Annotated in this window: 50 protein-coding genes (2 of these 50 running past the window's edge); 29 read left to right on the top strand and 21 right to left on the bottom strand. The window is 55.5% G+C overall.

All coding sequences use genetic code 11. The annotated features are described in order from the left end of the window. A protein-coding gene (gene dcuC, locus OGX75_RS16925; RefSeq protein WP_012133365.1) for an anaerobic C4-dicarboxylate transporter DcuC crosses the window boundary here: on the top strand, positions 1-933 show its 3' portion. 453 nt of this gene lie to the left of the window's left edge; only the last 933 of its 1386 coding nucleotides appear in the window; its start codon lies off the left edge, out of view; its stop codon occupies positions 931-933. A 197-nt stretch (positions 934-1130) separates the two neighbouring features. Here dcuC and dpiA read toward each other — a convergent pair whose 3' ends face one another. Together dpiA and dpiB are read right to left on the bottom strand one after the other, a co-directional pair. Further along, positions 1131-1808: a two-component response regulator DpiA gene (gene dpiA / locus OGX75_RS16920; RefSeq protein ID WP_286451435.1), complete on the bottom strand. Its 678-nt coding sequence runs from the start codon at positions 1806-1808 to the stop codon at positions 1131-1133. Then, complete coding sequence (dpiB, locus tag OGX75_RS16915; protein WP_012133368.1) at positions 1777-3438, bottom strand: sensor histidine kinase DpiB; 1662 nt, start codon at positions 3436-3438, stop codon at positions 1777-1779. The genes dpiA and dpiB overlap by 32 nt, the downstream gene beginning before the upstream one ends. 386 nt (positions 3439-3824) lie before the next feature. Between dpiB and citC the strand changes: the two genes are divergently transcribed. From citC to uspG, 11 genes are all read left to right on the top strand, one after another. Beyond that, positions 3825-4901, top strand: coding sequence for a [citrate (pro-3S)-lyase] ligase (gene citC / locus OGX75_RS16910; protein ID WP_012133369.1), 1077 nt, complete (start codon positions 3825-3827; stop codon positions 4899-4901). Continuing rightward, positions 4898-5194 carry a citrate lyase acyl carrier protein gene (gene citD / locus OGX75_RS16905; protein ID WP_012133370.1) on the top strand — a complete coding sequence of 99 codons (297 nt, stop codon included), beginning with the start codon at positions 4898-4900 and terminating at the stop codon, positions 5192-5194. The genes citC and citD overlap by 4 nt, the downstream gene beginning before the upstream one ends. Beyond that, positions 5191-6099, top strand: coding sequence for an aldolase/citrate lyase family protein (locus OGX75_RS16900; protein WP_024130551.1), 909 nt, complete (start codon positions 5191-5193; stop codon positions 6097-6099). Before citD ends, OGX75_RS16900 begins: the two co-directional genes overlap by 4 nt. Before the next feature lie 9 nt (positions 6100-6108). Continuing rightward, entirely contained in the window at positions 6109-7641 is a 1533-nt protein-coding gene (gene citF / locus OGX75_RS16895) for a citrate lyase subunit alpha (RefSeq protein ID WP_012133372.1), read from the top strand. Positions 7642-7644: 3 nt separating this feature from the next. Beyond that, positions 7645-8196 carry a citrate lyase holo-[acyl-carrier protein] synthase gene (citX, locus tag OGX75_RS16890; protein ID WP_071259769.1) on the top strand — a complete coding sequence of 184 codons (552 nt, stop codon included), beginning with the start codon at positions 7645-7647 and terminating at the stop codon, positions 8194-8196. Next, complete coding sequence (citG, locus tag OGX75_RS16885) at positions 8168-9076, top strand: triphosphoribosyl-dephospho-CoA synthase CitG (protein ID WP_071259771.1); 909 nt, start codon at positions 8168-8170, stop codon at positions 9074-9076. The genes citX and citG overlap by 29 nt, the downstream gene beginning before the upstream one ends. A gap of 24 nt (positions 9077-9100) precedes the next feature. Beyond that, complete coding sequence (gene citT / locus OGX75_RS16880; RefSeq protein ID WP_012133375.1) at positions 9101-10564, top strand: citrate/succinate antiporter CitT; 1464 nt, start codon at positions 9101-9103, stop codon at positions 10562-10564. Between the two features lie 128 nt (positions 10565-10692). Further along, the gene (gene rna, locus OGX75_RS16875; protein WP_012133376.1) at positions 10693-11499 is read left to right on the top strand and encodes a ribonuclease I; all 807 of its coding nucleotides are present in this window, start codon (positions 10693-10695) and stop codon (positions 11497-11499) included. Positions 11500-11717: 218 nt separating this feature from the next. Continuing rightward, entirely contained in the window at positions 11718-12128 is a 411-nt protein-coding gene (gene rnk, locus OGX75_RS16870) for a nucleoside diphosphate kinase regulator (protein ID WP_012133377.1), read from the top strand. Between the two features lie 137 nt (positions 12129-12265). Next, complete coding sequence (gene yldA / locus OGX75_RS16865; RefSeq protein WP_272917174.1) at positions 12266-12355, top strand: small membrane protein YldA; 90 nt, start codon at positions 12266-12268, stop codon at positions 12353-12355. Positions 12356-12483: 128 nt separating this feature from the next. Beyond that, positions 12484-12912 (top strand): universal stress protein UspG, encoded by a 429-nt coding sequence (gene uspG / locus OGX75_RS16860; protein WP_024130553.1) that lies wholly within the window; start codon positions 12484-12486, stop codon positions 12910-12912. A 76-nt stretch (positions 12913-12988) separates the two neighbouring features. Here the strand turns inward: uspG and ahpF are convergent, their stop codons facing one another. Together ahpF and ahpC are read right to left on the bottom strand one after the other, a co-directional pair. After that, a complete protein-coding gene (ahpF, locus tag OGX75_RS16855) occupies positions 12989-14554 on the bottom strand; it encodes an alkyl hydroperoxide reductase subunit F (protein WP_200075480.1) in 1566 nt (521 codons plus the stop codon). 239 nt (positions 14555-14793) lie between these two features. Next, positions 14794-15357, bottom strand: coding sequence for an alkyl hydroperoxide reductase subunit C (ahpC, locus tag OGX75_RS16850; RefSeq protein WP_012133381.1), 564 nt, complete (start codon positions 15355-15357; stop codon positions 14794-14796). Positions 15358-15731: 374 nt separating this feature from the next. Between ahpC and dsbG the strand changes: the two genes are divergently transcribed. The 4 genes from dsbG (at position 15732) to OGX75_RS16830 (ending at position 19603) form a co-directional block, all read left to right on the top strand. Continuing rightward, positions 15732-16478, top strand: coding sequence for a thiol:disulfide interchange protein DsbG (dsbG, locus tag OGX75_RS16845; protein WP_286451436.1), 747 nt, complete (start codon positions 15732-15734; stop codon positions 16476-16478). A gap of 212 nt (positions 16479-16690) precedes the next feature. Beyond that, a complete protein-coding gene (citR, locus tag OGX75_RS16840) occupies positions 16691-17593 on the top strand; it encodes a DNA-binding transcriptional repressor CitR (RefSeq protein WP_049011612.1) in 903 nt (300 codons plus the stop codon). Between the two features lie 184 nt (positions 17594-17777). Next, on the top strand, positions 17778-19013 hold the full coding sequence (locus OGX75_RS16835; RefSeq protein ID WP_104868934.1) for a phosphoadenosine phosphosulfate reductase: 1236 nt from the start codon (positions 17778-17780) through the stop codon (positions 19011-19013). Beyond that, on the top strand, positions 18986-19603 hold the full coding sequence (locus OGX75_RS16830; protein ID WP_012133386.1) for an IbrB-like domain-containing protein: 618 nt from the start codon (positions 18986-18988) through the stop codon (positions 19601-19603). The genes OGX75_RS16835 and OGX75_RS16830 overlap by 28 nt, the downstream gene beginning before the upstream one ends. Here the strand turns inward: OGX75_RS16830 and OGX75_RS16825 are convergent, their stop codons facing one another. Beyond that, entirely contained in the window at positions 19604-20764 is a 1161-nt protein-coding gene (locus tag OGX75_RS16825) for a pyridoxal phosphate-dependent aminotransferase (protein ID WP_024130556.1), read from the bottom strand. A 130-nt stretch (positions 20765-20894) separates the two neighbouring features. Here OGX75_RS16825 and OGX75_RS16820 point away from each other — a divergent pair, with 130 nt between their 5' ends. Then, on the top strand, positions 20895-21983 hold the full coding sequence (locus OGX75_RS16820) for an oxidoreductase (protein ID WP_071259780.1): 1089 nt from the start codon (positions 20895-20897) through the stop codon (positions 21981-21983). A 127-nt stretch (positions 21984-22110) separates the two neighbouring features. Here the strand turns inward: OGX75_RS16820 and OGX75_RS16815 are convergent, their stop codons facing one another. The 7 genes from OGX75_RS16815 to entC all read right to left on the bottom strand — a co-directional run bounded on the left by OGX75_RS16815 (position 22111) and on the right by entC (position 29487). Further along, positions 22111-22308, bottom strand: a complete 198-nt coding sequence (locus tag OGX75_RS16815; RefSeq protein WP_071259782.1) for a YbdD/YjiX family protein — start codon at positions 22306-22308, stop codon at positions 22111-22113. 60 nt (positions 22309-22368) lie between these two features. Continuing rightward, positions 22369-24474, bottom strand: coding sequence for a pyruvate/proton symporter CstA (gene cstA, locus OGX75_RS16810; protein ID WP_012133391.1), 2106 nt, complete (start codon positions 24472-24474; stop codon positions 22369-22371). Positions 24475-24649: 175 nt separating this feature from the next. Then, entirely contained in the window at positions 24650-25063 is a 414-nt protein-coding gene (entH, locus tag OGX75_RS16805) for a proofreading thioesterase EntH (RefSeq protein ID WP_012133392.1), read from the bottom strand. Between the two features lie 2 nt (positions 25064-25065). Then, positions 25066-25821 carry a 2,3-dihydro-2,3-dihydroxybenzoate dehydrogenase EntA gene (gene entA / locus OGX75_RS16800; RefSeq protein WP_012133393.1) on the bottom strand — a complete coding sequence of 252 codons (756 nt, stop codon included), beginning with the start codon at positions 25819-25821 and terminating at the stop codon, positions 25066-25068. After that, complete coding sequence (locus OGX75_RS16795) at positions 25821-26678, bottom strand: isochorismatase (protein ID WP_047458220.1); 858 nt, start codon at positions 26676-26678, stop codon at positions 25821-25823. The genes entA and OGX75_RS16795 overlap by 1 nt, the downstream gene beginning before the upstream one ends. 13 nt (positions 26679-26691) lie before the next feature. Then, positions 26692-28302: a (2,3-dihydroxybenzoyl)adenylate synthase EntE gene (entE, locus tag OGX75_RS16790; protein WP_071259787.1), complete on the bottom strand. Its 1611-nt coding sequence runs from the start codon at positions 28300-28302 to the stop codon at positions 26692-26694. A 9-nt stretch (positions 28303-28311) separates the two neighbouring features. Then, entirely contained in the window at positions 28312-29487 is a 1176-nt protein-coding gene (gene entC / locus OGX75_RS16785) for an isochorismate synthase EntC (RefSeq protein WP_012133396.1), read from the bottom strand. Positions 29488-29674: 187 nt separating this feature from the next. On the opposite strand from entC, the gene fepB reads away from it, so the two are divergent. Further along, entirely contained in the window at positions 29675-30631 is a 957-nt protein-coding gene (gene fepB, locus OGX75_RS16780) for a Fe2+-enterobactin ABC transporter substrate-binding protein (RefSeq protein WP_286451437.1), read from the top strand. 43 nt (positions 30632-30674) lie between these two features. Here the strand turns inward: fepB and entS are convergent, their stop codons facing one another. Continuing rightward, positions 30675-31925 carry an enterobactin transporter EntS gene (entS, locus tag OGX75_RS16775; RefSeq protein WP_104868940.1) on the bottom strand — a complete coding sequence of 417 codons (1251 nt, stop codon included), beginning with the start codon at positions 31923-31925 and terminating at the stop codon, positions 30675-30677. Positions 31926-32036: 111 nt separating this feature from the next. Here entS and fepD point away from each other — a divergent pair, with 111 nt between their 5' ends. From fepD to fepC, 3 genes are read left to right on the top strand one after another with little or no spacing between them, the layout of a single operon-like run. Then, the gene (gene fepD, locus OGX75_RS16770) at positions 32037-33044 is read left to right on the top strand and encodes a Fe(3+)-siderophore ABC transporter permease (RefSeq protein WP_012133399.1); all 1008 of its coding nucleotides are present in this window, start codon (positions 32037-32039) and stop codon (positions 33042-33044) included. After that, positions 33041-34033, top strand: a complete 993-nt coding sequence (gene fepG, locus OGX75_RS16765; protein WP_012133400.1) for an iron-enterobactin ABC transporter permease — start codon at positions 33041-33043, stop codon at positions 34031-34033. The genes fepD and fepG overlap by 4 nt, the downstream gene beginning before the upstream one ends. Further along, the gene (gene fepC / locus OGX75_RS16760; RefSeq protein ID WP_047458235.1) at positions 34030-34827 is read left to right on the top strand and encodes an iron-enterobactin ABC transporter ATP-binding protein; all 798 of its coding nucleotides are present in this window, start codon (positions 34030-34032) and stop codon (positions 34825-34827) included. Before fepG ends, fepC begins: the two co-directional genes overlap by 4 nt. A gap of 72 nt (positions 34828-34899) precedes the next feature. Here the strand turns inward: fepC and wzz(fepE) are convergent, their stop codons facing one another. From wzz(fepE) to fes, 4 genes are all read right to left on the bottom strand, one after another. Further along, positions 34900-36036 (bottom strand): LPS O-antigen length regulator Wzz(fepE), encoded by a 1137-nt coding sequence (gene wzz(fepE), locus OGX75_RS16755; RefSeq protein WP_047458238.1) that lies wholly within the window; start codon positions 36034-36036, stop codon positions 34900-34902. A 252-nt stretch (positions 36037-36288) separates the two neighbouring features. Continuing rightward, positions 36289-40173, bottom strand: coding sequence for an enterobactin non-ribosomal peptide synthetase EntF (gene entF, locus OGX75_RS16750; protein ID WP_286451438.1), 3885 nt, complete (start codon positions 40171-40173; stop codon positions 36289-36291). Continuing rightward, a complete protein-coding gene (locus OGX75_RS16745; protein ID WP_058668745.1) occupies positions 40170-40388 on the bottom strand; it encodes an MbtH family protein in 219 nt (72 codons plus the stop codon). Before OGX75_RS16745 ends, entF begins: the two co-directional genes overlap by 4 nt. 29 nt (positions 40389-40417) lie before the next feature. Next, positions 40418-41632, bottom strand: a complete 1215-nt coding sequence (gene fes / locus OGX75_RS16740; RefSeq protein ID WP_286451439.1) for an enterochelin esterase — start codon at positions 41630-41632, stop codon at positions 40418-40420. 305 nt (positions 41633-41937) lie between these two features. On the opposite strand from fes, the gene OGX75_RS16735 reads away from it, so the two are divergent. Both OGX75_RS16735 and entD read left to right on the top strand, forming a co-directional pair. Then, on the top strand, positions 41938-44181 hold the full coding sequence (locus OGX75_RS16735) for a TonB-dependent siderophore receptor (RefSeq protein WP_012133407.1): 2244 nt from the start codon (positions 41938-41940) through the stop codon (positions 44179-44181). Between the two features lie 48 nt (positions 44182-44229). After that, positions 44230-44883: an enterobactin synthase subunit EntD gene (gene entD, locus OGX75_RS16730; RefSeq protein ID WP_199971351.1), complete on the top strand. Its 654-nt coding sequence runs from the start codon at positions 44230-44232 to the stop codon at positions 44881-44883. Between the two features lie 169 nt (positions 44884-45052). On the opposite strand, the gene OGX75_RS16725 is transcribed toward entD, so the two are convergent. Then, entirely contained in the window at positions 45053-47086 is a 2034-nt protein-coding gene (locus OGX75_RS16725) for a choline transporter (RefSeq protein ID WP_047458253.1), read from the bottom strand. A gap of 282 nt (positions 47087-47368) precedes the next feature. On the opposite strand from OGX75_RS16725, the gene betI reads away from it, so the two are divergent. From betI to OGX75_RS16700, 5 genes are all read left to right on the top strand, one after another. Beyond that, complete coding sequence (gene betI / locus OGX75_RS16720; RefSeq protein ID WP_024130562.1) at positions 47369-47962, top strand: transcriptional regulator BetI; 594 nt, start codon at positions 47369-47371, stop codon at positions 47960-47962. Between the two features lie 13 nt (positions 47963-47975). After that, a complete protein-coding gene (gene betB / locus OGX75_RS16715; RefSeq protein ID WP_114847749.1) occupies positions 47976-49448 on the top strand; it encodes a betaine-aldehyde dehydrogenase in 1473 nt (490 codons plus the stop codon). A gap of 13 nt (positions 49449-49461) precedes the next feature. Next, entirely contained in the window at positions 49462-51138 is a 1677-nt protein-coding gene (gene betA / locus OGX75_RS16710) for a choline dehydrogenase (protein WP_114847748.1), read from the top strand. A gap of 106 nt (positions 51139-51244) precedes the next feature. Further along, positions 51245-52363 (top strand): YbdK family carboxylate-amine ligase, encoded by a 1119-nt coding sequence (locus tag OGX75_RS16705; protein ID WP_110494557.1) that lies wholly within the window; start codon positions 51245-51247, stop codon positions 52361-52363. Between the two features lie 65 nt (positions 52364-52428). After that, complete coding sequence (locus OGX75_RS16700; protein WP_114847747.1) at positions 52429-52677, top strand: DUF1158 domain-containing protein; 249 nt, start codon at positions 52429-52431, stop codon at positions 52675-52677. On the opposite strand, the gene OGX75_RS16695 is transcribed toward OGX75_RS16700, so the two are convergent. Beyond that, on the bottom strand, positions 52606-54231 hold the full coding sequence (locus OGX75_RS16695) for an alpha/beta hydrolase-fold protein (RefSeq protein WP_058668739.1): 1626 nt from the start codon (positions 54229-54231) through the stop codon (positions 52606-52608). The genes OGX75_RS16700 and OGX75_RS16695 overlap by 72 nt on opposite strands. A gap of 157 nt (positions 54232-54388) precedes the next feature. On the opposite strand from OGX75_RS16695, the gene OGX75_RS16690 reads away from it, so the two are divergent. Then, positions 54389-56533, top strand: a complete 2145-nt coding sequence (locus OGX75_RS16690) for a TonB-dependent siderophore receptor (RefSeq protein ID WP_114847776.1) — start codon at positions 54389-54391, stop codon at positions 56531-56533. Positions 56534-56569: 36 nt separating this feature from the next. On the opposite strand, the gene OGX75_RS16685 is transcribed toward OGX75_RS16690, so the two are convergent. Together OGX75_RS16685 and OGX75_RS16680 are read right to left on the bottom strand one after the other, a co-directional pair. Then, on the bottom strand, positions 56570-56911 hold the full coding sequence (locus OGX75_RS16685; RefSeq protein ID WP_024130566.1) for a RamA family antibiotic efflux transcriptional regulator: 342 nt from the start codon (positions 56909-56911) through the stop codon (positions 56570-56572). A 28-nt stretch (positions 56912-56939) separates the two neighbouring features. Next, positions 56940-57671 carry the 3' portion of an MBL fold metallo-hydrolase gene (locus OGX75_RS16680; RefSeq protein WP_012133420.1) on the bottom strand. 369 nt of this gene lie beyond the right edge of the window, so only the last 732 of its 1101 coding nucleotides appear in the window; its start codon lies beyond the right edge, outside the window — the gene reads right to left on this strand; the stop codon is at positions 56940-56942.

Raw genomic sequence — 57671 nt, 5'->3', positions numbered from 1 at the left:
ATGGTTAACGTCGGGATCAGCCGTGGCGCTGCTGCCGCCATCTGCGCTTCCCCCGCAGCGATCATCCTCTCTCCGACCTCGGGCGACGTGGTTCTGGCGGCAAAAGCGGCTGAGATGCCGTTGATTGATTTTGCCTTTAAAACGACCCTGCCGATTTCCATTGCCGCCATTATCGGCATGGCGATTGCCCACTTTTTCTGGCAGCGTTATCTGGATAAAAAAGAGAACATCTCCCATGAAATGCTGGATGTAAACGAAATTACCACCACCGCCCCGGCGTTTTACGCCATTCTGCCATTCACACCGATTATCGGCGTTCTGGTTTTTGATGGTAAATGGGGTCCGCAGCTGCACATTATTACTATTCTCGTCATCTGTATGCTGCTCGCTGCCGTGCTGGAGTTCATTCGCGGATTCAATACACAGAAAGTCTTTTCCGGTCTGGAAGTCGCGTACCGCGGGATGGCTGACGCGTTTGCGGGCGTGGTGATGCTGCTGGTCGCAGCCGGGGTATTCGCTCAGGGGCTGAGCACTATCGGTTTCATCCAGAGTCTGATCTCTATCGCCACCTCGTTTGGCTCCGCCAGTATTATCCTCATGCTGGTACTGGTGATCCTGACCATGCTCGCGGCAATGACCACCGGTTCCGGTAACGCGCCTTTCTATGCCTTTGTCGAAATGATTCCCAAACTGGCGCACTCTTCCGGTATTAACCCGGCTTACCTGTCCATTCCGATGTTGCAGGCTTCAAATCTGGGGCGCACGATCTCCCCGGTCTCTGGCGTCGTCGTTGCGGTGGCAGGGATGGCGAAGATTTCGCCGTTTGAAGTGGTGAAGCGTACTTCCGTTCCGGTTATGGTCGGGCTGCTGGTTGTCATTATTGCAACTGAAGTGATGGTGCCAGGCACTTCTTCCGCTGTGGCGGGTGGTTAAGCGAATTAATTTGTAGATGATTCGCCGGATGGCGGCGGTAACGCCTTATCCGGCCTACAAAACTCCCCGTAGGCCCGGTAAGCATAGCGCCACCGGGCAATTGGCCGGATGGCGGCGATAACGCCTTACCCGGCCTACAAATCTTACCCGTAGGCCCGGTAAGCGCAACGCCACCGGGCGATTGGTCAATCCCGAATTCAACCGTGGTAAATACGCTGCGGTCTGCCCACTTTTCCGTGAATAATCTCGGCAATAATCAAATGCTGACTGGCGCAATACTCCAGATACCGCCGGGATGTGGTACGGCTGATCGTCAACGCCTGCGCCACCGTCTCAGCCGTATGGCGCGTCGCTGAGTCGCTAAACAGCTTCAGCACGGCATTCAGCGTCAGAGCATCAATCCCGGTCGGCAAATCACCTTTTGGCTCCCCTCGCGCATAGGCATTAAACATCTCGTCAATCTGCCGTTGGCTGGCGCTATCGTTACCCGCCAGCATACGCCGGCGTTGCTGATACCGCGTAAGAGTCTGCCCCAGGCGCTCATAGGCAATCGGCTTCACCAGATAATCAAACGCCCCCCAGCGCACCGCTTCGGAGACGGTTTCCATATCACTGGCGGCCGTGGTAAACACAATTCCGCCGGGATAGCGCGCCTGCATCAGTTCATGCAGCAGCGTGATGCCCTTCCCATCCGGCAGATAGTTATCCAACAGAATAAGCCCGGGTTTAAAACGTTCGATCATCATACGGGCCTGAGCCAGATTGCCCGCCAGCCATATCTGGCTGAAACCGGGAATATGGCGGATATATTCCGCATGCATTTCCGCCAGCAGCGTTTCATCCTCAACGATCAATAGGGTTAATGGTTCCGTCATCGTTTTTTTTCACTTTCGGAAGAAATAGAGAAAACAAGGTGCCACAGGGATCATTATCTTCCAGCGTAATCACCCCGCCACAGCGCCCCACATAACTTGCAATCAGATACAGCCCGATGCCATGTTCGCCTGGTTCATCGGTTCGGGTGCTGACACCCTGTTCAAATATTTTTTCGCGCAGAGATTCAGGAACGCCGCATCCCTGATCGGCAACTTCAATCACCACATCGTCCCCTTCGTCGCTCAAATAGAGTTCAACGACGTTATTCCCTTCCCGGGTACGCAAACTGGCTTCAAACGCGTTATCGAGAAGATTGCCGACAATCGCGGCAAATTCGGTGCTATCAAGCCCTTCCGGGAGTCGGTGCAGCTGACTGCCAGGCACGATCGTCATTTTTAGCCCCAGCTCCCGCGCCCGCTGGACTTTGCCGAACAGCAGACCGGCGACCTGGCGATCGGCAAACGCGCTGCGTAAACTATCAATCAGTTGCTGTTGCGCCTGCGACTCGCCCTGCACCATTTCCCTGACCCGATCATACTCTTTCATCTGGAGCAGACCGTTGAGCGTCGACATCCAGTTCAGGTGTTCATGACGCAGCGTTCTCAGGCTCTCCACATACTGTTTTATTTGCGTCAGTTGGGCGTTCAGGGTGGAAATTTCATCCTTGCTGCGAAAACTGATGATCGCCCCCAGTAATTCATCCCCGGAGCGAATGGCCTCACGATTAGCAATAACGCTCAACCCATTGAAATTCGCCATCACATCCTGGCGTTTTTCCGCAATCTGCTGTGTGAAGAAGTCCGCAGGATTAACTACCGTCTCTATCGACTTACCCAGCCATTGCCGTCCCGGCGAACGCAGCCCCAGCATTTTTCGCGCGTTGCGGTTAATGGCGGTAATGTGCCCTTCCGGGTCGACTGCAATTAATCCTTCATACACTGAACTGAATAATGCCTCCTGCTGGCGCACAACGCGCGCAATCTGCTTTGGCTCCATCCCCAGCATCTGGCGGCGAATGTGGGCGGCGAAAAACCAGGAAAGCAGCATAAGCACCACCAGCAGCAGGACGAATACTCCCGCCATCGGCAGTAAAAAATCCAGTCGCCAGCTGTCAATTTTACTGACCAGATAACCGATGGAAACCACGCCGATCACGTTGCCATTGTCGTCAAATATCGGCGTTTTAGCGCGCATCGCCATGCCAATAGACCCCTTGCCAGTGATGAAATAGCTCTCACCGTTCTCCAGCGCGCCGGGTTTCGTGAACTGCATCGGATAACCAATTTTTTCCGGGTTAGGATGGTAGAGGCGAATCGAGTTTTTGTCGCCGATGACCACATAATCAAAATCGGTGTCGCTTTGTAGTTTATCCGCGATGGTCGCCAGCCGCCTGTAATCCCGGTGTTTCACGGCCGTGATGATACTGTCGTTAGAGGCGATAATTTTTGCCTGGTTCATCGCCATATCCCTGACATGCGATGCCAGATAGTCTTCAAAGCTGGCGGAAAAATAGCGGGCTAACGCGGCGATGATGAAAACAGAAACGACCAGAATGAGCAGAAAAATCCGCAGCGGGAACGCGAGTTGACGAAAAAAAAGAAACCGTTTTTTATTTTTTGGGTCGGGCATTGTTATTCCTTCGCTGGCGTAAGCGTCTCATTTCCCGTATATGTAATAAAAATGTTTTAACTTTCTGCTGTGCATTTAATAGCGATCGTTACAGATTCCCCACCTTAAATCAATTAAACAAATAAAACCCACCGCGCAATTTGCTATTAAATTAATTAAAAAACTTAAAACCATTAAACACATAAAAACCATCTAAGTGTTTGTGAAATAAATCAAAATTTACCACCAAAATACCCCTTACGATGTAGGCAACAGAGAGAAAAAGAAATACGTCGTAATAAAAACAACGACCGCTCCAATTGAAAACAAAACGTTATCAGGTTGCAACGACACACAACATACGCAAAAAACTGGCAACAAAATATATCATCAGGACGCTCAATACTATGTTCGGTAATAATGTATTCACGCAAGTGAAACGCTCAGAAAATAAAAAGATGGCGGTTATCACGCAATTTCTGAAAGAGAATGATTTAAGCGTAGATACCACCGTCGAAGTTTTTATTACCGTTACGCGCGATGATCGTCTTATTGCCTGCGGCGGTATTGCCGGAAATATCATTAAATGCGTTGCTATCTGCCAATCCGTGCGCGGCGAAGGGCTGGCGCTGACGCTGGCTACAGAGTTAATCAACCTCGCCTACGAAAGGCACTGTACGCACCTCTTCATCTACACCAAAACAGAATACGAAGCGCTCTTTAAACAGTGTGGCTTCTCAACGCTGGCTGATGTGCCTGGCGTGATGGTGCTCATGGAAAACAGCAATACGCGCCTGAAACGCTACGCTGAATCCTTAACGAAACTGCGTCATGACGGGAAAAAAATCGGCTGTATCGTCATGAACGCCAACCCCTTCACAAACGGGCATCGCTATCTAATCCAGCAGGCCGCCGCACAGTGCGACTGGCTGCATCTGTTCCTGGTAAAAGAGGATACGTCGCGTTTTCCGTACGAGGACAGGTTTGATCTGGTGATCAAAGGAACAACGGATATTCCACGCCTGACTGTGCATCGCGGTTCCGAGTACATCATCTCGCGTGCGACCTTTCCGTGCTACTTCATCAAAGAACAAAGCGTCATTAACCACTGTTACACCGAAATCGACCTGAAGATTTTCCGCCAGTACCTGGCGCCAGCATTGGGTGTAACACACCGTTTTGTCGGCACGGAACCGTTTTGCACCGTCACCTCCCAGTACAACCACGATATGCGCTACTGGCTGGAGACGCCAACGCTTCCCGCCCCACCCATCGAGCTGGTGGAAATTGAGCGGCTGTGTTTCCAGGAGATGCCGATTTCCGCCTCCTGGGTGCGCAAGCTGCTGGTTAAAAAAGATCTCACGGCTATCGCACCGCTGGTTCCCAACCCCACTCTGCACTATCTGCAAGGCATGGTTGAACGTAACCCGTCCAGCGCGGTAGTCCGCCAAAAGACCCCCGCATTAGAAACAGGTGAAAAATGAAAATAGACCAGGCTGCCGTCGCTGGCACACTTGAGTCCGGTGATGTGATGATTCGCATTGCTCCACTCGACACGCAGGATATTGACCTGCAAATCAACAGCAGCGTTGAAAAACAGTTTGGCGACGCCATTCGCGCCACCATTCTGGATGTGCTTGCCCGTTATAACGTCCGCGGCGTGCAATTAAATGTTGATGACAAAGGCGCGCTGGACTGCATTTTGCGTGCGCGGCTGGAAGCGTTACTGGCTCGCGCCAGCGGCATCCCCGCTCTGCCGTGGGAGGATCGCCAATGATTTCCGCCTCTCTGCAACAACGTAAATCCCGCACCCGCCGCAGCATGCTGTTCGTCCCCGGCGCAAATGCCGCGATGGTCAGCAACTCGTTTATCTACCCGGCCGATGCGCTGATGTTCGACCTGGAAGATTCCGTCGCACTACGTGAAAAAGATACCGCTCGCCGTCTGGTATATCACGCCCTGCAACACCCGCTGTACCGTGATGTGGAAACCATTGTCCGCGTTAATGCGCTGGATTCCGAATGGGGCATTAACGACCTTGAAGCGGTGGTTCGCGGCGGCGCTGACGTTGTCCGTTTGCCGAAAACCGACACCGCTCAGGATGTTACCGACATCGAGAAAGAGATCCTTCGCATTGAGCAAACCTGCGGCCGTGAACCCGGCAGCACCGGGCTGCTGGCCGCAATCGAGTCGCCGCTGGGCATTACCCGCGCCGTTGAAATCGCCCACGCCTCCGAACGTCTCATCGGGATCGCGCTGGGGGCGGAAGACTATGTGCGCAATCTGCGTACCGAACGTTCCCCGGAAGGCACCGAGCTGCTGTTTGCCCGCTGCTCCATTTTACAGGCGGCACGCTCCGCAGGCATTCAGGCGTTCGATACCGTCTATTCCGATGCCAATAACGAAGCGGGCTTCCTGCACGAAGCGTCACACATCAAACAGCTGGGTTTTGACGGCAAGTCCCTCATCAACCCACGCCAGATTGAACTGCTGCACAACCTGTATGCCCCGACGCTTAAAGAAGTCGCCCATGCGCGTCTGGTCGTGGAAGCCGCAGAAGCCGCCGCCCGTGAAGGCCGCGGCGTCGTCTCCCTGAACGGCAAAATGGTAGACAGCCCGGTGATTGAACGCGCCCGTCTGGTGCTCTCCCGTGCAGAACTTTCCGGCATTCGCGAAGAATAAGGCAAAAAAATGACGCAGAAAATCGAACAACTTCAACGACAAGAACGGGTAGCGGCCTGGAGTCGCCATGCCGAAAGCGAATTTTCCGCTTTTCAGAGCACTTCGAAACTGAATTTACAGGCGCAAAAACCGCGCGATAAAAAACTGTGCGCCACGCTTGAAGAAGCCATCCGCCGTTCTGGTTTACAGGATGGAATGACCATCTCTTTCCACCACGCTTTCCGTGGCGGCGACCTGACGATCAACCTGGTGATGGACACCATCGCCAGCATGGGCTTTAAAAACCTGACGCTGGCCTCCAGTTCGCTGAGCGATTGCCACGCGCCACTGGTCGGGCATATTCGCCAGGGCGTCGTGAGCCGAATTTACACGTCTGGTCTGCGTGGCCCTCTGGCGGAAGAGATCTCCCGCGGATTGCTGGATGAGCCCGTACAAATTCACTCCCACGGCGGTCGCGTCCATCTGGTGCAAAGCGGTGAGCTCAATATCGATGTGGCCTTCCTCGGCGTGCCGTCCTGCGATCCGTTTGGCAACGCCAACGGCTACACCGGTAAAGCCTGCTGCGGTTCGCTGGGCTATGCGAAAGTGGATGCCGAAAACGCCCGCCAGGTTGTTCTGCTGACGGAAGCGCTGCTGCCGTATCCGCATAATCCAGCCAGTATCGCCCAGGACCAGGTGGATCTCATCGTGCAGATCGAACGGGTAGGCGACGCCGACAAAATTGGCGCAGATGCGACCCGTATGACCACCAACCCGCGTGAACTGTTGATTGCCCGCAGCGCGGCAGACGTGATTGCCAACTCAGGCTATTTCCAGGAAGGCTTCTCTCTGCAAACCGGAACCGGCGGAGCCTCTCTGGCAGTAACCCGTTTTCTGGAAGACAAAATGCGCAGCCGCGATATTCACGCGGATTTCGCGCTGGGCGGCATTACCGCCACGATTGTCGACCTGCATGAAAAAGGGCTGATCCGCAAATTGCTGGACGTACAGAGCTTCGACCGTAACGCCGCAGAATCGCTGGCCCGCAACCCGAATCACATCGAAATCAGCGCCAACCAGTACGCCAACTGGGGTTCAAAAGGCGCATCGGTCGATCGTCTGGATGTCGTGGTGCTGAGCGCCCTGGAGGTGGATACCCAGTTCAACGTGAACGTGCTGACCGGTTCCGATGGCGTACTGCGCGGCGCTTCAGGCGGTCACTGCGATACCGCCGTTGCCGCCGCGCTGTCAATCATCGTCGCACCGCTGGTTCGCGGCCGCATCCCGACGCTGGTCGATAACGTGCTCACCTGCGTAACGCCTGGCTCCAGCGTCGACATTCTGGTGACCGACCACGGCATCGCCGTCAACCCGGCACGCCCGGAGCTGGCGGAACGCCTGAAAGAAGCGGGAATGAAAGTGGTCTCCATTGAATGGCTGCGTGAACGTGCGCAGTTGCTCACCGGCCAACCTCGCGCCATTGAATATACCGATCGCGTCATCGCCGTAGTGCGTTACCGCGACGGTTCGGTCATTGACGTTGTTCATCAGGTGAAGGAATAAGCCATGCACCTGCTCCCTGAACAGGCCACTCGCTATGCGGTTTCCATTCCCGAGCTGCTCGTCAGCCGTGATGAGAGACAAGCGCGGCAACACGCCTGGCTGACGCGCCATCTCACTCCACTGGTCTCCTTTACCGTGGTGGCGCCTGGCCCGATTAAAGACAGCGAGCTTACTCGCCGAATCTTCAATCACGGCGTAACCGCCCTGCTCGCCGTGGCGAAAAAAGCAGGCTGGTCTGTCAGGGAGCAGGCTGCACTGGCCTCAGCCAGTGGGCCGGAAGGGTTCCTCGCCATTGAGGCTCCGGCCCGCGATCTCAAGCTCGCCACGATCGAGCTTGAGCATCAGCATCCGCTGGGACGTTTATGGGATATCGATGTGCTGACGCCGGAAGGCGACATTCTGTCCCGCCGTCATTTTTCGCTTCCTGCCCGCCGCTGCCTGTTGTGCGAGCAAAGCGCCGCTGAATGCGCCCGGGGGAAAACCCACGCGCTTTCCGACTTACTTATTCGCATGGAGGCGCTGCTGCATGATGCCGATTCCAGCCACATCAACTGACTCCGCCGCCATTCCTCAGACGCTGCTTGACGCGTACGCCCTGCTGGCGTGGCGCGCCATGCTGACTGAGGTCAATTTATCTCCCAAGCCGGGTCTGGTCGATCGCATTAACTGCGGCGCGCACAAAGACATGGCGCTGGAAGATTTCCATCGCAGCGCGCTGGCCATTCAGGGCTGGCTGCCGCGTTTTATCGAATATGGCGCGAGCTGCGCGCAGCTACCGTCAGACGATGTACTGAAAGGGCTACGTCCATTAGGTATGGCCTGCGAAGCCGACATGTTTCGCGCCACTGCCGGCGTTAACACGCATAAAGGCAGCATATTTTCCCTGGGACTGCTGTGCGCCGCCATCGGACGCCTGCACCAGCAGCATTCCCCGATCACTCCTGTAAACATCTGCTCGACCGCCGCAACATTTTGCCGGGGTCTGACCGAGCGTGAACTGCGACAGAACAATCAACAACTCACCGCAGGTCAACGCTTGTACCAACAGCTGGAGTTAACTGGCGCGCGCGGCGAAGCCGAAGCGGGTTACCCGTTAGTGATCCGCCATGCTTTACCACACTACCGCGCATTGCTGGCGCAGGGGCGCGACCCCGAGCTGGCGCTGCTCGACACCCTGCTGCTGCTGATCTCAATGAACGGCGACACCAACGTCGCATCACGCGGCGGCGCGGAAGGTCTGCGCTGGATACAACAGCAGGCGACAACATTATTACGGCAAGGAGGCATTCGTTCTCCTGCCGATCTTGAACATCTCCACCGGTTCGATCAGCAGTGCATTGCACGCAACCTCAGCCCTGGCGGCAGCGCCGACTTACTGATCGTCACCTGGTTTTTAGCACAAATTTCGCAAGTTAATCATTTACATAATTATTGAAAGATCCTTTTCGGAGAATCACTTATGTCTTTATCTAAAGATAATATATGGAAGTTATTGGCCCCATTAGTCGTTATGGGCATCATGTTTTTGATCCCCGTCCCGGACGGCATGCCCCCTCAGGCATGGCACTACTTCGCCGTTTTCGTGGCGATGATCGTCGGGATGATACTGGAGCCGATTCCGGCCACCGCGATCAGTTTTATCGCGGTGACCATTTGCGTTATCGGCAGCAACTATCTGTTATTTGATGCCTCAGAGCTGGCCGACCCGGCCTTTAACGCAGGCAAGCAGGCGCTGAAATGGGGGCTGGCGGGCTTCTCCAGCACCACCGTCTGGCTGGTGTTCGGCGCATTCATTTTCGCGCTGGGCTATGAAGTCACCGGTCTGGGCCGCCGTATTGCGCTCTTCCTGGTGAAATTCATGGGTAAACGCACCCTGACGCTGGGTTATGCCATTGTCATCATCGATATTCTGCTGGCGCCGTTTACGCCGTCCAACACCGCGCGTACCGGCGGTACGGTATTCCCGGTAATCAAGAACCTGCCGCCGCTGTTTAAGTCGTTTCCGAACGATCCTTCCGCGCGCCGCATTGGCGGTTATTTGATGTGGATGATGGTCATCAGTACCAGCCTCAGTTCTTCCATGTTCGTGACCGGCGCGGCGCCTAACGTTCTGGGTCTGGAATTCGTCAGCAAAATTGCTGGTATTCAGATCAGCTGGTTGCAGTGGTTCCTGGGCTTCTTACCGGTAGGGATCATTCTGCTGATCGTCGCACCGTGGCTCTCTTACGTACTCTACAAACCCGAAGTGACCCACAGCGCCGAAGTTGCGGCATGGGCTGGCGAAGAGTTAAAAACGATGGGCACGCTGACCCGCAAAGAGATGACGCTGATCGGTCTGGTGTTGCTCAGCCTCGGACTGTGGGTATTTGGCGGTGAAGTGATTGATGCCACCGCTGTCGGCCTGCTGGCGGTATCCCTGATGCTGGCGCTGCACGTTGTGCCGTGGAAAGACATCACGCGTTATAACAGTGCGTGGAACACCCTTGTTAACCTCGCGACGCTGGTTGTCATGGCCAACGGTTTAACCCGTTCGGGCTTTATCGACTGGTTTGCTACCACAATGAGCGCTCATCTGGAAGGCTTCTCACCTAACGCAACGGTGATTGTGCTGGTACTGGTGTTCTACTTTGCTCACTACCTGTTCGCCAGCCTGTCCGCACATACCGCAACCATGCTGCCGGTCATTCTGGCGATAGGTAAAGGTATTCCAGGCGTTCCGATGGAGCAACTTTGTATTCTGCTGGTGCTGTCCATCGGTATCATGGGTTGCCTGACGCCGTATGCAACAGGGCCGGGGGTCATCATCTACGGCTGCGGCTATGTAAAATCCAAAGATTACTGGCGTCTTGGCGCGATCTTTGGGGTCATCTACATCACCATGCTGCTGGTGGTTGGCTGGCCGATTCTGGCGCTGTGGAACTAAACATCGGCACATAATGCCGGATGACGGCTAACGCGTTATCCCTCTCATGCCAGTCAGATAAACCTGACTGGCTTTTTTTATGGTTAAATAGGTGATATTCAATATTTGTATGAGTTTCAGCATTCATCATGAAATCAACATGGCGTTATGGTTCTCTCCTGGCGGTATTCCTGCTTCCCCTCTTCAACGTTAACGCTGAGCCACTTCAGGCAAAACAGTACGCTGATTTTGACCGCTATGTGCTGGCGCTCTCCTGGCAAACCGGTTTTTGTCAAAGTCAGCATGAGCGCGATCATCGGGAACCCGAAGAGTGCCGTCAGCAGAAAGAGATTCCCAACAAAGCTGATTTTCTGACTGTCCACGGTCTGTGGCCAGGTCTGCCGGGATCGGTTGCCGCGCGTGGCGTGGACGAGCGCCGCTGGATGCGGTTTGGCTGCGCGACTCGTCCGATCCCCAATCTGCCGGAAGCGCGCGCCAGCCGTAAATGCGCCGCGCCTGAAACCGGCCTTTCACTGGAGAGCGCGGCAAAACTCAGCGCGGTCATGCCCGGAGCCGGTGGAAAATCCTGCCTGGAACGTTATGAATACGCCAAACACGGTGCCTGCTTTGGATTTGATCCAGACGTTTATTTCGGCACAATGGTACGGCTGAACCATGAGATAAAACACAGCGCGCTGGGCGATTTTCTGGCTGCAAATTACGGGAAAAGGGTCAGCCGCGCCGCGTTTGACGCTGCCGTCGCCCAAAGCTGGGGGAAAGAAAACGTGAAGGCGGTGAAACTGAGCTGCCACGGGAACCCGGCTTATCTGACGGAAATACAGTTCTCGCTCAACGCCGCCAGGATTAACGATCCGCTTTCCGCTTCCTCGTTTATATCGCAACCCCATCCGGGCAATTGCGGGAAGCGGTTTGTGATTGACAAAGCGGGTTACTGAGGCGGTATACAAACTTGAGAACCATCACGGCTTGCGACTAAAATTTACGCAAAGACAACCGTATTGAGGATTTCCCCGAATGTGAGCTAAATCACTTCAAAGAAGGGGGAAGTCTCAGTATTATCATAAAAGCTAAACCCTCGCCGCCTGACGGTGAGGGTTTTCTTTTGGGATTATTTACCTGCGGCACTCGCAGCATCGACGACATGGAGTAACAAATGTCCAGACCAACTATTATCATCAACGACCTCGACGCCGAACGCATCGACCGCCTGTTGGAGCAGCCTGCGTTTGCTGGTTTACCCATTGCTGACGCATTAAATGCGGAGCTGGATCGCGCCCAGATGTGCTCGCCGGAAGCCATGCCGCACGACGTCGTCACCATGAACAGTCGGGTGAAATTCCGCAATCTCAGCGATGGCGAGATTCGCGTGCGCACGCTGGTGTATCCGGCGAATATGACCGACAGCAATACGCAGCTTTCCGTAATGGCGCCGGTGGGCGCGGCATTGCTGGGCCTGCGCGTCGGCGATACCATTCACTGGGACCTGCCTGGCGGGGCGTCCACTCACCTTGAAGTGCTGGAACTTGAATATCAGCCTGAAGCAGCGGGCGACTACCTGCGCTAAACCATCTGGATAAGCGTTCACCCGTTTACACAGAGGATGCTCCCTGCATCCTCTTTCCGAAAATCACCCATTCCTCCTGGTTCACCCCCATTCCCCGTCATCCAGAATTAATCCGTTTCATTGCCGCGAGTACGGTCATGAATGAGGCTCTTTTCATCACGCTGGCATTTCTTATTATGATGGCGATTATCGTCGTGGCCGTGCTTTACCTTGAGCGACGCTGGTAGCTTCTGGTCATAAGCATCAATCAGTCGTAAAGAAACGTTGTGATATGAAAAGTGCCGGGCAGATACCAGAAAGAAATATTATTATATGTTTGAATGAATTCAGTATTAGTTAACAGGGAGAAACGGGTATGTATAAGACAATCATTATGCCGGTTGATGTTTTCGAAATGGAACTTAGCGACAAGGCCGTGCGCCACGCAGAGTTTCTGGCGCAACAGGATGGCGTCATTCATCTGTTGCATGTTCTTCCGGGCTCCGCCAGCCTGAGTCTGCACCGCTTTGCCGCCGACGTTCGTCGTTTTGAGGAGCATTTGCAGCACGAAGCGGAGACTCGCCTGCAAACGATGGTGAGTCATTTCAGTATCGACCCTTCCCGGATTAAGCAGCACGTCCGCTTTGGTAACGTGCGGGATGTGGTGAACGAACTGGGCGAAGAGCTGAATGCGGACGTCGTGGTCATTGGCTCCCGCAATCCGTCTATCACCACGCATTTGCTGGGTTCTAACGCCTCCAGCGTTGTCCGCCATGCTACGTTGCCGGTGCTGGTTGTGCGGTAAATCGCACGGTTGTTGCGTAAAAAAAGAGGCTGCCATTGGCAGCCTCTTGCATTGCAGGTGTAGTCTTACTTTCTTTTTATGCCGTCTTACTGCGGATCAGATAATCAAATGCGCTCAGAGAGGCTTTCGCGCCTTCGCCCGTCGCGATGATGATCTGTTTGTAAGGAACCGTGGTGCAGTCGCCTGCGGCGAATACGCCTTTCACGCTGGTTTCGCACCGGCCATCAATGATGATTTCGCCCATACGGTTACGCTCAATCGCGCCTTCCAGCCAGTTGGTGTTTGGCAGCAAGCCAATCTGTACGAAGATCCCGGACAGCGCAACGTTGTGGATGTCGCCGCTTACGCGATCGCGATATTCCAGCCCCGTCACTTTACTGCCGTCGCCTTTCACTTCCGTTGTCTGCGCGTTCAGAATAATGTCGACGTTTTTCAGGCTACGCACTTTATCTTGCAGAACCTGGTCGGCTTTCATTTCTGGCGCAAATTCCAGCAGCGTAACGTGCTCAACGATCCCCGCGAGGTCAATCGCCGCTTCCACGCCGGAGTTCCCTCCGCCGATTACCGCAACGCGTTTGCCTTTAAACAGCGGGCCGTCGCAGTGCGGGCAATAGGTTACGCCTTTCGTGCGGTACTGATCTTCGCCCGGCACGTTCATGTTGCGCCATTTGGCACCGGTGGCAATGATAATGCTGCGGGCTTTCAGCACCGCGCCGGAAGCGGTCTCAATCTGATGCAGGCCCCCTTCCGTTGCCGCCGGAAGCAGTTTGCTCGCGCTCTGGCTGTCGATCACGTCAACATCGTAATCATCAACGTGCGCTTTCAGCGCGCCAGCCAGCTTCTGCCCTTCCGTTTTTGGCACGGAAATATAGTTCTCGATATCAACGGTATCCAGCACCTGACCGCCAAAACGCTCGCCCATCAGGCCGGTACGAATGCCTTTACGTGCGGAGTAAACTGCCGCTGCCGCCCCCGCCGGGCCGGAACCGACAATCAGTACGTCGTAAGCGTCACGCTTATTCAGCTCTTCCGCCGCCCGTTTTTCTGCGCCGGTATCCACTTTGGCGACGATTTCCGTCAGCGTCATACGTCCCTGACCGAATTCGTTACCGTTCAGGTACACAGCCGGAACGCCCATCACATTACGATCGGTGATTTCATTCTGGAATGTGCCGCCGTCAATCGCGGTATGTTTGATACGCGGGTTAAGCACCGCCATCAGGTTCAGCGCCTGTACGACGTCAGGGCAGTTGTGGCAGGAGAGCGAGTAATAAGTTTCAAACTCGAAATCGCCGTCGATATCGCGGATCTGCTCCAGCAGAGACTGCGTCTCTTTCGACGGATGGCCGCCAGTCCACAACAGCGCCAGCACCAGCGAGGTAAATTCATGCCCCAGCGGAGAACCCGCAAAGCGCGGCCCCTGGTCAGAACCCGGGTTTGCTATCAAGAAAGAAGGCTTGCGCACCGGCAGGCTGTTATCTTCTTTAAATGTGACTTTCTCTGACAGTTCAGCGATTTCAGCCAGCAATTCCTTGATTTCTGCCGATTTAGCGCTGTCGTCCAGCGTGGCAATCAGCTCAACAGGCCTGGTCAGTTTCTCAAGATACGCTTTGAGCTGAGTTTTCATGTTAGTGTCGAGCATTATTCTTCCCTCTCTAAAAACATCATCATGCAAGTTGCCTTATACCGGCAGCCTGAATGCGACTTGCATGATGGTGCTGGAAAAAACGGGTGCGACGCACCCGCTTAAGGATTAATTCGCCAGTATTTCGCGTTACAGGAAGGCGGCAAGCTTATGAATCCCCGGGAGCTTACATCAGTAAGTGACCGGGGTGAGAAAGCGCAGCCAACGCACCTGTAGCGCGAAAGGCGCAGCGAATTTTAGATTTTGCCGACCAGGTCCAGGGACGGAGCCAGAGTCGCTTCGCCTTCTTTCCATTTAGCCGGGCAAACTTCACCTGGGTGAGCAGCAACATACTGAGCCGCTTTGATTTTACGCAGCAGGTCAGATGCGTCACGGCCGATACCTTCAGCGGTAACTTCGATAGCCTGGATGATACCCTGCGGGTCAACAACGAAAGTCGCACGGTCAGCCAGACCTTCGTCTTCACGCATGTTGTCGAAGTTACGGGTCAGGGCGCCAGTCGGGTCACCGATCATCGCATATTTGATTTTTGCGATGGTTTCAGAGCTGCTGTGCCATGCTTTGTGAGTAAAGTGGGTGTCGGTAGAAACAGAGTAAACGTCTACGCCCAGTTTCTGCAATTCATCGTAATGATCTGCAACGTCGCCCAGTTCGGTCGGGCATACGAAAGTGAAGTCAGCCGGGTAGAAGAAGAAGACGCTCCAGCGGCCTTCGGTATCTTTCTCGGTTACTTCGATGAATTCACCGTTTTTGAACGCCTGGTTTTTGAAAGGTTTAATTTTGGTATTAATCAAGGACATCTATACTTCCTCCGTGTTTTCGTTGAGATGTAAAGTAACCAACTTTCCGTGATTGGGCTAATGCGTTTGCATTATCAAATCAATCAGCGATACCTAACAACTCACACAAGACAACGTTGTGAACGTTTAGCGACAAAAAGTAAAAAGGCCCCCTTTACAGGCGGCCCCATTACCTGAACTACCCGTAGGTAACTTCAGCGCCAGTGAAACTGGCTATGTGTTGCGCTCTACATTACCTTAACAAAGGCTGTAACAGCGAAAGGATTACATCACCCTACCAAAGAAAGGGCAATCTTCCGACGGCAGACCTTACCTATGACTGTGATAGGTTTTGCCGTCAATGTTCCTTTTGCACTGATTTTTAAGGAAATATAATGATAAAACGAACATTGCTGCTGACGTTGCTCCCGCTCATCGCCTTTGCTGAAGAACTGCCTGCCCCGGTTAAAGCGATAGAAAAACAGGGAATTACGATCCTGAAGTCTTTTGACGCCCCCGGCGGAATGAAAGGCTATCTGGGCAAATACCAGGATATGGGCGTGACCATCTACCTCACGCCTGACGGGAAACACGCGATTTCCGGCTACATGTACGACGAAAAAGGCGCAAACCTCAGTAATGCGCTGATAGAAAAAGAGATCTACGCCCCGGTCGGCAGAGAAATGTGGCAGCGGATGGAAAAAGCGTCGTGGATTCTGGACGGCAAAAAAGAGGCGCCGGTGATTCTTTATGTCTTTGCGGACCCTTTCTGCCCTTACTGCAAACAGTTCTGGCAGCAGGCGCGCCCCTGGGTCGAATCCGGCAAAGTACAATTGCGGACGCTACTGGTGGGCGTGATCAAACCCGAAAGCCCGGCAACGGCTGCCGCTATCTTATCCACCCGCGATCCGGCAAAAACCTGGCATGACTATGAAGCGTCAGGCGGTAAACTCAATCTGGCGATCCCTTCACCGCTGCCAGAAGATAAGATGAAAATGCTGAATATTCATCAGAAACTCATGGACGATCTGGGGGCGAACGCAACGCCAGCCATTTACTATATGAATAAAGAAAATATGTTACAGCAGGTCGTCGGGTTACCGGAAAAAGCGCAGCTGAACATTATGATGGGTGAACATTAAACCTAAATTAAAGGGGGGAGATTGGCATTGTTTTTCTGTCAATCTCCTTTTCCATTATAAATCGCTCGCAAAGATATTCTGAGCTATGCTATTTTAGTATTATTGAAAGAGAATTTAAGCTTAGCAAACATCACTATTGTAAAGCATTGGATGTGTTGCATAACTATAACAAATATAGTTATGACAATAGTCACAAAACAGGAAGAAAAAAAATGGCTAATCTCTACGATCTCAAAAAATTCGATCTCAACTTGCTGATTATTTTTGAGTGTATCTACCAGAATTTAAGCATTAGTAAAGCGGCGGAAACGCTGTACATCACCCCGTCTGCCGTGAGTCAATCTCTGCAACGATTACGAACTCAATTCAACGATCCTTTATTTATTCGTTCAGGAAAAGGCATCACGCCGACCGTCACCGGTATAAATCTACATCATCATCTTGAGGAAAACCTCAATAGCCTGGAACAAACAATTAATATTATGCATAGTTCCAGTCTTAAGAAAAAATTTATCATTTACAGCCCACAGCTACTTACTGCAATGAACGTAATAAAGCTGATTAATTTTATTATGGAAGATTCTTCCGTTGAAATTGAGCATCATGATATCCTGATGTCTGCGGAATCAGCAGAAGACCTGCTGGCATACCGCAAGGCGGACATGGTGATCACCACCACGCCGCTGAACAACCATTCGGTTGTCTGTACGCCTTTTAAAACAATCAAAAGCGTACTGGTGTGTCGTGCCGATCACCCCAGAATCAGCGACGCCAGTACATTAGCGCAAATACTCGAAGAACCGTTTACCTCATACCAGGGAGAGGAGCCAGGCGTTAAAGAATACCAGTCGCTGGTCAACTCCCTTCTTGCCAGCCGGAAAATTGGGTTTCGCAGTGACTCGATGGTTGCAATCATTAATACTATTGCTGAAACCAACATAATTGGCATCGTTCCTGAAGTCATATATGACTTCTTTCACTCCACCCTTAAACTGCAACGAGTTAATATTGATCAGGATTTACCTTCAGTTCAGTTATACCTGGTATATAATCGAACGTCACTGAATAACAAAGGTTTTACGAGTATCATTAACAAAATGACGGAAAATAGCTGAAACGAAAGCATACGGGGCCATCGCCGGCACAAGCATTCAAAATTAAAATAATTAATATAAAATTAATTTAAGTTTTGGATGCTTTTTTAAACCTTGCACATTCTGTTGATTATATCATATAATATATATAATTATTTTTCTGTATTCTACACATAGCCATTTTCCGTTCAGGTATGAACTCATTATGTCTGTTTATAAAATCCCACTTGACCAAAATGTTTTGGAAGCTGCGGAAGAGCGCATTACATGGACACTCACCACCTTACCGCGTATTTGCGTGTCATTTTCCGGGGGGAAAGACTCAGGGTTGATGCTGCACCTTACCGCCGGAATCGCGCGTAAGTTAAAGAAGAAGATCTGCGTATTATTTATTGACTGGGAAGTGCAATTCTCCTGCACAATTGACTATGTTCAGTCATTACACGAACAATATTCCGATGTCATTGAACATTTTTACTGGGTTGCCCTGCCGCTCACCACACAAAATTCGCTGTCGCAATACCAACCCGAATGGCAATGCTGGGACCCGAATGCTGAATGGGTGCGTCAACCGCCTGCCGACGCCATTACCGATCCGGCTTACTTTCCTTTTTATCAGCCAGGCATGACCTTCGAACAATTTGTTCGCGACTTTGCCGAGTGGTTTTCAGAAAAGCGTCCTGCGGCGATGCTGATCGGCATCCGCGCTGACGAGTCTTACAATCGGTTTGTCGCTATCGCCTCCCTGAGCAAACAGCGTTTTGCGGACGACAAACCCTGGACGACCGCCGCTCAGGGCGGGCACACCTGGTATATTTACCCGATGTATGACTGGAAAACGGCAGACATCTGGACATGGTTCGCAAAAACGAAGCAGCCTTGCAACCCGCTTTATAACCTGATGTACCAGGCCAACGTGCCGCTCCGGTATATGCGCATCTGCGAACCTTTCGGCCCGGAGCAACGTCAGGGATTGTGGCTCTATCATGTCATTGAACCCGAACGCTGGGCAGCAATGTGCGCCAGGGTAAGCGGCGTGCGCAGCGGAGGGATATATGCAGGCCAGGATAACCATTTTTACGGCCATCGAAAAATACTGAAACCCGAGCACCATAGCTGGCAAAGCTACGCCATGCTGCTGTTGGACAGCATGCCGGAACAGAGCGCCGAGCATTACCGCAACAAAATCGCGGTCTACCTGCAATGGTATAAAAAGAAAGGAATGGAGAACATTCCACAAACGCAGGAAGGCGATATCGGCTCCAAAGATATCCCCTCATGGCGACGTATCTGCAAGGTGCTATTGAACAATGATTACTGGTGTCGGGCGCTCTCATTCAGCCCGACAAAGCCTAAACACTACCAGCGCTACAATGAACGCATGAAAGCAAAGCGCAAAGAATGGGGGATTTTATGCAACAGCGACTCACCCAACAAATAACCGACTTTCTCTCCACGCTGAACGAAGAAGAGAGAATTGCGGCAATCAACGAATTCAGAATGGCGATCCACCGCGTCAGCCCCTTTCGCGATCAGCCGGTAGACTGCGTGCAATGGGTAAAAAACGAACAAATCGAGCCTAATGATTACAACCCAAACAATGTGGCGCCCCCGGAGAAAAGGCTCCTGCTAAAGTCTATTGAGGTAGATGGCTTCACGCAGCCTATTGTCGTTGCAGAAACGGCGGCAGAAAAATATGAAATCGTGGATGGCTTTCACCGTCACGAACTCGGTAAAGGGAAATCCACATTACGCTCAAAGTTAAAAGGCTATCTTCCCGTCACCTGTCTGGAACGCAATCGCCATGAACGGATTGCGGCGACCATTCGTCACAACCGAGCCCGTGGCCGTCATCAGATTCACGCGATGTCGGAAATTGTGCGAGAACTCTCCCTGTTGGGCTGGGACGAGACGCGAATCGGAAAAGAGCTGGGCATGGATAAAGATGAAGTCCTGCGTCTGAAACAAATCAACGGCCTACAGGAACTCTTTGCCGACCGTCGATTCTCCAAAGCCTGGACCGTAAAGTAATTACAATTTACACAGGCGTTCTGCGGCCGCCAGCAGCGTGGATTCCTGCTTGGCAAAACATAAGCGGATGAGTTTATGTGGGAAAGGATCGGCGCAAAATACCGACAGCGGAATCGCCGCAACGCCGATTTCCCGGGTCAGCCACTGGCAGAAATCCACGTCATTGAGGTCTGATACCGCACTGTAATCCACCAGCAGAAAATAGGTGCCTTCGCAGGGCAGGATTTCCAGACGACTGTCACGCAGGGCATTAACCAGAACGTCACGCTTCTTCCGGTAAAATGCGGGTAAATCGCGGTAATGTTCCGGTTCAGCACGCAGCATATCGGCCAGCGCCAGTTGCGCCGGTGTGTTGACGCAGAACGTCAGATACTGATGCACTTTACGCAATTCCGCGCTGATCGCCGCTGGCGCTACGCAGTACCCCACCTTCCAGCCGGTCATATGAAAGGTTTTACCGAATGACGAGACCGCGACAGCACGCTCACGTAGCTGCGGATGCGCCAGTACGCTGGCATGGCCTTCTGGCGCAAAGCAGATATGCTCATACACTTCATCGCTTAATACATAGATTTCGCGATCGCCAATCGCCTGCCACAGCGCTTCAAAGTCGGCTTTGCGCCAGACGGTCGCGCTCGGGTTATGCGGCGTATTGAGGATCACCAGCCGGGTACGTTCGCTCAGTAACGCAGCAAATGCCTGCCAGTCAACGCGAAACTGCGGCGGCTGAAGCGCCAGACGTTTCAGCACGCCGCCGGACAGTTCAACGGCTGGCGCGTAGCTGTCATAGCTGGGATCGAAGCAGATCACTTCATCTCCCGCACGAACCAACGCGGTGATAGCGGCATACAACGCTTCCGTTGCCCCCGCCGTTACCGTCACCTCGCTCCCGGCATCAGCCTTATAGCCGTATAACGCCGCCGTTTTTTCCGCAATGGCTTCGCGTAATGCAGGCACACCGGTCATTGGCGCATATTGATTCGCCCCTTGTGCAACATGCCAGGCCAGACGTTCCTGTAGATAGCGCGGGCCATCGAAATCAGGAAATCCCTGCGACAGGTTAATCGCCTGATGCTCCTGCGCCAGGGCGCTCATTTGTGTAAAGATTGTGGTGCCTAAATTAGGCAGTTTGCTTTGCGGAATCAGTGGGTTATTACTCATAGTTATCATACCCGAGGGTGATGTCGATGTTGAAACCACTATAACACGATGTTAGCATTTGGCAATCAAGACGCTTAGACGTCTAAATAAAAACAACTCCCGGACAGCGCAGCCACAAGGACAACACACCATGAGCAACACTGACATCCGCGTCGTTACCGGCCCGGCTAACTACTTTTCCCATACCGGCAGCCTCTCCAGACTGAAGGATTTTTTCAGCGCCGGGCAACTCTCCGCCGCAGTATGGGTGTATGGCGAACGTGCGATTGCCGCCGCCCGCCCTTACCTGCCGGATGCGTTTGATCTTCCGGGAGCCAGACACCTGCCGTTTACCGGCCATTGCAGCGAAAGCGATGTGAAACAACTGGCCGCGAAAGCAGGCGACGACCGCCGCGTAGTGATCGGTATCGGCGGCGGCACGCTGCTTGATACCGCCAAAGCCCTTGCCCGTCGGCTACAACTCCCCTTCGTGGCGATCCCGACTATCGCGGCCACCTGCGCGGCCTGGACACCGCTGTCGGTCTGGTACAACGATGCTGGTCAGGCGCTGCACTTTGAAATTTTTGACGACGCCAATTATCTGGTGCTGGTAGAGCCGGAAATCATTCTCCGCGCGCCAGAGGCCTATCTGCTGGCCGGCATCGGCGACACGCTGGCAAAATGGTACGAAGCCGTTGTATTAGCGCCACAGCCAGAAACCTTACCGCTTACCGTGCGTCTGGGCATTAACGGCGCGCTGGCGATCCGTGATGTGCTACTGGAGAGCAGCGAACAGGCGCTGGCGGACAAAGAACGTGGAGAACTCACCCAGGCATTTCGCGATGTGGTGGATGCGATTATTGCCGGGGGCGGCATGGTCGGTGGTCTTGGCGAGCGTTATACCCGTGTGGCGGCGGCACACGCCGTCCATAATGGGCTCACCGTATTGCCGCAAACCGAGAAGTTTCTGCACGGCACCAAAGTGGCTTATGGCATTCTGGTGCAAAGCGCATTGCTGGGTCAGGATGAGGTACTGGCGCAGCTTGTCGCCGCTTATCAGCGCTTTAGTCTGCCCACTACGCTGGCGGCGCTGGATGTCGATATCCAGAACCAGGCGGAGATTGATAACGTGATTGCCCACACCCTGCGCCCGGTCGAATCCATCCACTTTCTGCCGGTGACGTTAACGCCAGCCACATTACGCGCCGCGTTTGAAAAGGTAGAGTCGTTTACGGTTTAGCGGCGGCTTGCCGGATGGCGGCTGCGCCTTATCCGGCCTACAAAATACCCCGTACGTAGCGCCATCGGGCAACACAAAACATCAGCGTAGGCCCGGTAAGCGCAGCGCCACCGGGCAACACAAAACATCAGCAGCAACGTGCGCCGCCTTTCCCGCCATAACGCGCATCCTGCCGCTCACGAAAAAATTCTTCGTAAGTCATTGGCGCCTGATCCGGGTGCGTCACGCGCATATGCTCAACGTAGTTGTCATAGTCCGGCACGCCAATCATCAGTTTTGCCGCCTGACCCAGATATTTCCCGGCCTTAGAAAGCGTATCAAACATCGTTACCACCTGTGACGCAAATGCCCTCTCCCGTTAAGAAGAGGGCCGCTTATTTAAAAATTAGTGCGCGCCTTTCGCCTGCGCCACAATCTCTTCAACGTTTTCCGGCATGGCTTCATACGGCGTTTCTTTCGCCGTCGGTTTGTCCTCTTTCAGCGCTGCCAGCGCAGTTTTGATTGAGAACAGAGCCAGAACCACCACCACAACCATGAAGAAGATGGTCAGACCGGCATCCAGACGGTTGTTGAACACCAGCTGCGCCAGCTGAGACTGCGTGTACTGCGCAGGAATATCGCCACTGTCGATCATCGCCTGGAATTTATTGGCGATCGCCAGGAAACCAATTTTGGTATCCGGGCTAAACGCTTTCTGCCAGCCTGCGGTCAGCGTACAAATCAGCAGCCAGGCGGTAGGCACCAGCGCCACCCATGCGTAACGCTGACGTTTCATCTTGAACAGTACAACCGCGCAGAGCATCAGCGCCATACCCGCCAGCATCTGGTTCGCGATACCAAACAGCGGCCACAGGGTGTTGATCCCCCCTAACGGGTCCACCACGCCCTGGTGCAGGAAGTATCCCCACGCCAGCACGCACAGCGCCGTCGCTAACAGGTTCGCAGGCAGTGAATCCGTACGTTTCAGACCCGGAGAGACCACGCCCAGCAGATCCTGCAACATAAAGCGCGCCGCACGCGTACCGGCATCAACCGCCGTCAGAATGAACAGGGCTTCAAACAGAATCGCGAAGTGATACCAGAACGCCACATCCATCATACCGCCCAGCGCCCCGTGCAGGATGTAGGCCATCCCCACCGCCAGCGTTGGCGCGCCACCGGCACGAGAAATAATGGATTGTTCGCCCACTTCGTTGGCAATCTGATGCAGCGTATCAGGCGTAATCGCAAAGCCCCAGCTACTGACCACCTGCGCAGCAGAGGCAACCACATCAGCGGTTCCGGCTGGCGCCAGTACGGCCATTGGGCTGTTCATGGCGAAGTAAACGCCCGGATCGATGATACATGCGGAAACCAGCGCCATAATCGCCACGAAGGATTCCATCAACATCCCGCCGTAGCCGATAAAGCAGGCCTGCCCTTCGTTCGCCAGCATCTTCGGCGTGGTGCCGGAAGAGATCAGCGCATGGAAGCCAGACACCGCGCCACAGGCAATGGTGATGAACAAGAACGGGAACAGGTTACCGGTCCACACCGGGCCGGTGCCATCCACAAATTTGGTCAGCGCAGGCATCGTCAGCGTCGGACGCATAATCAGAATGCCGACGGCCAGACCGACAATCGTACCAATCTTCAGGAAGGTTGAGAGGTAATCACGCGGCGCCAGCAGCAGCCATACCGGCAGAACCGCCGCCACAAAGCCGTAGCCCACCAGCATCCAGGTCAACTGTACGCCGGTAAAGTCAAAATACGGCGCCCAGGTTGGGCTTTCCGCAACCCAGCCACCGGAGATGATGGCAAAGACAAGGAACACCAGACCAATAACAGACACCTCGCCAATACGTCCCGGACGCAGGTAACGCAGGTAGACGCCCATAAAAATGGCCAACGGAATGGTGAACGCAACGGTGTACGTCCCCCACGGACTGTGGGTCAGGGCTTTCACGACGATCATCGCCAGTACCGCAAGGATAATCACCATGATCATGAAACAGGCCACCAGCGCGATCACACCAGCCGTTGGGCCCATTTCTTCTTTAACCAGTTCACCCAGCGAGCGACCGTCACGGCGGGTAGAAACAAACAGCACCATAAAGTCCTGCACCGCGCCTGCCAGCACAACCCCGGCAAGCAGCCAGATCATACCGGGCAGATACCCCATCTGCGCCGCCAGCACCGGCCCAACCAACGGCCCTGCCCCGGCAATCGCCGCAAAATGGTGACCGAACAGCACTTTCTTATCGGTAGGTACGTAGTCCAGACCATCGTTATGACGCACCGCAGGCGTCATGCGCGTCGGGTCAACCGCCAGCACATTTTTGGCGATATACAGACCATAAAAACGGTAGGCAATGAGGTAGACACAAACTGACGCCACGACGATCCATAGCGCGTTGATCTGTTCCCCACGGTTTAACGCAATATATCCCAGGGCAAATGCTCCCATAACGGAGAGCAATGTCCAGACGAGGTATTTCCCTGATTTGTTCATAGTTGTTGTCCGTTTGCGTGTTGTGTTCCAGAGAGATGTTACATTTTGTTTCTATAACACCTCTGCTGGTTTTAACAACCTGACAACGCTATAAAACTGATTATTTACATTGCATTGTTAACTGGATCACTTCATTGGTCGGTCAACGCTGCAACATCATTGCATTTTGTTGGGCCTAGCCCATCACCGCCGTCCCCAGGCGGCAGGTACAGCAACGTCGTCCCTGTTCGTCAAAAATCACAATTTCCCAGCTCTGGCTTTGCCGACCCAGATGCAGCGGCTGGCAAACGCCGCGCACCTTCCCCTGCGACACGGCGCGATGATGCGTGGCATTCAGCTCGGTTCCCACCACACACTGGCCGTCACGGGTCATCAGATACCCGGCCATTGACCCCAGGGTCTCCGCCAGCGCCGCCGAAGCGCCGCCGTGTAACAAGCCGAAAGGCTGATGCGTTCGCGCATCGACGGGCATTTCCGCCTCCAGCACGTCATCGCCCAGACGGGTATAGACGATCGCCAGATGCGCCACCATCGTGTTCAGACTGGTGGCGTTCAGCTCATCAAGCGTTAAATGGCGTTTCCAGATCATCGCTACGCTCCCAGGGTTGAGCCGCCGTCAACCACAATGTCCTGTAGCGTAATGTGGCTGGCCAGATCGGACGCGAGGAATAAAATGGTATTCGCGATTTCCTGCGGACGCGCGATTTTTCCCAGCGGAATGCCAAGCTTAAACTGCTCGCCAAAGCCACGAATACGCTGTTGTTCCGCATCATCGCTCACCCACAGCGTGCGCTGCATATCGGTATCGGTAGATCCCGGAGAGACAACGTTACAGCGAACGCCGCTGCCCGCCAGCTCCAGCCCAACGGTCAGCGCCAGGCTTTTCAGCGCCGCTTTGGACGCGCCATAGGCGCTCATGCCAATGCGCGGCGTGTGCGCCGCATCAGACGCGACGGTAACAATCGCCCCGCCCTGCTGCTGACGAAATTGCGCCATCGTCTGCTGGAAGAGGTTAAACGCGCCGCCGACGTTGACGGCGAACGTCTGCTGCCAGTCCTCGGCGCTTAGCGCATCGGTCGCCCCCATCCGTAAAATCCCGGCGGCATTCACCAGCACATCCAGCCGTTCGGTTTGCGCCAGCACGCGCTGGCAAACCTGCGCGACCTGCGCGGCGTCTGCGACATCCAGCACTTCGGTCGCAAAGGGATACGCATCCTGCGTGAACTCGCGATCGAATCCCGTCACCTGCGCGCCAGCCGCAACAAACGCCAGCGCCGTGGTATAACCAATCCCTTTTCCCGCGCCGGTCACCCAGACGGTTTTGCCGTTAAAATCCAATCCGGCCATCACTTCACCTCACGGGAAAGCAGTGTCCACCAGGCATCGATCGTCGGGTTTTTCGCCAGCATCACGAAGTCGATATCGCCATGCACTTTACGCCAGCGAGCCGCCAGCGCCATCATACGTACAGAGTCCAGCCCGTAATCAATCAGGTTTTCATCATCCAGCGGCTCGTCGGATTCATCCAGCAGCGGCAGGATCAGCGCCCGCAGCTCCGCTTTGCTCGCCGGAACCGGCGTCGGCAGCAGTTCCTGCGTCATCACCACGCGACCGGAGCGACCGGCAACATAGTTAAGCGACATCACATGTTCTTCACGGCTGAAATCGGCCAGCGCATCCGCCACCATAAACGGCTTGATATCGCGCATGAAAGCGTCGGTCGCCGTGGTCATACAGCCAATGTGCGCATACACACCCGTGATAATCAGCTGATTACGCCCGGTTTCTTTTAACATCTGCTCCAGCGGCGAACGGTGAAACGCGCTGTAGCGCCATTTCACCAGCACGGTGTCCGCCTCGTCCGGCGCCAGCGCATCGACAATCTTTTGCTGCTCGGGAGAACGCGTCAGGCCCGGCCCCCACATATCGTTCAACAGGGCGCGATCTTCATCGCTCTGATCTTTCGGCTGAGCGGTGTAATAGACCGGAATGTTGTGCTCTTTGCAGTACTGACGCAGGGCGGCGATATTCGCGATCACCTGTTCCATCATCGGGCAGTTGTCGCCCCAGAAGCTGACAAAATAATCCTGCATATCGTGGATCAACAACGCAGCGCGTTCAGGTTCAAAGGCCCAGTTCACTTTATTGGGCGGAATATCGAGCGCGCCAGGCAGCGCGTACGCCTGCAATTTCGGAATTGCCATCTCTCTTTCTCCTTCAGGTCAGTGAACGTGACGCCAGCCACTGACGTAATTGTTTTTTATCGACTTTACCGACCGGGGTCAGAGGCAACGCCTCGACACACTCCACGCGATCCGGCAATTTGAATTCGGCGACCCCCTGCTCACGCAGGAAGCGGCGTACCTGTACCGCGCGAAGCGGCTCTTTCACCACCAGCCAGGCACAGCTTTTTTCCCCCATCAGCTCATCTTCCATGCTGACCAGCGCGGCATGGATTACGGCCGGGTGGCGCAGTAACAGGTTTTCAATCTCTTCCGCGGCGATCTTCTCCCCGCCGCGATTGATCTGATCTTTTTCACGTCCCTGCACGGTGATATAGCCATCTGGATCAATGGAGATCAGATCGCCGGAGCAGTAAAAGCCGTTGGCATCAAATGCGCTGGCGTTATGCTCCGGGCTTTTAAAATAGCCGCGAAACGTGTACGGCCCGCGCGTCATCAGGCGTCCCGTTTCCCCCTGCGGCAGCGGATTGCCGTCAGCGTCAGCCACCCAGACCTCATCGTCCGGGCACATCGGGCAACCCTGAGTATTGATGATGCGCTCCGGGCTGTCGTCCAGACGGGTGTAATTCACCAGTCCTTCCGCCATGCCGAATACCTGCTGCAACTGACAGCCGATTTCCGCCGGAATACGCGCGGCAAGCGTCGCTGAAAGCCGCGCGCCGCCTACCTGCAACAGTTTCAACGAGGCCAGTTGTGCGTTGCTGCCCCACTCCTGAATCGCCTGCAACCACAGGCTCACCGCAGGCGGCACCAGCGCCGTTGAATTAATCTGATGCTTTTCAATTAACGGGAAACAGAGCGTAGCGCTCGGGTCAGCCGCCAGCACCACCGTTCCCTGGGCCAGAAAGACGCCCAGCGATCCCGGCGAACTCATGGCGTAATTATGCGCAGCCGGAATCGCGCATAAGAAACGCGTGGCTTCGGTAAAGTGGCAAATTTCATTGCTGCGGCGCACGCTGTAGTAATAATCATTATGGGTGCGCGGGATCAGCTTCGGCGTTCCGGTTGTCCCGCCGGAAAGCTGGAAATAAGCCACCTCATCGGCAGGTGATGGCGTGGCGGTAAAATCAACCGCAGGCTGGTCAATCGCCGTTTGCAGGTTGTGTTCACCCGCATCGTTGAGCAACAGCACCACACGCACGGAATTGTGTTCGGCAATAAACGTATTGAGGAAATCGTCCCCGGTGAACAGCGCGTGCTGGCGGTCAGCAATCACCAGCGCCGGTTCAATTTGCTTCGCGTAAGCGTTAAGTTCCGTCCGTTGATGGCTGAACAGCGCCAGAACCGGTGCGACGCCAAGCTTCAGCAGGGCAAAGAAAGTGATATACAGCTCCGCCACGTTGCCCAGTTGCACCAGCGCGGTTTCGCCGGGTTTGATCCCCTGACGGCGCAGGCTACAGGCCAGATTATCCGCCGCCTGGTTCAGTTCGCGATAGCTCAGGTGTCGATCGCCATCAATCACCGCCGTTTTATCGCTGTCTGCGTGGCGGGTTAAAATATCGGTCAGCGGCAGATCCTGCCAGTACCCTTTTTCACGATAGCGGCGGGCAAACTCCTCCGGCCAACGGGTGAAAGGAATGGTCATCATCGCTCCTTAATGCAGTCCAAAAACGTTCAACATAGTAGAAAGCTTCACGCCGGTCTCGCGCCACTCCGCGACCGGAGACGAAGCAGGCACAATCCCGGCGCCCGCGAACAGGCGAACCTGGTTTTGTCGCAGCTTCGCGCAACGGATCGTCACGACCCACTCGCCGTTTCCTTCAGCGTCACACCAGCCGACGATGCCGCCGAACAGTTCACGATCGAACGGCTCCAGTTCAGCAATTAATTTTTTCGCCACCTGATGCGGGAAACCGCTCAACGCAGGCGTCGGATGCAGCAGACACGCCAGCGTCAGGGCATTTTCTTCCGCATTCGCCTTACCTTCGAACGGCGTACCGAGATGCCATAACGTCGGGGTGGTGATCAATTGTGGAGATGCGGGCAGTTGTAATTCACTGCTGCGGTCGCGCAGCACCGTCTTCATGGCCTGAGTAACCAGCTCATGTTCGTGTCTGTCTTTTTCAGAAGCCAGCAGTCGGTTGCCCGCTTCACGATCCAGCACATCATCAGGCTGGCGACGCGCCGACCCGGCCAACGGCAGCGAACTAAAGAGATCGCCCTCTTTACGCAGCAGCAATTCCGGGCTGGCGCCAAGCAGCACGCCGCCATCCTCCAGAGGCACATGGAAGTTGTAACTCACCGGATTCTGCGCCACCAGCCGCTCCAGCAGCGCGCCGCTGTCAATGGTGGCATCGGTCGTAATATCAATCAGGCGTGACAGAACCACTTTGTCGACTTCAGGCGTCGCCGTCAGCGCTGCCGCGCGCGCCACCATCGCTTCAAACGTTTCCTGTTCAGGGATACTTTTACGATCAACAACATTCAGTGCCTGATGCCCGGTAAAGTAACGCGAGGATTGTTGCTTTGCCGGTCGGGAGAAAGTCTGCCAGGACTCAGGAATGAACAGCGAGGATGGCTGGCGGGTATCGAAGGGGATAGCGCCGACCATAACAGGATTTGCGATACCCTGCGCTCTGGCGTCGGCAAAGGCTTGCTGTAATTTTTGTTGGAAGGGGCTGTCTAACGAATCCCCGTCAACCGCTGGTTCAGCGAAACGGGCGAAGCATCCTGACGTCGTAAAGCTGCGATACGGCGACATAAAGAAAAAGCGATCGGGGGTGAGCGTTGCCATTTTCTGCTGAACTTCCTCGGCCAGTGACGTATCCATATCATCCTCCAAAAATGATAAAGGCTTTAATAATGATTATCATTTATATTTTCGGGCGCTAACCTAAAAGTAAACAGACAGCATGTCAACTCTTGGGGTAGCACAATGTGCGACTTAGACTTGCATCCCTTCACGCTAACAATGAAAATGAGAAGCATTAACTCCATTAATAACAGGACGCTGATTCGTGAGACTTCCCCTGCTTTGCAGAACATCCCTGATACTGGTTGGGCTTTTCATTTCAGGAATTTCTTTAGGTCATGCCGCTGACTGGCCGCGCCAGATCACCGACAGCCGCGGCACGCATGCGCTGGACCATAAACCTGAACGTATCGTCTCTACCAGCGTGACCCTGACGGGCTCGCTGCTGGCGATTGATGCTCCCGTTGTCGCCAGCGGAGCGACCACCCCTAACAACCGCTTTGCCGACGATCGGGGATTTCTGCGTCAATGGAGCGACGTTGCGAAAGCGCGCAAGCTGGCGCGCCTGTACATCGGCGAACCAAGCGCTGAAGCCGTTGCCGCACAAATGCCGGACCTTATTCTGATTAGCGCAACCGGCGGCGACTCTGCGCTGGCGCTGTACGATCAGCTTTCTACTATTGCCCCCACGCTTATCATCAATTACGACGATAAAAGCTGGCAGTCTCTGCTGACGCAACTGGGCGAGATCACCGGCCAGGAAAAACAGGCCGCTGCGCGCATCGCGGAATTTGATAAACAACTGGCGACCGTTAAACAACAGCTCACATTACCGCCGCAACCGGTCAGCGCGCTGGTCTACACCGCTGCCGCACATAGCGCCAACCTGTGGACGCAGGATTCAGCCCAGGGCAAGCTGATGGAGCAGTTAGGCTTTACGCTGGCGCCCCTCCCTGCCGGACTGCAAACCAGTAAAAGCCAGGGCAAACGTCATGACATCATCCAGCTTGGCGGGGAAAACCTGGCAGCAGGTCTGAACGGCGAAGCGCTGTTCCTGTTTGCCGGTGACAGCAAAGATGCCGACGCTATTTACGCCAACCCACTGCTTGCTCACCTGCCTGCCGTACAAAACAAGCGCGTTTATGCGCTGGGCACCGAAACGTTCCGTCTGGACTACTACAGCGCAACGTTACTGCTTAACCGTCTCGCCGCGCTGTTTTAATTTATTTGCCGGATAGCGGCCAATGCCCTGTCCGGCCTGCATTTTAAAGCGGTGCGCCATCTGGCACCGGCGGCGGCTGGCGAAAACGACGCAACTCGCCCAGCAGCAGCATTAACAACAACCCAACAATCACCAGCCCAAACCCGCTCACGCTCGCTGACGCAACCGGCGTCATCATGGCGCCCAGCCCGCCCAACAGCGCTGCGCCGATGGCGTCGCCGGTCACGTTTTGCGCCGTCCACAGGCCGTTGATTCGCCCGAGCATGGCTTCCGGCGTTTGCGTCTGCAACAGGGTGTATTGCAGTAACGAGCTAATCGCGCTGAGCCAGCCAAACAGCGCCAGACAGATCACCCCGAGCAACCAGACTGGCATCAGCCCAAACAACCCAATCGCCAGGAACGACCCTACGGTGGAAACCAGCATCAACAGTCCAGGGCGAACGCTGTGCGCCAGTTGCCCGCTGGTTAGCGCGCCAACAGCCGCCCCCAGCGGGATAGCGGCATAAAGTAAACCAATTTGCGCGGCGGACATGTGCCAGTTAATCGCCAGCGCCGGATAAAGCACACGCACCGCGCTTGCCATCGTCAAAAGTCCGCCAAGCAACGCTATGCCGCCAATGAGCGGACTGGAGAGCAAGAAACGGAACGCCGCCAACAGCGATTTCAACGGATGCTCACGCGGTTGCGGCGGCGGCGGGAGCGCCGGAAGGCTCAGCAACGGCAGCAGCGTGATAAATGTTCCTGCCGCCGCCAGACCGTAGTTCCAGGCCACGCCGCCGGTAGCCAGCAATACGCCGCCCAGCATCGGTGAAATCACCGATCCCAGACGTACCGTCAGCATCGTAATCGCCCCGGCCTGCATAAGGTTTTCTCGCCCTACCAGCGCAGGCGTCGCCGCCAGTAGCGCCGTGACCCCCAGCGAGGCAAAAAAGCCATCCCACAGACCGAGCAGATAGATTGCCAGCAGCGAAGGTTCCGGCAACAGCGCGTTCAGACACAGGCCAATAAAGCCAATACCGCAGGTGCCGCGCGCCAGCAGGATCACCTTTTTACGTTCATAACGATCCGCCAGCACGCCGCCGACCATCAGGCCAACAAACATCGCGCTGCCGGTCAGCGTCACCGACAGACCAACCTGCCACGTCGAGTGGGTCATCATCTGGATCTGTACCGGCACCGCTACGCCCAGCAGACCCAGCGAGACAATAGAGATAAAACGGGCGAGGAAGACAGCGCGAAATGCAGGGTGCGTCTTCAACAGGCTGAGATTCAGCAGCCAGGATTGTCGATTCATTACAACGCCTTAATGCGAACTTTTTTTAAATATCCATTCAATGGCTGCACATGCTAACATAACCGAATAAGATCGATAACGATAATTACTATCATTATCAGGGAAGTTGATATGTCATGCTCTGTTTCCGTGGCACGCGCCATCGCCGTGCCCGGCTTGTTGTTATTACTTATTCTCGCCACGGCATTAAGTCTGGCTATCGGCGCAAAATCACTGCCTGCGTCCGTCGTACTTGAAGCAATTACCGGCACCTGCCAAAGCGCTGACTGCACCATCGTGCTGGATGCGCGATTGCCGCGCACGCTGGCTGGCCTGTTGGCTGGCGGCGCACTGGGGCTCGCCGGGGCGTTAATGCAAACGCTCACCCGCAACCCGCTTGCCGACCCGGGCATTCTCGGCGTCAATTCCGGCGCCAGTTTCGCTATCGTACTCGGCGCGGCGCTGTTTGGTTTTTCCTCTCCACAGGAACAGTTGCTGATGGCGTTTGCCGGGGCGCTGGTCGCCTCGCTGATTGTCGCCTTTACCGGCAGTCAGGGCGCCGGGCAGTTAAGCCCGGTTCGCCTCACGCTGGCGGGTGTCGCGCTCGGCGCAGTACTGGAGGGGCTTTCCAACGGTATCGCGTTGCTGAACCCGGATGTGTACGATCAGCTCCGTTTCTGGCAGGCCGGCTCGCTGGACATTCGCAGTCTGCAAACGCTCAAGGTTATTGTCGTGCCGGTGCTGATTGCCGGTGCTACCGCGCTGTTTCTCAGTCGCGCGCTGAACAGCCTGAGTCTCGGTAGCGATACTGCCACTGCGCTGGGCAGCAAAGTGGCGCGTACCCAGCTCATCGGCCTGCTGGTGATTACCGTGTTATGCGGCAGCGCGACGGCGGTTGTTGGCCCTATCGCGTTTATCGGTCTGATGATGCCGCACATGGCCCGCTGGCTGGTGGGGGCGGATCACCGCTGGTCGCTGCCGGTCACGTTGCTGGCGACCCCGACCCTGCTGCTGTTTGCCGATATTATCGGGCGACTCATCGTTCCCGGTGAATTGCGCGTTTCGGTTGTCAGCGCCTTTCTCGGCGCGCCAGTGCTTATTTTCCTCGTGCGGCGCAAGCAGCGCGGAGGTGCCGTATGATGCACCTTTCCCGCCGCCTGATCATAAGCTGTCTGTTGCTGGTGCTCGGCTGTATCGCTGTCGGCTTGTGGAGCCTGCGCAGCGGCGCCGTTACGCTGGAAGTCTCGCAAATTATCAATGCGTTGCTGGGAGACGCCCCGCGCAGCATTACCCTGGTGGTGACCGAATGGCGTCTGCCTCGCGTGCTGATGGCGCTGCTGATTGGCGCCGCGTTGGGCGTCAGCGGCGCGATTTTTCAGTCGTTGATGCGCAACCCGCTGGGTAGCCCGGACGTAATGGGTTTTAACACCGGGGCCTGGAGCGGCGTGCTGGTGGCAATGGTGCTGTTTGGCCAGAACCTGACGGCGATCGCGATGGCGGCGATGGCTGGCGGGATTCTCACCTCGCTGATCGTCTGGCTGCTTGCCTGGCGCAACGGCATTGAGACCTTCCGGCTGATTATTATCGGCATCGGCGTGCGCGCCATGCTGGTGGCGTTCAACACCTGGCTGCTGTTGCAGGCGTCGTTAGAAACGGCCCTCTCCGCCGGATTGTGGAACGCCGGGTCGCTCAACGGACTGACCTGGGCCAAAACGTGGCCCTCGGCACCGCTGATCGTTCTGATGCTGGCGTGTGCCGCATTGCTGGTACGCCGTCTGCGCTTGCTGGAAATGGGTGATGACAGCGCCTGCGCGCTTGGCGTCAGCGTTGAACGTTCCCGGTTAATGATGATGCTGGTCGCCGTGGTGCTGACCGCCGCCGCGACGGCGCTCGCAGGCCCGATCTCTTTCATTGCGCTGGTTGCGCCGCACATCGCGCGGCGCCTTAGCGGCACGGCACGCTGGGGGTTAACCCAGTCCGCATTGTGTGGCGCGCTGCTGCTGCTGGCCGCCGACCTGTGCGCCCAACAACTGTTTATGCCTTACCAGCTTCCGGTAGGCGTTGTCACCGTAAGCCTCGGCGGTATTTACCTTATCGTCTTGTTAATTCAGGAGTCCCGCAAAAAATGACCGAATCAGTAGCCCGTTTGCGTGGCGACCAGTTAACGCTGGGTTATGGCAAGTATACCGTCGCGGAGAATCTGAATGTTTCTATCCCGGATGGTCACTTCACTGCCATTATTGGGCCGAATGGCTGCGGCAAATCAACGTTATTGCGTACGCTAAGCCGTCTGATGTCGCCCGTACATGGCCACGTCTGGCTCGACGGCGAGCATATTCAGCACTACGCCAGTAAAGAGGTGGCGCGACGAATCGGCCTGCTGGCGCAAAACGCCACCACGCCGGGCGATATCACCGTACAGGAGCTAGTTGCCCGGGGCCGCTATCCGCATCAGCCTTTGTTTACCCGCTGGCGCAAAGAAGACGAAGACGCCGTCGCCGGTGCGATGCGCGCCACGGGGATTACCCACCTGGCGACGCAAAGCGTGGACACGCTTTCCGGCGGGCAGCGGCAGCGAGCATGGATAGCAATGGTGCTGGCGCAGGAAACGTCCATCATGTTGCTGGATGAACCGACGACCTGGCTGGACATCAGCCACCAGATCGATCTGCTGGAGCTGTTGAGCGAGCTGAATCGCGAGAAAGGTTACACCCTCGCTGCGGTTCTGCACGACCTTAACCAGGCCTGCCGGTACGCCACGCATTTAATCGCGTTACGTGAAGGCAAGATCGTCGCAGAGGGAGCGCCAAAGGAGATTGTGACAGCGGATCTTATTGAGAAAATTTATGGATTACGTTGCACGATCATCGACGATCCGATCGCCGGAACGCCGCTGGTTGTGCCGCTGGGTCGCCCGAAGTAATCTCAATGGCGGAGGGTTAACAATACAGGCCCGGTCAGCGACAGCGCCACCGGGCGATTTGCCGGATGGCGCTTAGACTAACCGTTCTTCCAGTTGAATCGCATCATCCAGTTTACGGGACAGCATGGCATGACGCAGCAGAACACCGCCGCAAGCGATCATACCGCCCAGTAACGCAGCCAGAATAACGATCAACGCTTTGCCCGGGCCGTCTTTTTTCACTGGCAGCGAAGGCGATAGCTGATATTTAAACGGCATAAATTTCACATCATTGATATTCATCGCGGTCAGTTGCTCTACGTAATACTGGCGATTGCGTATTTCAGCGTTAATTTCCGCAACGTCCGTGACGGACTTTTCAATTTGCAATTTTTGCGCAATACCGTCGGCGCCCAGAGAAATAGAGAAATCCGGGTCGTCTTTTACCGCCTGACCATTACTGTAGACCGGCTTCTTAATCCCGGCGGCGTTGGCAATCTCCAGGGAATAATTAAGTCGCTGAATGTTCGCATCAAGCTGGTTGCGCAATCTCACCCGGTCCATCGCCAGTTTTTCTTTCTCAAAATGCGTTCTGGTGTCCAGCTGGTTACGAATATTCTCCAGCGTCTCTTTCACGACGATGTCCGACACATACTGGATATAGCCAGCCAGCACCTTCTGCGCCTCTTCTTTCGTTGGCGCAGTAAAACTCAATGTCCACGAGGTAAATAACGACGTCTCGTTTTTCTTACCGGCGTTGGTATCCACCGCGTTCATCTTTTCACTGAGCGCAACAATCGCCCGATGCAGTTCCATTTCATCAATATCCGCCCCTTTCAATTGATCCATCACATACGGGGAGGCGCGAAGATATTCATCCAGCAGCGATGTTGAGCTGAACTTCTTAATGAAAAGCGTAAAGACGGCGTCTCGCTGCAAATTAATGTCGAGGTTCAGCACACGCAATGTGGTCAGCGTTTTTTCCAGTTCCTGCCACTGTACGGCCTCTGCCGGGGTGACAATCGCCCGACTGGTCCATTTCTGCGGCAGAATAAAGGACAGCAGAATACCTGCCAGCGCAAACGCAAAAACAGTCGCAATAATGCGATTTTTCGCCCGCCATAAAACATCAACAAGGCTTAACAAATCAATTTCATTACTGTTTGACGGCGCTAACGGATAGCCAGTAAATTCCGAATCTTTTTCCTGCTTAACATTGAGTGATGACATGTTGTGTAACCTGACATTGAGTCCAATGAATAAAAACATCCTTTCTAATATTCTAACAGCATCTCAGAATTATCCGAAACGTTCTTTGCCTGTTCCCACAGGTAGCATGCAACTTTCGGAATTTCACTAACCGTCTGATTATGTTTCACTTATGTTAAATCAATGCTGAAGACAAATAAAAAGCCCATAATAATTGGTAGCTATTATGGGCATCAGTAGAATTAGATTTTTAAAGGCGTCAGAACGCTTCGCTTACTGGTCGAGCAATGCGCGAATAATCGGCCCGATATTCTCAAACGCGGCAGGTGAAATAATATCGACGTGGGCGCAATCCTGGCGATAGATATCCAGTTCAGCCATCCACGGCGCCCAGCTGCGTTCAGGGCTTATTCCTTCCGGCAGGGTGCGCTCCGCGACAAACAGCGTTGCGCGTCCATCGAACGGTACGCTATGCGCGGTTGTCAGAAGCCGCACGGCATCGGCGTAGTTTCCTTCGATGGTGCTGAATAACTCCCCGGAGGCATTTCCCTGTTGCGCAGCAAGGAACGCTTCACGTTCACGCGCGATCTCCGCTAACACTTCAGGGTCCAGACCATTGGCCTCTTTTTCCTGCCAGTTTTGCGTTTCCGGCGGCCAGGTATCCAGCAGCCCGAGGAATGCAACCGTTTCGCCACGCGCACGCAAGCGCGCCGCAATGCCCTGGGCCAGCGTTCCGCCCAGCGAATACCCCAGCAAGTAGTAAGGCCCATGCGGCTGCTGCGCCAGCAGCGTTTCCAGATGACGCTCACACACCTCATCCAGATTCGCAGCCGTTTGCATCGGTCCATCAGGCCTTGGCGACTGAATCCCCGTAATCGACCAGTGTGGGCTGAGATAACGAGCCAGCACGCTAAACTGCCAGGCAAAACCGGACGCCGGATGGAAGCAGAATAACGTTGGTCCACTGCTTTCACGCAGCGGCAGGAGCGTTTCAAAGCCCAGACGCTGAGACTGCTCGTCATCGGCGGAATCCAGCAACGCGCTAAGCTGACCAACGGTTGACGCCACCATCACCTGCCCCGGCGTCACCTGACGCCCGGACGCGCGGCTCAACTGCGCGGCGAGTTTCATCGCCAGTAACGAATGCCCGCCCAGCGCAAAGAAGTCGGCCTCCACATCATTGACCTCGCAACCCAGCAGGCCGGCAAAGGCGTCGGCCACCGTTTTTTCCGTCCCTGGCAATGGCGCGCGCCCCGGCGTACGTTGCGTCAGTTGCGGCATCGGCAGCGCTTTACGATCCAGTTTCCCGTTTGCGCTGAGCGGCAGCTCCGCAAGCTGTAGCAGAACCACAGGCACCATATGCGGCGGTAATGTCTCGCGTAACCGTTCCTGAAGCGCCGGAATATCCAGCGGTAAGCCGGATTGTGACACCAGATAGCCTACCAGTTGGCGGGCATCGCCTCCTGTCGCGGCCGCCTGGTTAAACACGCAGGCGTGAGCCACGGCGTGCTCGACGTCCGGCAGCGTTTGCATAACCCGATCAATCTCGCCCAGTTCAATGCGCTGACCACGAATTTTTAGCTGATCGTCGCTGCGGCCAAGGTACTCTACCGCGCCATTTTCCAGCCAGCGCGCCACGTCTCCGGTGCGATACATGCGTTCGCCCGGCATAAACGGATCGGCAATAAAGCGACTCGCCGTCAGATCCGGGCGCCCCAGATACCCCTGCGCCAGCTGGATGCCGGTCAGGTATAAATCACCCGCGGTGCCCGGCGGCACCGGGCGCATCATCGCATCAAGAATGCGCAGGCCGGTATTCCAGACCGGATAGCCAATCGGCACGCTGTTTCCGGTGACATCCGCCAGTTCTTTGCCGCAGGCGGGATACCAGCTGACATCCACCGCCGCTTCCGTCGGCCCGTACAGATTGTGCAGCGGCGCGCCGGTCAACTGTTCCCACTCGCGGCACAGCCCGGCGGGCAGCGCCTCGCCGCTACAAAATACGCGCTGTAGCGTAGCGCAGCTTTCATGAGCGGATTCAGGGGTGAGCGAGGCGACGAACGCCGCCAGCATTGACGGGACAAAATGGGTGGTGGTCACACCATACTTCGCAAAGAAATGCTGCATGGCAATCGGATCGCGGTGCGCGTCCGGCTCCGCCATCACCAGCTTCGCCCCGGCAATAAACGGCCAGAAGAACTCCCACACCGAAACATCGAAACTGCACGGCGTTTTTTGTGCGACCACATCCTCTGCCGTTAACGGATAGTGATCCTGCATCCACAGCAGGCGATTCACGATCGCGGTTTGCCCGACCATTACCCCTTTCGGTCTGCCGGTCGAACCGGATGTAAAGATGATGTATGCCGTATGGTTCGGCAACGACAACGCCAGCGATTCAGCGCCGCTCGTCGGCAGCAGCGCGTTGTAGCACAGGCTTTCTACGCCGGGGATATCGTTAAATCGCGGCAGTTGTTCTGCGGTTGTGATCAGTAATTTCGGCTGCGCGTCTTCGAGCATCATTCGCAGACGATCGTCTGGATACCCCGTATCTAACGGCAGCCAGGCGGCTCCGGCCTCCACAATGCCGTGCAGCGCCAGCGTCAGGAAAACCGAGCGCGGCAACGCCACCGCGACGCTGTCGCCCGGTTTAACGCCACGTTCACGCAGCAGGTGCGCCAGAGCGATCACCTGCTCGCGCATCTCCTGATAACTGAGCTGATAGCGCGCATCAGCCAGCGCGGGCGCGTCCGGCGTTTTGCGTGTCTGTTCGTCAACCAGCGCGCTGAGCGTCGTGAGCGGTATGCTTACCGCCGTATCATTAATCTGCGCCAGTTGCGCATATTCGGCAGGCAGGAGCATTTCGGCATCGCCGCAGCGCAGCGCCGGATTGTCCGCAAACTGGCGTATCAGCGCCGTCAGCCGTGACGCATGGCAGGATAACGTCGCCTCATCATAGCGCTGTTTGTTGGCTAAGATTTCAATGCTCAGGCCGCCCTCTTCATCCGGGAACAGCGCCAGTTCAAGATCGTTAACCGGGCCGGTCGCCAGCGTATGGGTTTGCGCCTGTACACCGGGAATATCCAGTTGATAATCAAAGACCTTCACGTTCAGTACCGGGCCAAACAGCGGTTCTTCACCCGCCGCGCGGCCGCTGTCGCGAACGATCTGTTCGGCGTCATAACGCTGATGGCGACGCATTTTTTTCATCTGCCCGGCAAGACGCGTCGCCAGTTCCGGCAGCGTTTCCGCCGCATTAATGCTTACCCCTAACGGCAGGACGTTCAGTACCGGGCCGGTCGCCGTTAACGCCGCCGAGCCCATACGCCGCATGAATATAAATCCGGCGGCATAGTCCATCCGACCGCACAGGCGACCCAGCCATAGCGCCACCAGCGCCAGCGCTAAATCCGCACGCTGAATATCAGACATGCGTGCCGCCAGCTGACGGAAAACACCGTCGGGCACATCCAGTTTCATACGCAAAATATCGGCGCTGGCCGCCCGCCCGGGAAGCGGCGCAGCCGACAGCGAAGCGGGAGGCGGCAACTGGCGACGCTGCTCCGCCCAGAAGGCGCCATCGCGTTGATAAGCCTCGCTCTCACGGTAACGCTGATACTCCTCCACCACGTCAGCAAATGGCGTAAACGGCGAGTCGGGCGTCTGGGCGTTACACTGCCAGGCGCGGTAAATCGCCGCGATCTGACGGGTTATCGCCGGGAAACTGAAGCCATCCACCAGTAGATGGTGATAACGCTGATACCAGTACCAACGGGTATCATCGACCTGAATCAACTGGTGGAACGCCAGCGGTTTGCCGCCATCAACGCGTAAATTTTGTCGCAGATCGGCCTGCATCCGCGCCAGCGCCGCCGCATGCGGATCGGGCTCGTCACGCAGATCGATAAGCTCGGGTTGTGCAAACGTTAATGTCGGGTCCACCCACTGCCAGACCTCGCCGTTATCTTCAGTAAATCGCATACGGAGGGTATCCGCTTGCGCCATACCGGTTACAACCGCCTGCGCCAGCAGAGGGGCATTCAGCGTGCCGTGTAATTCCACATAGTGCGCCACGCTCCAGGCGGAAGGCAGCGTAGAGAGTTTTTCCGCCATCCAGATCCCTGGCTGGGCGGCCACTAACGGTAAACGCGTAGTCATTGAGCCTCCTGCGCAGCGGCGTAATGGGCGGGAGTTAGCGTGGTCCAGTGTGCATCCAGCCACTGCTGGCAAAGCGCCTGCGATTGCGGTTCGCACACCACCTGCCAGCCAGCAGGGAGAGAACACTGCTGTGGCCAGAGGCTAAATTGACGCTGCGGGTTTTGCAGAATGTAAAATTGTCCCTGCGGGTTATCGAAGGGATTACTGAATTCCATACTCAACTCCTGTCGTGGAAAATCGCCAGCTACAGCGTGTCGGTTAACGGTTGCCAGAGGGTCATCAACCCCTGCATTAATCCGCCACGCCAGCAAAGCGCATCATGTCCGCCGTCAACCTGACGCCAGAAAACCGACTGCTGCGTAGTGTGTAGTTGGCTGTAAAGCGCCTGATTCGCCCGGAAAATAAGCGGCTCTCTGATACCGGCCTCCAGCACGATGCGCAATCCTCTGGCGGTCAATGTGCCCGCCTTCAGCTGTTCAATAATCTCGCCTTCCCGATCTGCGCCGCGCTGCGGCCACCAGAACGATCCCGACTGGCTCAGTACGCAGCCAAAGCGCTCAGGCCAGTTCAGACCGGCATACAGCGAGGAGAGCCCGCCAAAACTCTGCCCGGCGACGATCGTCCTTTTTGCACAATCGCTGAATAGCGCAACGGTTTTCACCAGCGGCAGGAGTTCTTGTTGTACCGCCAGCCAGAAATCGGCATTGCAGGGCAGTTCACGGCTACGGTGGGGGGTATCAATGGCATCAATCAGCAGGTAGACCGCAGGAGGGAGCTGACGCCGCCGGGTCAGTGAGGTGAGCGCGGGCCAGACGGGCATGCTTTCCGCCCAAAACTGCCCGTCGAGCAAAATCGCTAGCGGACGTTCAGGCCGGGCGTCGCCGGTCGTGAACACCCACACGCGACGCGTATTGCCCAGCCGCTCGCTGCGCCATTGCAAACATACCGGGGGAGCTGACGGATTTTCAGGCTTATCCCAGCCGGGTTGCACTGGCGCGTCTGGCATTTCCAGCGCGGAAACCGCATGGCCCCGCCCCCCCTTCCAGCTCACCGGGTTAAGAGGATCGGCAATCGCCTGCGGCAATAACTGACGCCAGCCTTCACGCAGCGTGGTTCTGTCAGGCGTTTCGTCTACTGCCAGAGAAGCAAAAATATCATCGCGTTCAGAAGGGATGAAACAGTAACTGCCACGCCAGTCGGCGCTTAATGTCGTGCTCCATCGCCAGACATCCGTGCCCGCAATACGCTGCATGGATTGCGGAACCGCATTCTGGTGATGGTCGGTGACGCCCGTAATGTAGACCCATACGCGGCGAATTGAAGAGCGGTTTTCCGTTCCCTGCGGATCGCGCCACCAGAAAGTCACCCGATATTTTTCGTCTGTTTCACGCTCCCATTCGGGACCGTGTTTTGACTGCCACCAGGTCTCACTTCCTGTCGTTAACGCCGTCACCGTCATAACCTCATGTTTATTGTGTAATTTTTTATTTAATGATGAAATATATTGATAATATTATTGATAACTATTTTCATTTGCAATAGCGTATTGTCGCGCCGTGGGAAGCGCGAACATTATTTCACCACCCAGGCTGGGTCTCTCATTCGTGCATTGACGCCACGTTCAAATGAGAAACACAACCTGAAACCTGCACTGCGTGCTTTTTCTGGAATGTATGGCTTTCGCAGATGTGGGCGACATCAGGCTAAACACCTCACCACGAGAGTTTGGCGCATGTGGCTAAATAAAGATAAGCAGGAAACACAATGAACAATAAGATTCATTCCCTGGCCTTACTGGTCAATCTGGGAATTTATGGGGTCGCTCTGCCTGTTATGGCGGAGGAGACCACTGATAGCGCAGCGCTTCATGAAGACACCATCGTGGTCACCGCCGCCCAGCAGAACCTCCAGGCACCGGGCGTATCGACCATTACCGCCGACGAAATCCGTAAAAATCCTCCCGCTCGCGACGTTGCCGAAATCATCCGCACCATGCCGGGCGTGAACCTGACCGGTAACTCAACCAGCGGCCAGCGCGGCAACAACCGCCAGATCGACATTCGCGGCATGGGCCCGGAAAACACCCTGATTCTGATCGACGGCAAACCGGTGACCAGCCGCAACTCCATCCGTCTGGGCTGGCGCGGTGAGCGTGACACCCGTGGCGATACCGGTTGGGTGCCGCCAGAGATGATCGAACGCATTGATGTGATTCGTGGCCCTGCGGCAGCACGTTACGGCAACGGCGCAGCGGGCGGCGTGGTAAACATCATCACCAAGAAATTCGACGATCAGTGGCATGGTTCGTGGAACACCTATCTGAATGCGCCGGAACACAAAGACGAAGGTTCCACCAAGCGCACCAACTTTAGCCTGAGCGGCCCGCTGGGCGGCGAATTCAGCTTCCGCATGTACGGCAACCTGGATAAAACTCAGGCCGACGCCTGGGACATCAACCAGGGCCACCAGTCTGAGCGTACCGGCGCCTACGCCAACACCCTGCCAGCAGGTCGCGAAGGGGTTGAAAACAAAGATATTAATGGTGTCGTACGTTGGGATTTCGCGCCGATGCAGGCGCTGGAGTTTGAAGCAGGCTACAGCCGCCAGAACAACCTTTACGCGGGTGACACCCAAAACACCAATAACGACAATGCCCTGGTGAAGAAAAACTACGGTAAAGAGACTAACCGTATTTATCGCCAGAACTTCGCAGTGACCTGGAACGGCGGCTGGGATAACGGTATCACCACCAGCAACTGGGCACAGTATGAGCACACCCGCAACTCGCGTCTGGGCGAAGGACTGGCGGGCGGTCTCGAAGGGTTGTTCAACAGCGACGAATTCACCGACACCGACCTGGCCGACGTGATGTTGCACAGTGAAATTAACCTGCCGCTTGATTTCATCGTTAATCAAAACCTGACGCTGGGTACTGAGTGGAACCAGCAGCGTATGAAGGATTCCGCCTCGAATACTCAGGCTCAACAGGGCGGAGCCATTCCAGGCATGAGCGACGATCGCAGTCCGTACTCATCCGCAGAAATCTTCTCCCTGTTTGCCGAGAACAACATGGAGATAACTGACAGCACCATGCTGACCCCGGCGCTGCGCTTCGATCACCACACTATCGTCGGCAACAACTGGAGCCCGTCCCTGAACCTGTCGCAGGCGCTGGGCGATGATTTCACCCTGAAGATGGGTATCGCCCGTGCCTATAAAGCACCGAGCCTCTATCAGACCAACCCGAACTACCTGCTGTACAGCAAAGGCCAGGGTTGCTATGCAAGCTCCGATGGCGTCGGTTGCTACATGATGGGTAACGATGACCTGAAAGCGGAAACCAGCGTCAACAAAGAGATTGGTCTTGAGTGGAAACACGACGGCTGGCAGGCCGGTGTGACCTGGTTCCGTAACGACTACCGCGATAAGATTGAAGCGGGCTATGCGCCAGTCGGCCATACCTCTTCAGGTAAAGTGCAAACCGATATCTACCAGTGGGAAAACGTGCCGAAGGCCGTGGTAGAAGGTCTGGAAGGATCGTTGAATATTCCGGTCAGCGATGCGATAAACTGGACCAACAACATTACCTACATGCTACAGAGCAAGAACAAAACAACCGGCGATCGTCTGTCGATCATCCCGGAGTACACGCTGAACTCAACCCTGAGCTGGCAGGTACATCAGGATGTGTCAGTGCAGTCAACCTTCACCTGGTACGGCAAGCAGCAGCCGAAGAAATACAACTATAAGGGCCAGCCTGCTACCGGCTCTGAGAAAGATGAAGTCAGCCCGTACAGCATTGTCGGCCTGAGCGCGACCTGGGACGTAACCAAAAACGTCAGCCTGACCGGCGGCGTGGATAACGTCTTCGACAAGCGTCAATGGCGTGCGGGGAATGCCCAGACCACGGGTAACGACGCGACCGGCGCTTATATGTACGGTGCAGGTGCTTACACCTACAACGAGCCGGGTCGTACATGGTACATGGGCGTTAACACGCGCTTCTGATAACGACCACCCTCTCCCTGAACGGGGAGAGGGTTTTTATGAGAAACCATGCAAACCACTTATACCGCCCTCTCTTTTTCCCGCCACAAACTTCATCTTATCGGGTTCGATATCGATAGCTTCCACGAACACGATCTGCTCTGGTTGCCGCACCATGCGCAGCTGCTTCCCGCCGGGCGAAAACGTCAGGCTGAACATTTAGCGGGACGTCTCGCCGCGTTTCATGCTCTGACTGAATATGGACACAAAACCGTACCCGCTATCGGCGATAAACGGCAGCCCTTGTGGCCAGAAGGCCTGTTCGGTAGTATCAGCCACAGCGCCGCCACGGCGCTGGCAGTCGTCTCCCTCACTCCGGTAGGGGTTGATATCGAAGCAATCTTCACGCCTCAAACGGCAGCAGAACTCACCAGCAGTATCGTCGATAACGATGAACAACGCGTTTTACAGCGCAGTTCCCTCCCTTTTCCGCTCGCGTTAACCCTGGCGTTTTCCGCCAAAGAGAGCGTCTATAAAGCGTTCTCCGATCGCGCGGCAACGTTACCGGGTTTTGCCAGCGCCAGGATCGTTTCAGTGACGAAAACACATCTAACCATGCAAATGACGTCGGCGTTTTCGCCGCAGCTTGCTGATTGCACAGTGGATATTTCGTGGCGTGAGTACGACGGTCAGGTCATTACGCTCTGCGCGTCCGCCCTGTAGAATTTGCCCGCAGCCATTGCTGACTGCGGAGCACAAGCATTGCCATAAAAGCGTACTTCGTCAGCATATATCGCCTCCATGCGAAGAAGAGACTAACAAGCCGAATTGTCGTGTTCGGGTTGTTAGTCTCAAGGTTGACGGAACTATTTTCAGAAAACGTGAGATCCGCTTACATTCCCGGGAACAACACCCCGTTGCCAGGCGCCTCACGATCCAGATGAATAAAGTTCAGATGACGTTCATACTGATCGAGAATGTCCGTAATCACCTGCTCTTTGCTGTAGTCCATCAGGTCATTTCCCTGGCTTCCTTCCAGCAGGAACGTTTCCAGCCGGTAATAGCTCGACTTGCCGCTACGCGCCCGGTAGGTAAAGCCGGGGATTGCGTACTGCTGCGGCCAGATCTGATAGATAAAGTTGCGCTCATCGCCCATATGAACCCGCAGATCCAGATGACCAAGGTTTTCCCCTTCCTGCGGCGGCATACTTTTCAACTCCACCGATGCGCCGCGCAGTTGCAGCTCATGGGCGACCTCTTCCATTGCCGGGAAACATACCTTCTCCATCATTTCGCGGGTATAGCGCGTTCCCGGGTAGTTCATCAGGCGCGACAGTCGTTTTTTCCAGCTCAGCCGGTCCTGCACGCCCATCGGACGCGGTGCGGTATGACGACTGGCGCTTTCCCGACGATAATCTTCAACTTTCAATGACTTATACAATCCCGCCATAATGAAGAAGATCACAAAACTAAACGGCAGCCCCATGATCACCGTCGTGTTTTGCAGCGCTGAAATCCCATTGGTCATCAGCATCCCCAGCGTCAGCAGGCCAATCGCTACCGACCAGAAAACACGCAGCCAGGCTGGCGCATCGCTGTTGATGTCTTTCAGTTTTGAGGTGAAATTGCCCAGCACCAGCGCACCGGAGTCCGCCGATGTCACGTAGAACAACAGACCGGTGATTGTGGCGACAGACGCGCTGAAGGTGAAGGCCGGATACTGCGCCAGCAGGCTATAAAAGCCGCGCTCAGGGTGCGCCATCGCTTCCTCGGCAAAACCGGCATCGCCATGAATGATTTCATACAGCGCGCTATTGCCAAACACCGACAGCCACAGCAGGGTGAAAGTGAACGGGATAATCAACGTACCGAAGACAAACTGGCGAATGGTGCGGCCACGCGAAATACGCGCCAGGAACAACCCGACAAACGGCGACCACGCAACCCACCACGCCCAGAAAAAGAGCGTCCAGTTGTTCATCCACTCAACCGGCCTGTCGAACGCAAAGCTGTTCAACGTCATCCCCATAAAGCGGTTAACGTAGTCGCCCACATTCAGCACCAGCGCATTGAGCAGGAATGAGGTGTCCCCCATAAACAGCACAAAGAGGATCAACCCCAGCGCCAGCAGCACATTCAGCTCCGACAGAACCCGAATGCCTTTGTCCACGCCAGAAGTCACCGAGATCGTGGCGATCACCACCGACAGCACAATCAGCGCCGCTTTGGCCGCCATTGAATCCGGGATATCAAACAGCACGCTCAGACCGTAATTGAGCTGCACCACACCAATCCCCAGCGTCGTGGCGATACCAAAGATGGTGCCGATAACTGCGGCAATATCCACGCTATGCCCAATCGGCCCGTTGATGCGCTTACCGAAGATCGGATAGAGCGCTGAGCGAATGGTCAGCGGCAGGTTATAGCGATAGCTAAAGTAGCCAAGCGCCATCCCCATTAACGCATACATCGACCAACCGGTCAGGCCGTAGTGAAACAGCGTCCAGACCATCGACTGGCGGGCGGCTTCAATAGTCTGCCCTGCGCCTTCCGGCGGCTGCATATATTGGGTGACGGGCTCCGCCACCGAAAAGAACATCAGGTCGATGCCAATCCCGGCGGCGAAAAGCATTGCCGCCCAGCTTAGCAGACTAAATTCCGGCTTTGACTGCTCAGGCCCGAGCTTGACGGAACCGAAACGCGAGCAGGCAATGAATATGACAAAAACGATATAGAGCGTGGCGGCCAGCAGATAGTACCAGCCAAACGTTCTGGAGACCCAGTTCAGCGTGCGGCCGATCCAGACTGCGGAGAAATCACTAAAAAAAATGGTCGTCAGGGAAAACAACAAAATCAGTCCGGCAGACGTATAAAACACGACGGGATTGATTTTGTCCTTTTCTCTGTTCTGAGCAAGGTTCGTCATCGATTACCTCTGATTAAGTAACGGTGACTACTCTGTCGAGCAGCTAACTTTTTGAGATTCTGTAAGGCGATGGCATTTTTAACAGATTTGCAAAAATAGCCTTATTAACAGAAATGATGATATTTTCAATCTATTGTTTTTATTAATTTTATCTAATATCCCATTACATTCCCCTTACCTGTTAACCGCTAAATTGATAACAATTAAGACACATTTTATATTGAACGTCCAATCAAAAAACGGTTTAATACATAACCATAACTGATGACTGGAGCGATAAAAATGCCCAAAGTGGGGATGCAAACCCTTCGTCGCAGGCAACTGATTGACGCCACCCTGGAGGCCATTAATGAAGTCGGGATGCATGACGCAACCATTGCGCAAATAGCCCGGCGAGCAGGCGTGTCGACCGGCATCATCAGTCACTATTTCAAGGATAAAAATGGATTGCTGGAAGCGACGATGCGCGACATCACCAGCCAGCTTCGCTATGCCGTCCTGCGTCGGTTGCATGCCCTTCCAGAGGCCAGCGCAGAATTGCGTTTGCGCGCCATCGTAGCGGGCAACTTTGACGACAGCCAGATAAGCCAGGCCGCGATGAAAGCCTGGCTCGCATTCTGGGCAAGCAGCATGCATCAGCCGATGCTCTACCGCCTGCAACAGGTCGCCAGCAAGCGGCTACTGTCAAACATTGTGTATGAATTCAGGCGCGAACTTCCGCGCCAGCAGGCTCAACAGGCCGGCTATGGCCTGGCGGCGCTTATCGATGGGCTGTGGCTACGCGCCGCGCTGAGCGGAAAACCGTTTAATCTCAGTCTCGCTCAGGCGCTGACCACCCATTTCATCAGTCAGCATTTGCCGAACGCCACTGACTAACCGAGGAGAACCCATGCCCCGAATGGCAGAACAACAGCTTTATATTGACGGCGCATATACTGCCGCTACCAGCGGTCGCACCTTTGAGACGATCAATCCCGCTAACGGCGAGGTACTGGCTACCGTACAGGCCGCAGGCCGCGACGATGTCGATCGCGCCGTGAAAAGCGCGCAGCGCGGGCAAAAAATATGGGCCGCGATGAGCGCAATGGCGCGCTCGCGAATCCTGCGTCGGGCAGTTGATATTCTGCGTGAACGCAATGACGAGCTGGCGCAACTGGAAACGCTCGATACCGGTAAACCACTGAGCGAAACCGCCAGCGTAGACATCGCCACCGGCGCTGACGTGCTTGAGTATTACGCCGGGCTGATCCCTGCCCTGGAAGGCAGCCAGATCCCGCTACGCGAGACGTCATTCGTCTACACCCGTCGCGAGCCGCTGGGCGTGGTGGCCGGGATCGGCGCATGGAACTACCCCATTCAAATCGCCCTGTGGAAATCCGCTCCGGCGCTGGCGGCAGGCAATGCCATGATCTTCAAACCCAGTGAAGTCACGCCGCTAACCGCGTTAAAACTGGCGGAAATCTACAGCGAAGCCGGTCTCCCGGACGGCGTGTTCAACGTGCTGCCAGGCACCGGCGCGGAAACAGGGCAGTTCCTGACGGAACATCCTGATATCGCCAAAATCTCCTTCACCGGCGGCGTCGCCAGCGGCAAGAAAGTGATGGCCAATTCAGCGGCTTCATCGCTGAAAGAGGTGACGATGGAGCTGGGCGGCAAATCACCGCTGATTATCTTTGACGACGCGGACCCCGACCTCGCGGCGGATATCGCCATGATGGCGAACTTCTTCAGCTCCGGCCAGGTCTGCACCAACGGCACGCGCGTATTCATTCCGGCGCACATGAAAAGCGCCTTCGAGCAAAAAATTCTGGCGCGCGTAAGCCGCATTCGCGCAGGCGATCTGTCTGACCCGGCAACCAATTTTGGCCCACTGGTGAGCTTCCCTCATCGCGACAACGTTCTGCGCTATATCGCCAGCGGAAAAGCGGAAGGCGCAACGCTGCTTTGCGGCGGCGACGTATTAAAAGGCGAAGCGTTTGATAACGGCGCCTGGGTCGCCCCCACCGTATTCACCGACTGCCGGGATGAGATGACCATCGTACGCGAAGAAATTTTCGGCCCGGTGATGTCCATTCTGACCTACGAAAACGAAGAAGAGGCGATCCGCCGCGCCAATAACACCGATTACGGACTGGCCGCCGGGGTAGTGACAGCCGATCTCAACCGCGCTCATCGCGCAATCCACCAGCTTGAAGCGGGGATCTGCTGGATCAATACCTGGGGGGAATCTCCTGCTGAAATGCCGGTCGGCGGCTACAAGCATTCCGGTATTGGTCGCGAGAACGGCATCATGACGCTGCAAAGCTACACCCAGGTGAAGTCCATCCAGGTTGAGATGGGTCAGTTTCAATCCATATTTTAACCAGGAGGTTTGTTTGCATTTTGACTACATCATTATTGGCGCCGGTTCGGCGGGCAACGTACTGGCAACACGGCTGACTGAAGACAGCGACACCACCGTGTTGCTGCTGGAAGCGGGCGGCCCGGACTACCGTGCGGATTTCCGCACCCAGATGCCTGCCGCGCTGGCGTTTCCGCTACAGGGTAAACGTTATAACTGGGCGTATGAGACCGAACCGGAGCCGCATATGAACTACCGCCGCATGGAGTGCGGCCGTGGTAAAGGGCTGGGCGGCTCATCGCTGATTAACGGCATGTGTTACATTCGCGGCAACGCGATGGATCTCGACAACTGGGCGCAGGAGCCAGGCCTCGAACACTGGAGTTACCTCAACTGCCTGCCCTATTACCGCAAGGCGGAAACCCGTGATATCGGCCCCAACGACTACCACGGCGGCGACGGCCCGGTAAGCGTCGCCACGCCAAAGCACAATAACAACCCATTGTTCCATGCGATGATAGAAGCGGGCGTCCAGGCGGGATATCCACGTACCGACGACCTCAACGGCTATCAGCAGGAGGGGTTTGGGCCGATGGACAGAACCGTGACGCCGCAAGGACGACGCGCCAGTACGGCACGCGGGTATCTCGATCAGGCCAAAGGTCGGCCGAATCTGACCATCATCACCCATGCGCTGACCGACCATATTCTATTCGAAGGTAAAAAAGCGTCAGGCGTTGAGTGGCTGGAAGGCGACAGCACCATCCCGACCCGGGCGATGGCGCGTAAAGAGGTGTTGCTGTGCGCGGGCGCCATTGCGTCGCCGCAAATCCTGCAACGCTCCGGCGTGGGTGACGCATCGCTACTGAAAGCGTTTGATATTCCGCTGGTGCACCACCTGCCGGGCGTGGGTGAAAACTTGCAGGACCATCTGGAGATGTATCTACAGTATGAGTGCAAAGAACCCGTCTCTCTCTACCCGGCGTTGCAATGGTGGAACCAGCCGAAAATTGGCGCTGAGTGGTTATTTGGCGGCACCGGCGTGGGCGCCAGCAACCATTTTGAGGCAGGTGGATTTATCCGCAGCAGCGAAGCGTTTAGCTGGCCGAATATTCAGTATCACTTCCTGCCGGTGGCGATTAATTACAACGGCTCGAATGCGGTGAAAGAACACGGTTTTCAGTGCCATGTCGGTTCGATGCGCTCACCCAGCCGTGGGCATGTGCACATTAAATCGCGCGATCCGCGCGAGCATCCGGCCATTCTGTTTAACTATATGTCTACCGGGCAGGACTGGCAGGAGTTCCGCGATGCCATACGCATCACGCGTGAAATCATCAACCAGCCTGCGCTGGACAAATACCGTGGACGAGAAATCAGCCCTGGCATTACGTGCCAGACCGACGAACAGCTGGATGCGTTTGTGCGCGACCATGCGGAGACCGCGTTTCATCCTTGCGGCACCTGCAAAATGGGTTACGACGAAATGGCGGTAGTCGACGGCGAAGGCCGGGTTCACGGCGTGGAAAATCTGCGCGTGGTGGACGCCTCCATTATGCCGCAAATTATCACCGGCAACCTGAACGCCACCACCATTATGATCGGCGAGAAGATGGCCGATGCGATTCGTGGCCGCGAACCGCTGGCAAAGAGCACCGCAAGCTATTACGTCGCAGGTGATGCGCCCGTGCATCAGCCGCCGCTGCGTTAATCCCACCTCTTTTTCCCGCTCTGCTGCTGAGCGGGAAAAGACCACGCCCCCCCTCCTCCTCCCTGACATCTATACTCAACGCAACGCCCTGACAAAAGAGAACGTTATGCCGCTACCCGATTTTCACGTTTCCGAACCGTTTACGCTGGGAATTGAACTGGAAATGCAGGTGGTCAATCCGCCGGGTTACGATTTAAGCCAGGACTCTTCCACCCTGATTGACGCCGTCAAATCCCAACTCACCGCCGGAGAAGTGAAGCACGATATCACCGAAAGCATGCTTGAGATGGCGACGGGAGTCTGCCGCAACATTGACCAGGCGGCGGCGCAGTTCTCCGCCATGCAGCAGGTGATTTTGCAGGCTGCCGCAGACCATCATCTTGAAATCTGCGGCGGGGGCACGCACCCTTTTCAAAAGTGGCAGCGCCAGGAGGTGTGCGACAATGCGCGCTACCAGCGTACGCTGGAAAACTTCGGTTATCTGATTCAGCAGGCGACGGTATTTGGTCAGCACGTCCATATTGGATGCGCGAACGGTGATGACGCTATCTACCTCCTGCATGGTCTGTCGCGCTTTGTTCCTCACTTTATTGCGCTGGCGGCGGCATCGCCGTATATGCAAGGGTCAGATACCCGTTTTTCCAGCGCCCGGCTGAATATCTTCTCAAGCTTTCCTGATAACGGCCCGATGCCGTGGGCCAGCAACTGGCAGGAATGTGAAGGGCTGTTCCGCCGCCTCGCGTACACCAGCATGATCGACAGCATCAAAGATCTGCACTGGGATATCCGTCCCAGCCCTCACTTCGGCACGGTAGAAGTTCGGGTAATGGATACGCCTCTGACCCTTGCTCATGCGGTCAATATCGCGGGGCTGATTCAGGCGACGGCCCACTGGCTGCTGACCGAGCGCCCGTTCAGGCATCAGGAGCGGGATTATCTGCTGTACAAATTCAACCGCTTTCAGGCTTGTCGGTATGGCCTGGAGGGAACATTGACCGATGTCCACACCGGCGACCATCACCTGCTGTCTGATGACACGCTGCGCCTGCTGGAGAATGTTGCCTCCTCCGCAGATAACGTCGGCGCCGCCAGCGCCATTAACGCTCTGCGCCTACAGGTGAAAAACGGGCTGAATGAAGCGCGGCAGATGCGGGAGTTTGTGACGGATGGCGGTTCGCTGATTGGGCTGGTGAAAAAACATTGCGAGATCTGGGCGGGTCAGTAGGCGACGATTTGCGTTACCCGGCGATATCCCGGACAATGGCTTTTTAACTCAAGTTTAACAATGCCATGAAACACCCGCTTGAATCGTTGATGACCGCTGCTGGCATCCTGCTGATGGCTTTTCTCTCCTGTCTGCTGCTGCCTGTGCCCTCGCCGGGCATGGTGCTGGCGCAAAAGCTGGTTGCGACCTTCCATTTAATGGATCTCAACCAGCTTTACACCCTGCTGTTTTGCCTGTGGTTTTTAACGCTTGGCGCTCTCGAATATTTCGTGATCCGCTTTATCTGGCGTTGCTGGTTTTCGCTGGCTGACTAAGCCGGTGAAATCCCGCATACCGTGAACCAGCGCTTCACACCACGCGGCGTAATCGTGCCCGCTTGACCACGGATGAAAACTCACCGGATAGCCTTTTTCACGTAGTACCTGCGCAAATTCCAGCGTGTTGCGATAAATACCGCCGTCCGGGCCTTTGGTTTCAAAGCGGCCAGCCTGCAACCAGAAGCGGACAGGATAACGCGGCGAATTCTGGTACTGACGCGTCAGCCAGCTGGCCTCCTCGTCTTTTGGCGCCCACCAGTACGAACCGGATAAACTCAGCACGTTGCCGAACAGACGCGGATAGCGCAACGCGACCCAGGATGACGCCAGCCCGCCATAACTGGAGCCCGCCAGCACCGTTTTTTGTCGTTGCGTAGTCACCCCCTGCTGACGCAGCCAGGGCAATAATTCATGCGCCATAAAGTCGGCAAAATCAGGGTTCGGCGGCAACTCTTTCGCCCGTCTGGCGTGATCGAGCGTATCAATAAACACCACGTTTATCGGCGGCAGTTGATGGCGCGCGATCAGCCCATCCAGCACGCGATCGATATGGTAATCATCAAGATACGTTTTGCCGTCAAACAGCATCAGCGTCCAGCGTGCCGGTTGCGCGCTGTGTGGGCGATAAATCGCAATTTCACGACTGTTGCCCAGACGTTCGCTGAACAATGTTTTGCGCGTAAGCGAACCGTAACGAACAGGCTGCGCGGTAGCTTGCGCAGAGCAAAAGCGCGCGGGACTCAGATCGAGAAGGGAAAACTGATTCCAGCGATCGGCATACTTCTCGCCAAGCGTCAGCGGGTTAAGCGGATCTCTCTGCGCGCTGACCAGAATCGCCCGCCGCTGATCGCGCGGCGAACCGTTCACCAACGGAACATCCGGCGCCAGTTTGTACTGCATTACCGTATCCGCAGGCACCACATAGCTGCGGAACCAGACGTCGGAATCGCCCAGGCGGAACAGGGGATCGTGATCGCCTGCCGGAGAACCGAGAATAAAAACGTTCTGCTTCGCACCGCGCCACAGAAACGTAACCCGCTTATGGCTGTCGTCAACTGGCTCCACCAGCGGCGTGCCGTTGCGCTGTAGATCCTGCCAGAAATGGGCGGTTCCGGCGCCTGCCGCCAGCGCTTTTTCCAGTTGCTGCAAGGTTGGGCTGACGGGAGCGACGCGCTGTATTTTCGGCAGCGGCGTGGTCTCTTTCATCTGCCATGTAAACCGCCAGCGAGCGCCCTCATTACCGTGCAACACCAGCGAGGTGGCCTGTTGTACCGGCAAAGAAAACAACAGTTGATGCTCGCCATCGGCCGGGCCGCCTTCCAGTAAAGTACGGATGCGACGGTTCTGGCCGTCCAGCAAACGAGCATCGGTAATCCCCGACAGGGTGGCCGAAACATAATTTTCACTCAGCGCGGGAAGCACAAAGCAGATCTCGCCGCTGGCATCAAATTTCCCCTGCTGCTCTCCCTGAACGGAGGGCGTCGAACACGGCATCGCCTGAGCCGACATCGTCCCCAGCCCAATCACCAAACCACTCCATGCCATCTTCATTAACGGTGCTTTCCTGATGAAATTTGTTAACAACGCTAATGCAAATGGTAATGATTTGCAATAACATCTGTCGCGTTTGATGAGGATGGCAGTCCGGCATTTGTCTGACAGGACGACCGGACAATTTCAGGTATGGCATAGAAAAGGATGCTAAATGATATTTAAAAATAACAAGATAATGCAGCTCTGGGTTCTCAGTCTGGCGACCGTCAGTACGACGACGTTTGCCAAAACGCAGGAGGAGACCATTCTGGTGACGCAAGGCGTCAGCCAGGAACCCACTGCGCCGGTGAAGGGAATGGTGGCGACCAAAACCCTGTCGGCAACCAAAACCTCCGCGGAGCTGGTAAAAACGCCGCAGTCCGTCTCCGTCGTTACCCGCGACCAGATGGACGCGCTGGACGCCACCTCCGTCTCCCAGGCGCTGCGCTACACCGCCGGGGCATTTACGGAGTATCGCGGCTCATCCAACCGTAACGATGAAGTGTTTGTACGCGGCTTCAGCTACGTTCCTAAATTCCTTGATGGTCTGAGCTTTGGCGCAACGGCGTCATCGCAAACCGGCACCGTTGATCCGTGGCTGCTGGAGCGGGTAGAGCTGGTACGCGGCCCGGCTTCGGTTCTGTTTGGCCAGGTGAACCCCGGCGGGCTTATCAGCATGACCAGCAAACGCCCTACCAGCGAACCGATTCATAAGGTTCAGTTCAGCACCGGTAATCGCGATCTGGCGGAAGGCGCATTTGATTTCGGCGGCCCGCTGAGCGATGACGGCCGGGTACTGTATCGCCTGAACGGGATCGCCCGCACTCAGCATAACCAGGTTGAAGACTATAAAGATTCGCGCGTCGCGATTGCTCCGGCTATCACCTGGTATCCAAACGATCAAACCCGTTTCACGCTGCTGACCAGCTACCAGAAAGATCCCGATGCGGGCTACCGTAACTTCCTGCCTGCTTACGGCACCGTCACCAGCGCTAACGGAAAATATATTCCGCTCGATTTTAACGTCAGCGATCCTGATTACGATCAGTCATGGCGTGAGCAGACAATGGTGGGTTACGAGTTTGAACATCAGTTCAATGACATGATGACCTTCCGCCAGAACGCCCGCTATGCCAGCATCAAGCAAAAATACCGCTATCTGGTTTACTTCAACAGCAAACCGGAAAGCACGCTGCTCAGCCGTCGCGCCCAACATGAGGAGCGCACGACCAATGAGTTTGGCATTGATAACCAACTGGAAGCACAGTTTGCGACCGCGCAGATGAACCATACGCTGCTCGGCGGGCTGGATTACAAGTCCAGCAACGACAAGCAACTGTTAATGCGCGGTTCCGGCTCGCAGTACGATATGGACTGGACGCACCCGGTTTATGGCGTAAACGTCGATGAAAGCACCTTCAGCACCGCCAGCCACGAACAGCAGAACCTCGATCAGATGGGCCTCTATTTGCAGGATCAGATGAGCTGGAACAACTGGGAGCTGCTGCTCTCCGGGCGCTATGACTGGACGGAAGTTCGCACCACCGATTACATCAACAGTGAGAAAACGCAGCAGAACGACAACAAGTTCACCTGGCGTACCGGCTTGCTGTATGCCTTTGATTTCGGCCTCTCGCCGTACATCAGCTACAGCACCTCGTATGAGCCTAATCTGCAAACCAACCGCGCGCCGGGCAGCGCGCCGTTTAAACCCACTACCGGTAAACAAACCGAAGTGGGCGTGAAGTATCAGCCGGTGGATAACACGCTGATGTCGCTGGCGTTATACGATCTCAAACAGAGCAATGTGTCCACTTACAACAGCACGCTGGGCTGGTTCGAAAACGCAGGGGAAGTGCGTTCCAAAGGCGTGGAAGCGGAAATTCACTCTTCACTGTGGGATAGCGTCAACCTGATTGGCTCGTATACCTACACGGATGCGGAAACCGTCAACACCACGGTAGCGGGTACGGAAGGGAAAACGCCTGCCCGTATTCCTGCTCACATGGCTTCCGCCTTCGCCAGTTATACCTTCCCCGGCGGCCCGCTGAAAAGCCTGACGACCGGCGTGGGCGTACGCTACATCGGCACCAGCTACGGCGATGCGAAAAACACCTTTAAAGTGCCGGCGGTGGATCTGTATGACGCGATGGTGAGCTACGAACTGGGAGAACTGAACAGCAGCCTGAAAGGCGCAGCCGTACAGTTTAATGTCAATAATATCGCCGATACGAAATACGTGGCCTCTTGCGCCAGCGACACCGCCTGCTTCTATGGCGTAGGTCGTACGGTTACGGCAACAGTGAGCTATTCCTGGTAAGAAAGATTCCCGGCAGCCAGGCGCTGCCGGGGAAACTCAGTGCGTACGGCTGTGATTCTCTTTACGGTAGGCGCCCGGCGGCTGATTAAAGGTTCGGGTGAAGATCCGCGTAAAGGTCTGCTGCGAATCAAAACCGTACTTCAGGCAGATGTCATACACCCTTTGGTCGGTATCGCGTAAATCACGCGCCGCCAGCCGCAGCTTACGCTCCCGGATATAGCGCCCCAGACTCTCCCCTTTGTACTGCATAAACAGGCGTTGCAGATGCCATTTGGAGTACCCGGCGTGGCGGGCAATATCATCAATGCGCAACGGTTGATTTAAATTATCATCAATCCACTCGACAATAGTGTCGATTACCTGAGCGGAAATGGTCATCGTGCCTCCCCCTCCGAAAAATGGTCGCTTATTCCCACCAGGCCGTAAACTGCTGGGTCGGATCGGCCAACATCACCGGTTCACCCAGCGTCGGCGTCAGCAGGCGGTAGCGTTTATGACGACTCGCCAGCGCCAGACGTTTATACGGATCGTCCCAGCTGTGTTTCGCCAGGACAAAACGCCCGGCATGACCGGGTAAAATCGCTTTTGCGCGCAGATCCTGCGCCGCCTGCGCGGTCTCTTCCGGCATCATGTGAATGTATCGCCAGTCCCGGTCGTACTGACCGTTTTCCATGATGGCCAGATCGACTGAGCCGAACTGTTCTCCAATCGCCTTAAAATGCGGCCCGTAACCGGAGTCCCCGCTGTAATAAACCTTCTGTTCAGGCGTCTCAAACATAAAACTCGCCCACAGCGTCTGGTTACGTTTGAGCCCCCGACCAGAAAAATGGCGCGCGGGCAGGACGTGGATCAGCAGCGCGTCATCGATCCTGACGGACTGGTTCCAGTCGCGCTCGTCGATAATCCCGCCATTCATGCCCCAGTAGCGCAAATGCGATCCCACACCCAGCGGCGTAATGACTCGCTTAATCTTCGGCATCAGCGCTTTGATGGTGGCGTAGTCCAGATGGTCATAGTGATCGTGCGAGATGATCAGCAGGTCGATCTCCGGCATATTTTGCGCCGTCCAGGGGTAGTCTCCGGCAAAGGCTTTATTCAGAAACGAAAACGGCGCGGCATAGCTGCTGAACACCGGGTC

The organism is Citrobacter sp. CK199 (assembly GCF_030333285.1).
GTDB lineage: Bacteria > Pseudomonadota > Gammaproteobacteria > Enterobacterales > Enterobacteriaceae > Citrobacter_B > Citrobacter_B koseri.
Note: the sequence above shows the minus strand (reverse complement) of the source record. Positions and strands in the feature narration are given on the sequence as shown.

Excerpts from the sequence above, each read along its gene's own strand:
- dpiB (WP_012133368.1), bottom strand. The coding sequence starts at position 3,438 with ATGCCCGACCCAAAAAATAAAAAACGGTTTCTTTTTTTTCGTCAACTC.
- fepD (WP_012133399.1), top strand. The coding sequence starts at position 32,037 with ATGTCATGCTCTGTTTCCGTGGCACGCGCCATCGCCGTGCCCGGCTTG.
- citD (WP_012133370.1), top strand. The coding sequence starts at position 4,898 with ATGAAAATAGACCAGGCTGCCGTCGCTGGCACACTTGAGTCCGGTGAT.
- OGX75_RS16830 (WP_012133386.1), top strand. The coding sequence starts at position 18,986 with ATGCAACAGCGACTCACCCAACAAATAACCGACTTTCTCTCCACGCTG.
- citT (WP_012133375.1), top strand. The coding sequence starts at position 9,101 with ATGTCTTTATCTAAAGATAATATATGGAAGTTATTGGCCCCATTAGTC.
- OGX75_RS16820 (WP_071259780.1), top strand. The coding sequence starts at position 20,895 with ATGAGCAACACTGACATCCGCGTCGTTACCGGCCCGGCTAACTACTTT.
- dsbG (WP_286451436.1), top strand. The coding sequence starts at position 15,732 with ATGATAAAACGAACATTGCTGCTGACGTTGCTCCCGCTCATCGCCTTT.
- entS (WP_104868940.1), bottom strand. The coding sequence starts at position 31,925 with ATGAATCGACAATCCTGGCTGCTGAATCTCAGCCTGTTGAAGACGCAC.
- ahpF (WP_200075480.1), bottom strand. The coding sequence starts at position 14,554 with ATGCTCGACACTAACATGAAAACTCAGCTCAAAGCGTATCTTGAGAAA.
- yldA (WP_272917174.1), top strand. The coding sequence starts at position 12,266 with ATGAATGAGGCTCTTTTCATCACGCTGGCATTTCTTATTATGATGGCG.
- entH (WP_012133392.1), bottom strand. The coding sequence starts at position 25,063 with ATGATCTGGAAACGCCATTTAACGCTTGATGAGCTGAACGCCACCAGT.
- citC (WP_012133369.1), top strand. The coding sequence starts at position 3,825 with ATGTTCGGTAATAATGTATTCACGCAAGTGAAACGCTCAGAAAATAAA.
- OGX75_RS16685 (WP_024130566.1), bottom strand. The coding sequence starts at position 56,911 with ATGACCATTTCCGCTCAGGTAATCGACACTATTGTCGAGTGGATTGAT.
- citX (WP_071259769.1), top strand. The coding sequence starts at position 7,645 with ATGCACCTGCTCCCTGAACAGGCCACTCGCTATGCGGTTTCCATTCCC.
- cstA (WP_012133391.1), bottom strand. The coding sequence starts at position 24,474 with ATGAACAAATCAGGGAAATACCTCGTCTGGACATTGCTCTCCGTTATG.
- dpiA (WP_286451435.1), bottom strand. The coding sequence starts at position 1,808 with ATGACGGAACCATTAACCCTATTGATCGTTGAGGATGAAACGCTGCTG.
- ahpC (WP_012133381.1), bottom strand. The coding sequence starts at position 15,357 with ATGTCCTTGATTAATACCAAAATTAAACCTTTCAAAAACCAGGCGTTC.
- entF (WP_286451438.1), bottom strand. The coding sequence starts at position 40,173 with ATGACTACGCGTTTACCGTTAGTGGCCGCCCAGCCAGGGATCTGGATG.
- OGX75_RS16700 (WP_114847747.1), top strand. The coding sequence starts at position 52,429 with ATGAAACACCCGCTTGAATCGTTGATGACCGCTGCTGGCATCCTGCTG.
- entD (WP_199971351.1), top strand. The coding sequence starts at position 44,230 with ATGCAAACCACTTATACCGCCCTCTCTTTTTCCCGCCACAAACTTCAT.
- betB (WP_114847749.1), top strand. The coding sequence starts at position 47,976 with ATGCCCCGAATGGCAGAACAACAGCTTTATATTGACGGCGCATATACT.
- entA (WP_012133393.1), bottom strand. The coding sequence starts at position 25,821 with ATGGCCGGATTGGATTTTAACGGCAAAACCGTCTGGGTGACCGGCGCG.
- OGX75_RS16695 (WP_058668739.1), bottom strand. The coding sequence starts at position 54,231 with ATGAAGATGGCATGGAGTGGTTTGGTGATTGGGCTGGGGACGATGTCG.
- citG (WP_071259771.1), top strand. The coding sequence starts at position 8,168 with ATGATGCCGATTCCAGCCACATCAACTGACTCCGCCGCCATTCCTCAG.
- OGX75_RS16795 (WP_047458220.1), bottom strand. The coding sequence starts at position 26,678 with ATGGCAATTCCGAAATTGCAGGCGTACGCGCTGCCTGGCGCGCTCGAT.
- OGX75_RS16825 (WP_024130556.1), bottom strand. The coding sequence starts at position 20,764 with ATGAGTAATAACCCACTGATTCCGCAAAGCAAACTGCCTAATTTAGGC.
- OGX75_RS16705 (WP_110494557.1), top strand. The coding sequence starts at position 51,245 with ATGCCGCTACCCGATTTTCACGTTTCCGAACCGTTTACGCTGGGAATT.
- OGX75_RS16900 (WP_024130551.1), top strand. The coding sequence starts at position 5,191 with ATGATTTCCGCCTCTCTGCAACAACGTAAATCCCGCACCCGCCGCAGC.
- OGX75_RS16745 (WP_058668745.1), bottom strand. The coding sequence starts at position 40,388 with ATGGAATTCAGTAATCCCTTCGATAACCCGCAGGGACAATTTTACATT.
- OGX75_RS16835 (WP_104868934.1), top strand. The coding sequence starts at position 17,778 with ATGTCTGTTTATAAAATCCCACTTGACCAAAATGTTTTGGAAGCTGCG.
- entC (WP_012133396.1), bottom strand. The coding sequence starts at position 29,487 with ATGGATACGTCACTGGCCGAGGAAGTTCAGCAGAAAATGGCAACGCTC.
- rnk (WP_012133377.1), top strand. The coding sequence starts at position 11,718 with ATGTCCAGACCAACTATTATCATCAACGACCTCGACGCCGAACGCATC.
- fepG (WP_012133400.1), top strand. The coding sequence starts at position 33,041 with ATGATGCACCTTTCCCGCCGCCTGATCATAAGCTGTCTGTTGCTGGTG.
- fes (WP_286451439.1), bottom strand. The coding sequence starts at position 41,632 with ATGACGGTGACGGCGTTAACGACAGGAAGTGAGACCTGGTGGCAGTCA.
- OGX75_RS16815 (WP_071259782.1), bottom strand. The coding sequence starts at position 22,308 with ATGTTTGATACGCTTTCTAAGGCCGGGAAATATCTGGGTCAGGCGGCA.
- rna (WP_012133376.1), top strand. The coding sequence starts at position 10,693 with ATGAAATCAACATGGCGTTATGGTTCTCTCCTGGCGGTATTCCTGCTT.
- fepC (WP_047458235.1), top strand. The coding sequence starts at position 34,030 with ATGACCGAATCAGTAGCCCGTTTGCGTGGCGACCAGTTAACGCTGGGT.
- citR (WP_049011612.1), top strand. The coding sequence starts at position 16,691 with ATGGCTAATCTCTACGATCTCAAAAAATTCGATCTCAACTTGCTGATT.
- entE (WP_071259787.1), bottom strand. The coding sequence starts at position 28,302 with ATGACCATTCCTTTCACCCGTTGGCCGGAGGAGTTTGCCCGCCGCTAT.
- uspG (WP_024130553.1), top strand. The coding sequence starts at position 12,484 with ATGTATAAGACAATCATTATGCCGGTTGATGTTTTCGAAATGGAACTT.
- betI (WP_024130562.1), top strand. The coding sequence starts at position 47,369 with ATGCCCAAAGTGGGGATGCAAACCCTTCGTCGCAGGCAACTGATTGAC.
- citF (WP_012133372.1), top strand. The coding sequence starts at position 6,109 with ATGACGCAGAAAATCGAACAACTTCAACGACAAGAACGGGTAGCGGCC.
- OGX75_RS16735 (WP_012133407.1), top strand. The coding sequence starts at position 41,938 with ATGAACAATAAGATTCATTCCCTGGCCTTACTGGTCAATCTGGGAATT.
- OGX75_RS16725 (WP_047458253.1), bottom strand. The coding sequence starts at position 47,086 with ATGACGAACCTTGCTCAGAACAGAGAAAAGGACAAAATCAATCCCGTC.